Genomic DNA, 56,611 nt, shown 5'->3' on the forward strand with positions numbered 1-56,611 from the left:
GTTTAGGCTTTGGCTTCCCCCCCACACCGTCGATCCCCCCCCCGATGACCGCACGTCCTGCCGCCTGCCTGCTGTTCGCGTTCTCACTCTCCGCCTGCTCGGCGGAGGTCGAATTCCCGGAGCCTCCCGTCAATCCTGCGCCGCGTGTCGGGTGGACCCACGAGTTGGTCGTCGAGTCGCCCGTTCGCCCGGTGCTCCGGGTCGAGATGATCGCGGCCTACAACATCGCAAACGCGGAATGCCTCGAACGCGAGATGTTCACTGGAGCGCCAACATCACCGAGTTCGAAGGAAGTGCCGTTGTCAGTGGACGCCCTGCCGGACGGTCGCTTCCTCGCCACGGTCTTCGAAGACCTGCTCCTGCCGTCCGATCTCTATGGCGAGGGCGAGTGCCGTTGGGTGCTGGCCGGGGTTTACAGCATCGTTGATGACGGCGTCGTGCGATTCCAGCACAGCGGTGCCGCGACAGCGCGGTCTCCCGAACGCACCCAGCAGGTGGTCAGCTACACGGCGTTCGAGCGGTCGCGGTTCACCTCGCCGGCCCCAAGCGATGGATCCTCCCAAGCCGAGGATCGGCCGCTCTTTTCCGTGACGTCCAGCCTCGACCGTGACCAACCGATCGGTCCGGTGATGCCCGACGACGATTTCACGAGCCAATTCCCGCTCGAACGCTACGTGTGGCTGCGGTCCGTGGGACGCCCGGCGGATTGACGAAGCTTGGAAATCTCTTTCGCAACGCGCGTTAGGGTAAGCACTCCCCTCCCCGGCTGATTCAACGCGATGCCACTGACCCCCCAGCAGTACGCCGAGCTTGCCGATCACGTTTACAACCGCCCGACGCAGCCACTTCGCGAAGGTCAACGTGTCATCCGAGGCGAAGCGCCCAACGTCATTGACGCCAACGTGCTGCGCGTCGTCGACGACCCGCGCACTGGCTACCAGGGCGCCGTGTATCAAGACCGGCAGACCGGCGCGTTGATCGTTGCCCATCGCGGCACCGAGTTCGGGCGCGAGCCGCTGCAGGACGGCGCGCTCGCCGACGGCGGCATGGTGGCCGCACGCGTCAACCTGCAGATGCCTGCCGCGATGGAAATGACGCGGTGGGCGGTCGAGCACGCGCGGCGTTATCCGCAGAACGGGGAGACACCGTCGGTCAGCGTCACCGGCCACTCGTTGGGTGGCACGCTCGCCCAAGCCACCGCCTTCCGCTATCAGCTCCACGGCGAGACCTTCAATGCCTATGGCGCGATCGGCATCAACGGCATTCCGGCCAACGCGCGCGCCGACCTCGTGAACCATGTGCGGGCGAGTGATCCCGTCTCCGCGGCCAACCAGCATGTGGGCCGTGAAGTGCGCTACGCCACGCCCGGCGATGTGCGCGCCACCGCGACCTTCGGCGGTTTCCTTGTCCAGGGGGGGATGGCGCATCCGATGGACGCGTTCCTCGGTCCGGAAAGTGCGCTGACGACCGCCGCGCGACAGCGGGCCGAAGGGGCCGACGCTTTGTTCGACCATCGACGCGGACAGGTCGCACTCGCGCGCGGCGGCATCACGCTGGCCGCCGAAGCCCACCTGCAGCAGCGCGAGCTGGTGGGGCGCGGCGTCGGGGCCTCGCTGGATGGCGCGGGCGTGGTCGGCAACGTCGCGATCGACGGTGCGGGGCGCGCGGCAGCCGGGTGGACGGCCACGGTGTCGCAGGGCGGCGCCATCGCCGTGCGCGGCAGTGCCGAGGTCGGTGCCTTGGCCCAGCAGGGCGGCGCTCGAGTCGCCGGTGCGGTGTCGCGCGTCGACAACGAGCTGCGGGCCGGGCGCGACGAGGCGCTGGCGGGCGTGATGCGGCTGGCCGAATGGGCGGCGCCGCGCTGGGTCGGCGTGGGCGGCAGCGAATTCTTCGAGCGTCGGGCCGAGCGCGAACGAGCGCAGGGCCGCGAGCAGCAGGCGGGCCTCGTCGCCAGCGGCGATTCGTCCGCCGAGCGCACCCGCGATGGCGGCAGGGCGGCGGCCACGGCGATCCGTGACGGTGGTGCCGTCGCGGCCGAGCGCACGCGCGAGGCGACCGACCGCGCCGGAGACACGGTGCGCGGGTCCCTGCAGCAGGCCGCGGGCGTCGTGCGCGATGCGACGGCACGGCCCACGGGCCCGATGTATCGCGAACCCGAGGTCGCGCCAGCGCTCAGCGACCGCCGACACCCGCAGTTCGCCCTCTACGACGGCGTGGCCCGCGGCATCGATGCGCTGCCCGCCGGCGTGCGTCCCGAAACGGCGGACGCGCGCGAGCGCCTGTCCGCCGCACTGGCCAGCCAGCTCTACATGCAGGGGATCCGCGGCGCCGACCATGTCGTGGCCTCGCCGGACGGTCAGCGCGTGTTCGCGGTGAACGGTCGCCTCGGTGACCCGGCGGCCCACGTCGCCAGCGTGCCGATGGCCGCCGAACGCCAGCCGGTGCTGCAGAGCACGCAGCTGGTGGACGATCTGCGCGAGACCCGCGAGCGTCAGGCCCGGCAGGACGTGGCGACGCCGGCGATGGCGCGCTGAACCAGCGCCGGCCGGGGCGTCGTCCGACGCCCCGGCCGATGAATCCCGTCAGTTCGCGCGGCGAGGCGCCTCGAGGGTGTCGCGGACGAAGCGGTCGAAGAGGCGCACGCCATAGGCGGAGGCACCGAGCGGCACGGTCGGCAGGGGCGCGTCGTCGCGCCATGCCATCGAGGCCATATCGATGTGGGCCCAGCGCACGGCGGGGTCCACCCAGGCACCGATGAAGTGCGCACCCACGCCGGCGCCGGCGCGGCCACCGCTGCCGACGTTGCGCAGGTCGGCGATCGGCGATTCCAAGTCCTTCGCGTAGCTCGGGTGCAGCGGCAGGCGCCACAGCTCCTCGCCGCTGGCTGCACCGGCGGCCACGAGTTCGGCCACGAGTGCATCGTCGCGCGAGAACAGGCCGCCGTACTCGTCGCCCACCGCCGTCACCTGCGAGCCGGTCAACGTGGCGATGTCGATGAGCATCGCCGGCTTGTCCTGCCGCTGGACGTAAGCGATGGCATCGACCAGCACGATCCGACCCTCGGCGTCGGTGTTGAGGTTCTCGAAGGTGAGGCCGCCGAGCGTGCGCACCACGTCGCCGGGGCGGGCCGCTTCGCCGTCAGGCATGTTCTCGGCGAGCGCCGCGACGGCAATGGCATTCACGCGGGCGCCGCGCTTCGCCAGCGCCAGCACCGTGCCGGTGGCGGCCGCTGCACCGGCCATGTCGTGCTTCATCCGCCACATGTTCTCGGACGGCTTGATGGAGATGCCGCCGCTGTCGAAGGTGATGCCCTTGCCGACGAAGGCCACCGGCGCGGCGTCGCCCGCACCGCGGTAGCGCACCAGCAACAGCTTCGGTGGCTGCGCGCTGCCGCCGCCCACCGAGAGCATCGCGCCCATGCCGAGCTCGCGCATCCGCGCTTCATCCACGACCTCGATGCTGACGCCGCGGACGCCCTCGAAGGCCTTGCGGGTGCGTTCGACGAAGGTCTCCGGGTAGATGACGTTGCCGGGCTCCGTCTTGAGGTCGCGGGCGAAGCGCACGCCCTCGGCCACGTGGGCCCAGTCGCTGCGCCACGCCGCGCTCGACGCGCCTGCGTCGGCCACGCGGACGGTCAGGGTGCCTTGGCCGAGCACCGGGGCGCCCGGCTTCGGCGTCTTGTACTGGCGGAAGGTGTACTGGCCCAGCGACGCGCCGAGGGCGAGATGGGCGCCGGCGGTCGGCATGCCGGCCTCGGGCCAGAGCAGCGTGATGTCGGCGGCAGCGCTGAGCACGCCCGCCTGTCCGACGAGGCCACCGACATCCTCGAGCAAGCGCGGCGTGACCGGATCGCTGCCGGTGCCGACCAGCAGCACCTGGTCGTAGGGTCCGACGCCCGGAAGGTTCAGCACCGTGCCGCGGTCGCCGAGGAAGCCGGCCGTGCGCACGGCGCGACGCAGGGCACCGCCGCTGCGCTGGTCGAGCGCGGCAAAGGCGCCCTCATCCGGCACGCCCTGGCGGACGGCGACCGCGACGGCACCGGTTTCCGGCAGGGCGTAGTCGGCGATGGCCAACGCGCGCTGGGCGTCGGCGGGCGACACGAAGAGGACGGACAGGGCCAGGAACGGGACCACGCGATGTCGCATCGATGCACCTCGGTAAGGAAGAAAACGGGACGGTCGAAACCGTTCCGCATCCTGCCTTTGCCTCCGAGGCGCGAGGTCGTGGCGGGGTGAATCGGCGGGTCAGCGCGGATCGATGCCGACGAGCGTGACGAGGGCTTTCAGCGTCGCCTTCGCGAGCCGCTCGCGGTCGAGGTCGGGCTGCATGGCGAGGCGGACGGTGAGGCCTTCGAACAGCGCGTTCAGCAGTTCGACGAGTGCTGGCGCGGGCACCGGCGGTTTGGCCAGGCCGCGCTTGCGCAGCGCCTCGATGCTGGCCAACAGGGCATCGCGGGCGAGGGCGTCCTCGCGGCGCAGGGAGGCCATGAGCGCGTCGTTGCGGCAGGCCTCGGCCATCACTTCCATCTGCAGGCGCAGCAGGGCCGGATCGAGCACTTCGCCGAGGATAGCGTCGACGACGCCCGCGAGGTCGCGCTCCGGATCGGCGCTGGTGGCGAGCGACTCGAACAGGGCCACGGAGTTCGCCCGACTCAGCTCGGCGAAGGCCATGACCAGTGCGTCCTTGTTGGCGAAGTAGCGGTACAGCAGGCCCATGCTCAGGCCGGCGGCCTTGGCGATCTCGGCCATGCTGGCCTGATGGAAGCCTTTTTCCGCGAAGCACCGCCCGGCGGCGCGGAGGATCTGCCGGCGGCGCTGTTCCTGCAGTTCGGGGTTGGCGGTGCGCATGGCGACGATTCGATGAACGACCGCTCAAGTTTAGCTTGACGACGGCCCCGGTCATTCATAAGGTGAGCGCTCACTCACCTAATTGAGCCCTGCCGTGGACACCCTTCCCGCCTTCCCCCCCAGCGACATCGCCCAGTGGTTGGGCCTCTTGGCCGCGCTGCTGGCGGGCCTGCTGCTGGTCTTCCTCCCCATTGAGGTCTGGCGCCGGCACCGGGCCGGCACGCTGGACCGCAAGGCCATTCTGGAAATGCTGGCCTCGGCCAGCGTCTCGCTGCCGCCGCTGCTGGTGGGCGGCGTGGTGCTCGCCTTCGTCACCGCGCTGTGGGGCGGGGCGGCGGCGCTGGTGCCGTGGTCCATCCCGACCACCGGATGGACGGCGTTGGCCTGTCTGCTGCTGGTGGATTTCCTCTACTACTGGGACCACCGCTGCGCGCACCACTTCCGGCCCTATTGGGCGATGGCGCACTCGGTGCACCACAGTTCGCCGCAGTTCGACCAGACCACGGCGCTGCGCGTGTCGCTCATGGACGGTGCGTTCTCGCCGTGGTTCTACGTGCCGGCCGTGCTGGTTGGCTTCGACCCGTTGCTGGTCGCCGCGTGCTTCGGCGTGATCCTCACCTGGCAGCAGTGGCTGCACACCGAGACGGTCGGCCGCCTGCCGTGGTTCGACGGCTGGCTCAACACGCCGTCCAACCACCGCGTCCACCATGGCGTGCAGCCGCAATACATCGACCGCAACTACGGCGCGATCCTGATGGTCTGGGACCGGCTGTTCGGCACCTATGCGCGCGAGGACGAGCCGGTGCGCTACGGGCTCACAGAACCGATCAACTCCAGCAACCCGTGGACGGTGCACACGCTGGAGATCGGACGCTGGTGGCGCGAACTGCGTGCCGCGCCGACGTGGCGGGCCTTCGTCCGCTCGCTTTGGGCGATGCCGGGAAAGCCCGCGCCCCGTTGATCGGGACGCGGGCCGAGGCGGCGCCTCAGTTCAGCTGGCAGCTCGCCGGCTTGGCCGAAGTGAACAGCGCCGATGTCGCCCACTCGGGGTGGTCGATGAACGGATTGCGGTTGCCCTGGAATTCCTGGATCGCTTCGTTGCGGATGCGCTCCGCACCGTTCGGCGGGTCCTGCTGGTGCCACTGCAGCAGGGTGCTGAGCAGGCCCATGTAGGCCGGCGAGGCCGAGGTGATGACGATCTTCGAGCGGTCGTCGGTGAGCTCGAGGTCGGGCTCGCCCTGGCCGTTCACCGGATGCACGCCGCCCTCGTAGCGGATCGCCATGTAGAGGATGGCGCGCGCGATGTCGCCCTTGCGGGTGTTGAACACCTCGAAGCTGCCGGCATTGCCGTCCGGGCCCTTCACCCAGTTGGAATTGCCGGGGTATACGCCCGTGCCGCCGCCGGTGCCGTTGTTCACTTCGGTGGCGCGCTCGCTGCAGCCTTGGCTCGGCGGGCAGTTCGCGTAGGGCTTGTTGCCGCGGTCGCTGTTGTACGCCGTGTCCGACAGGTAAAGCATGTGCGTGTCGGTGTAGGGCGCGTAGGGCAGGCCGAGGTTGCCGGTCTGCGAGCTGAAGCCGAGCGAGTTCGGCCACGTGTGCTCGCGGTTGTAGGTGATGCCCGTGCCGGTGCCGGCGCGTTCGGTCACCTTGGCGAAGCTGCGGTTCTTGTAGACGTCGAGGATGCGCGCGGTGTTGGCCGGGTCTTCGTCGGCGATCTCCAGGATGTCCCAGCTGTCCGTGGTGCTGGCCGAATACGGAAAGGCCGTGTGGCCCTTGATCGTCTCGTGCAGCGAGCAGCGCAGTTGGCTGGCCGAGCTCGTGTTCACGCGGCTGTAGTAGCCGGTGGGCGCCGACGCCGCGAGCGTGTAGGCCACGCTGGTGTTGCCGGTGGGCGTCGCGTTGTTGGCGTCACGCAAACCGGCGGCGCTGATCGAGAGCGTGCAGGTTTCGCCGCCGGTGAACGCGCCCGACGGCGTCAGCGTGAAGCGGCTGCCGGTGGTCGGATAGCTCAGTGGGTGGTTGCCGCTGCTGGCGCAGCTGAGCGCGAAGGCCGTTGTGCCGGCGGTGACCGGTTCGCTGAAGTCGACGCTCAGCGCGGCGGTCGGCGAGACGTTGGTGGCGCCGTTGGCGGGCGTGGTCGCCGTGACGCGCGGTGCGGCGTTGACCAGCGTGTAGGTGACGGTGGTGTTCGCTGCCGGCGAGGCGTTGCCGCTGTCCTTCACCGCGCTGGCGGTGACGCTGAGCGTGCAGCTCTCGCCATCGGCGAAGGCGCCCGACGGGGTGATGGTGAAGCTGCTGCCGCTGGTTGCGTGGCTGAGCGGATGGCTGCCGCTGCTGGCGCAGCTGAGCGCGAAGGCGCCGGTGGAGAGCGTGACGCTCTCGCTGAAGGTGACGCTGAGCGCCGCCGCCGGGTTCACGCCCGTCGCGCTGTTGGACGGGGTGGTGGCGGTGATGCTGGGCGGCGTGTTGGCGCTGCCGAAGCTCTGGTTGCGGTTGCAGGCGCCGAAGGTCGCGGCCTGCGCGGCCTGCCACGTGAAGCCCGCGGAGCCGCTCGCGGTTCCGCCGAGCTGCAGCGAGTGACCGACCGTCGTGGCTTCGCTTTCACTGACCGGCAGGTTGACGCTGGTGCGGCCCGAGGCCACGCCGCTGCCGGCGCGGATCTGGCCTTCGTAGCTGATGAACTGCACGACCGTGCCGCTGGGATTCACGAGGGCGATGCCGTCGTGGGTACCGTTCTGCATCCCGTTGGCGGCATAGCTCAACGTGGCGAAGCGCACGGTGGCGCCGCCGCAGGTGGCGAGCGCGCCGGTCGGCAGCGGGTCGTTGTCGTAGGCGGTGGCGGCGGTGGTGCTGCCGGTGCCGTTGTAGAGGTGGATGCGCCAGCCGCTCAGCGATTCACCCGCGGTGGCGACGATCTCGATGCGCTCGCCGGAGTCCGTCCCGGCATTGTCGTAGTGGATCTCGTTGATGAAGACCTCGGCCTGCGCGGCGGGCACGCACGCGAAAAGGCCCAGCGCCGCGAGGGCGCGGAACGTACGGAAGGACACGGATTTTCCCCTGGTGTGCCGGCGTCGGGGGGCCGGCAGTGGCGGGCAGTCTAGGATCGCTTTGTGACAAGCGCCCGTCGCAGCGCAGCACGGGGCTCAGTGCGCTCCCCGCGATCCTCCGGCGGTGTCGGGCCTGTTCCGCCATCGCGCGAGGGCATAGAGCAGGCTGCCCGAGGCCAGCAGGCCGGCGGTGCCGAGGACGGCCGGCAGACCGACTTGGCTGAGCAGGGCCACGCAGACCGCGGCGGCAAACAGGGCCACCGCGGGCCCCCCTGGCAGGCGCCAGCGGTCCTCGGGGCCCTGGCGATCGACGGCGGGCATGGACGCGAGGCAGGCGAGGTACATCAGCAGCCGCACCAGCACGCTCATCGCCGCCAGCAGGACGAAGCTGCCGGTGGCGGCCAAGGCCCAAGCGAGGACGGCGTAAAGCAACACCGAGGCCCAGGGCGTGCGGAATCGCACCGAGACGGCGGCCAGCGGCCGCGGCAACAAGCCTTGTTCGGCGAGGCTGTGGGTCACGCGCGGCACCGCGAACATCGAGCTCATCAGGTTGCCGCCGACCGAGGCGACGATCGTCGCCAGCACGAGGCTGGCCCCCCACGGGCCGAGCAGGGCCTCTCCGAGGGCCACCAAGGGGCGCGTCTGCGTTGCCAGCTCGGGCACGAAGCGCAGGCACAGCCACTGCAGCGCCGCGTAGAGCAGGCCGCAGAGGAGCAGGGCACCGAGCAGGGCGCGCGGCATGTCGCGCGCCGGATGGCGTGCTTCACCGCCGGGGATCAGTCCCGATTCGAAACCGACGAAGGCGTAGACCATCAGCAGCAGGGCAGGGCCGAGGGCGAGGCCTTCCGCCAGCAGGAGATCCACCGTTGCCGGGGCCGCTGGCAATTGCGCGAGGCCCAGCGCCACCAGCAGCAACAGGGGCAGCAGTTTGGCCACGGTGAGGGCGCCCAGCGAGCGCATGGCCCAGGACACGCCGACGATGTTGAGCGCGGCGACCAGGCCGACGATCAGGGCCAAGGCCAGCGTTCGCGCCGAGCCTTCGGCAAGGACGGGCACGAAGTGGGCGATTGCCGCCAGCATCAGGCTCAGGTTGGCGGCGAAGGCGGTGAGCCGGGCGATGTACAGGGCCCAGCCGGTCTGGAATCCCGCCTGCGCGCCGAAGGCGATCTGCACGTAGCGCGCCGGGCCGCCGCTTTCGCGCGTGCCGCTGGCCAGCTGCGAGAAGCACAGCAGGATCGGCGCGACCAGCAAGGCCGTGAGGAGGAAGAGTGCGGGGCTCCACGCCCCGGCCAGTCGCGCGGCTTCCGCGGGGATACCGAAGATGCCGGCACCGACCATGCCATTGAGCACCAGCAGCCAAAGGGCTGCAGCGCCGAGGCGTCGGCCGAGAGCGGGCGTGGCGGGGGGCGGTGTCGCCACTCAGTCGGCGTCGCCGGGCTCGCCGGCGGCCGTCTCCTCGGCCAGCCAGCGGAGGTAAGCGGGCAGGCCGGCGGCGGCATCGACCGCGAGGATCTCAGGCAGGTCGTAGGGATGGTGGGCGGCCAGCGTCCGTTCCAGCGCGGGGTAGCGTTCGGCCGTCGTCTTGACCAGCAGCAGGCTCTCGTCGCTCTGCTGCAGTTCGCCCTCCCAGCGGTAGGTGGAGCGCAGGCCCGGCAGGGCCTGCACGCAGGCGGCCAGACGCTCTTCGACCAGCAGGCGGGCGAGCCGATCGGCCGCGGCGGCGGGAACGGTGCAGAAGACGAGAAGGGCGGACATGCGCCGATTGTGCCGTGCGGCGCCCGCCCGCGAGGACCCATTCGGGGGGCCGCCCCCTTGAAACCCGCCGGCCGGGCCCCATCTTCCGCCCCGCGACCCGGTGACTTTGGCGTCACCGGTGCGCGCTAGAATTGGCACTCATCCGGACCGAGTGCTAGCAATGCCGGTCCGGGAAAACGCATCCCATTGATCAACAAGGCAAAGAGGTTTCCCTCATGAGCATCAAGCCGCTGTTCGACCGCGTGGTCATCAAGCGTATGGAAGAAGAAAAGGTCTCCGCTGGTGGCATCGTCATCCCCGATTCGGCCACCGAGAAGCCGATCAAGGGTGAGGTCGTGGCCGTCGGCGCCGGCAAGGCGCTGGACAACGGTTCGACGCGCGCCCCGGCCGTGAAGGTCGGCGACAAGGTGCTGTTCGGCAAGTACGCCGGCACCGAAGTGAAGCTGGACGGCACCGATTACCTGGTCGTCCGCGAAGACGACATCTTCGCCATCCTGGGTTGATCGCTGGCTTCGGCCGCGAACCCCATCCCCACGCACTGAATTCCTGGAGTTATTCCCATGGCAGCAAAAGACATTCGTTTCGGTGAAGACGCCCGCGTCCGCATGGTCCGCGGCGTGAACATCCTCGCCAACGCCGTCAAGGCGACCCTCGGCCCGAAGGGCCGCAACGTCGTGCTCGAGAAGAGCTTCGGCGCCCCGACGATCACCAAGGACGGCGTGTCCGTCGCCAAGGAGATCGAGCTGGCCGACAAGTTCGAGAACATGGGCGCCCAGATGGTCAAGGAAGTCGCTTCCAAGACCTCGGACGTCGCCGGTGACGGCACCACCACCGCCACGGTCCTCGCCCAGGCGCTGATCCGCGAAGGCATGAAGGCGGTCGCCGCCGGCATGAACCCGATGGACCTGAAGCGCGGCATCGACAAGGCCGTGACCGAAGCCACCGCCGAGCTGAAGAAGCTCTCGAAGCCCTGCTCGACCTCGAAGGAGATCGCCCAGGTCGGTTCGATCTCGGCCAACTCCGACGCCAACATCGGCGAGCTGATCGCCAAGGCGATGGACAAGGTCGGCAAGGAAGGCGTCATCACCGTTGAAGAAGGCTCGGGCCTGGACAACGAACTCGACGTCGTCGAGGGCATGCAGTTCGACCGCGGCTACCTCTCGCCTTACTTCATCAACAACCAGCAGTCGATGCAGGCCGAACTGGACGACCCGTTCATCCTCCTGCACGACAAGAAGATCTCGAACGTCCGCGAGCTGCTCCCGGTGCTCGAAGGCGTCGCCAAGGCCGGCAAGCCGCTGCTGATCGTCGCCGAGGAAGTCGAGGGCGAGGCGCTCGCCACGCTCGTCGTCAACACCATCCGCGGCATCGTCAAGGTCTGCGCCGTGAAGGCCCCGGGCTTCGGTGACCGTCGCAAGGCGATGCTGGAAGACATGGCCATCCTGACCGGCGGCACGGTGATCTCGGAAGAGGTCGGCCTGCAGCTCGACAAGGCGACCATCAAGGACCTCGGCCGCGCCAAGAAGATCCAGGTCTCGAAGGAGAACACCACGATCATCGACGGCGCCGGCAACGCGGAAGCCATCCAGGCCCGCATCAAGCAGATCAAGGCGCAGATCGAGGAGACCACCTCGGACTACGACCGCGAGAAGCTGCAGGAGCGCGTCGCCAAGCTCGCCGGCGGCGTGGCCGTCATCAAGGTCGGCGCCGCGACGGAAGTCGAGATGAAGGAAAAGAAGGCCCGCGTCGAAGACGCCCTGCACGCCACGCGCGCTGCGGTCGAGGAAGGCATCGTCCCGGGCGGCGGCGTCGCGCTGATCCGCGCCAAGGCCGCGATCGGCAACCTCAAGGGCGCCAACGAAGACCAGAACCACGGCATCCAGATCGCCCTGCGCGCGATGGAAGCCCCGCTGCGCGAGATCGTCAGCAACGCCGGCGACGAGCCGTCGGTGATCCTCAACAACGTGCTGGCCGGTTCGGGCAACTACGGCTACAACGCGGCGAACGGCGAGTTCGGCGACATGGTGCAGTTCGGCATCCTGGACCCGACCAAGGTGACCCGCACCGCGCTGCAGAACGCCGCGTCGATCGCTGGCCTGATGATCACGACCGAAGCGATGGTCGCCGAAGCCCCGAAGAAGGACGCTCCGGCTCCGGGCGGCGGCGGTGGCATGGGCGGCATGGGCGACATGGACTTCTGATCCATCGCGCCAAGCGCTACTGCGTCAATCGAAGCCCGGCCTTGTGCCGGGCTTCGTTTTTCGGGCGTCTCCGAGGCGGAACGCTCCGGCCTGCGCGGCCGTTTCGTTGACGCCGCTGGCTTACACTGGGCCACAGTCTTCTTCTCCCCTCTTCCCCCCATGTCCGCCTGTGTCCACTGCGGCACCGTCGCCGCGACCGTCGCGCTGGCGCTTGATCGCCGCGCACTGATTCGCTGCACCGGCTGCCACCTCGTCCGCCTCGATCCGGTGCCGACTCCCGCGGAGCTCAGCGCCGTCTACGACAGCGGTCACTACTACACGACCGAACCGCCGTCGCTGCGTTCGGGCCTCGGGGCGCGCCTGCAAGACCTTGTCCTCAGGACCTTCTGGAACTATCCCGAAGCCCTCCCGCCGCTGGCGCGCGTGGCCGCGTCGATCGCTTTGCGTCCGCTGCGCGCGCGCTTCCTGCCGGTTTCGTTTCCCGGTGATGCACCGGTGCTCGACATCGGCTGCGGCAACGGGCAGCGCCTGCTCGAACTCGAACGCTATGGCTGCTCGGCGCTGTTCGGCCTGGAGCCGACCGTCGGCGCCGCCGAGCAGGCCCGTCGCGCGACGCGCGCGGACATCCGCACCGCCTTCCTCGATGACGCCGGCTTGCCGCGTGGCCATTTCGGGCTCGTCATCCTCAACCAGGTGCTCGAGCACGTTCCGTCGCCGAAGGACACGCTGGCCTCGATACACGCGCACCTTCGCCCCGGCGGCACGCTGTACCTGACGGTGCCGAACTTCGGCTCCGCCGAGGCGGGCTTCTTCGGTCCGTCCTGGTCCGGCCTGCAGATTCCCGAGCATCTCCACCACTTCACCGAGTCCTCGCTGCGGCCGATCGTGGAAGCGGCCGGGTTCCGCATCACCCTGTGGCGCACGGACAGCGTGTGGTCGGTGACGAGGATGAGCCTCAAGACGTGGAAGCAGTCCGCCCCCGAGGGCTGGCGCGCGCTGCTCGCGGCGCTGCCGGCGCTCGCTTGGCTGCCGCTGACCGTTGCCGCGGATCTTGTTGGGCGCGGCCAGATGCTGCGGATCGTGGCGACGCGCAACGATGGTTGATCGCGCCCCCTTCCGACAAATGATCGCCCTCGCGTTCCTGTGCGCGGGCACGCTGTGCGCGGCCGCGCCGTCTGCGCCCGCGTTGCCGACGCTCAAGGCCGATCCGATTCCTGTCGTGGCCAAGCCGGCGACGAAGGCGACCGGGCTGGACGTGCCGAGCTACATCGACCCGGTGTACGGCACCGGGGTGTTCAAGGCGACCGACGCGAGTGACCTCGACGGTGCGACGCACGTGCGCCACAACTACAGCCGCCGGCAGGCCTTCAACGCCGACAACAGCCGCTACCTTGGCGCGGCCAGCAACGGCTACTGGGTGCTGTACGACGCGGGCACCTTCCGGGTGTTGCCGCGCACGGGCGAGGGCGGCGCACTTCACGGCCTGGCGGGCGACGCCGAGCCGATCTGGCACCCGACCGACCCCCGCATCCTGTTCTACAACCGGGGCTTGGCTTGGTACGCCAAGGACGTCGAGACCGACCGGGACACCCTCATGGCCGATTTCCGCGGCCGGCTGCCTTGGCCCGGGGCGACGCAGGTGTGGACGAAGTCGGAAGGCACCGCGTCGGCCGACGGCCGGTACTGGGCCTTCATGGCCACGTCCTACAGCGACGCCACGAAGGCCAACACGATCCACGGCCTGGTCACGTACGACCGCGAGGAAGATCGCATCGTCGGCACGCTGGATGCCTCGGCCTTCGGCGGGGCCTTCCCCGACCACATCAGCATCAGCCCGAGTGGCCGCTGGGCGGTGCCCTCGTGGGCCTTCAACAAGGCGCTCGGCACGCGGGCCTACCCGCTGGATTTCTCCAGCTCGCGCCAGCTGCACGTGATGAGCGAGCACAGCGACTTGGCGTTCGGCCCCGGCGGCGAAGACCTGTATGTCTTCACCGACTACGAGGCCGGCGCGATCCGGGCGATGGACATCGCCACCGGCAGGGCCTTCGACCTGCTGCCGCTCTATCCCCGCAGCGGTGCCGGCTATGCCGCGCATATCTCCGGCCAGGCCTTCGACCGGCCCGGCTGGGTCGTCATCAGCACCTACGCCGACTCGGCCGATTACGGCAGGGTCGTGCCCGACGCCACGCTGGAGCCGATGCACCGGAAGGTCATGCTGCTCGAACTCAAGCCGGGCGGGCGGAAGCTCTCGGTGGCCCACACCCGCGCCGCCGCGAACTTCGGCGGCTATTTCGGCGAGCCTCAGGCCACGATCAGCCGCGACGGCTCACGCATCCTGTTCGCGACCAATTTCGACGATGGCGGCCCGCCGAGCAGCTTCATGGTCCTCGTGCCTGCCGGGGTTTACCGCTAGGTCACGAAACGGGCGCTTGAGCGCTGGCGCCGTGCTTCTGGAACGGGTCTCATAGCGTTCCCCCATGCTGAAGAATGGACGCCCTCCCGATGAAGAAGACCCCCCTGGCCCTTGCCCTCCTTCTGTCGTCGCCCTGGACTCTGGCCCAGAACGCCGCCGACGCCGCGGCCCTGCCTCTCGGCATGGGTGCCGGCGTGCGCGGCGAGATCACGACCGCGAACCGCATCAACTACAGCGACGGCAGCCGCAGCATCGTCTACGCCATCGACCTCGACGCCGGCCAGGCCGTGAGCTTCGAGGCGAGCGGCGCGCTGTGCGCCCGGCTGTTCGTGATGCGCGACGGCGACGCGGTGGCCGGCCCCACCCAGAGCCAATGCGGTGAAACGCCGGCGGGTGTCCGGCTGACGATGATGGCGAGCGAGAAAGGGCGCTACGAGGTGGCGGTGAGCGGCAGCGGCTCCCGCGCCTTCGGCCCGTTCCGGCTCGACGCCAAGCCGCTGCAGGTCCATCGCGGCGAAGGCCCGCTGCGCCCCGGCGCCGACATCGCCGACCTGATCGGCCGCGACGGCAAGAGCTACCGGCTCGAGATCCGCCAAGCCGGCTACTACCAGATCGAGATGCGTTCCAGCGAGTTCGATTCCGCGCTTGAACTTCAGGGGAATGGCGTTTCGATCAGCGACGACGACGGCGGTGGCGGCCTGAACGCGCGCCTGGGCGCGCCGCTGGAAGCCGGCACCTACACCCTGCGCGCGAAATCGGTGGACGAGGCGACCGGCCTGTTCCAGCTGGCCGTGGGCACGGGAGAGCTGCCGGATGGCGTGCGTCTGCGCAACAGCGGCGCGCTGGCCCTCGACGGCAGCGTCGTGCACGGCGCCCTGACCGGCAGCCCGCGCGAGTACCAGCTGCGGGTCAGGCAGCCGGGGCGCGTCATCATCGAACTCGGCAGCGAGTCCTTCGACACCCAGCTGGAGCTGCGCGGCAACGACGTTTCGCTCAGCGACGACGACGGTGGCGGCAACGGCACCGACTCGCGGATCGCCGCCATGCTGCAGCCGGGGACGTACACCGTGGTCGCCCGCGCACTGAACGATGGTTCGAACGGCCTGTTCCGGTTGTCCGCCACACAAACCGCCCTGCCCGCGGGCACCGAGTTGCGCAGCGGCGGCACCCTGACGCTGGATGCGCCGGTCACCGGCATGAGCGCCGGCGAGGCCCACAGCTACCAGCTGACCATCACCGAAGCGGGAACGCTGGTCGTCGACATGCGCAGCGAAGACTTCGACACGGTGCTCGAACTGCGTCGCGACGGAAGCGTGGTGGCCGAAGATGACGACGGTGGCGATGGCGGCGGCACGAATGCGCGCCTTTCGGTCGACGTGCAGCCGGGGACGTACACCGTGATGGCGAAGGCGTACGAGGGCGGCAGCGGCGGCCTCTACGAGCTGCGTGCGCGGATGGGTCTCGAATGACGCGTTGTTCGACTCCGCCTGTCCTGTTGCTGCCGTTGCTGCTCGCGCTGGCACCGATCGCGGCGGCGTCCGTCCCTGCACTGGAAGGGGCGAGCACCGTCGCCTTCGAGCAAACGAGCGATCCCCATGTCGTCCAACTCGGCGATGGGCGTGCGCTGACGGTGATCTATGCCGAGGGTGATTGGGAAAAGACCGGGGATTGGGCGGAAGGCCGCTCGCTGATCCTGGGGTTCGACCCGGAGCGTGGCACCGTGCTGGCCGATCCACGGAGTGGCCTCGTGCTGCCGGTGGTCGACGACCTCGGCGCGCAGCACCCGATCGATGTCGCCAACGACGCCTGCCAGCAGGACGACAGCAGCACCCTCGGGATCAGCGGCTGTCTTGCCGAAGCCGCGGCGCGCTGGGACCGCCAGCTCAACCTCAACTATCAGCGCCTCCTCGGCCGCCTCGATGCCGAGAAGCAGGCGCCGGTGAAGGCGGCGCAGCGCGCGTGGCTGGCTTGGCGCGACGCGCAGTTCGCGGCGATTTCCGCGACCTACCAGCGCGAAGGGACGATGTGGGGCCTGGTCAGCGCGGGGCGTCGACTCGATCTCGTCCGTGAGCAGGCGGTCCGGCTCGGCCAACTCGCCGCGGATTGATGCCGCGACCATGATGCGCATGGCGTGGAACCCTTGGTGACGTCGCCGACGCGCCGCGACGGCGCTTCCACCGCTGCCTAGGAACCAACAGCGGGTGGAGATCGGGCATCGACCTCCGCTGCCAAGCGTCGTGCCTCATCGGCAGGTTGCCCGGCTAACTCCAGCGCTCGACGCAGCGCATCGGCGGCCGGCACCGCGACGTCCGGTTCGACACCGCTGCCCTCCCAGCCCCGGCCCGTGGCCGGGTCGTAGGCGCGGCCGAAGGGCACGAAGACCGAGAAGCGGCCTACGGGCAGGGCGAGGCCGGGGTTGCCGGCGCCGGCGGTGGTTTCACCGATGACCGTCCCCCGGCTGGTGTGCTTCAGCGCCATCGCGAGATGCTCGGCGGCGGAGCCGGTCCTCCCGGACGTGAGGTACAGCACGCGGGCATCGCGAAGCCGCGTTTCCCCATCGTCGGGGGCGACGACATGGTCGGTGCGCGCGATGCCGGGCGGAGCGGTTTGCGGCACCAGCGTCGGTGGCGGTGTTCCCATCTCGCGCGCGACGGTTTCGCGAAGGTCGCTGCGCATCAGGGTGGTGGTCTCGCCGTAGAACAGCGGCAGCAGGCGGTCCATCACCAGCAAGCCGCCTCCGGGGTTCGTGCGCGCGTCGATGATTACGGCCGATGCGTCGGCGTTGGCGAGCAGGAAGGCGCGGGCGGCGTCGGCGGTCGCCGGATCATTCGGGAAAAAGCTGAAGCGAAGGTAGGCCACGCCGTCGGCCAGCATGCGGGCCTCCTCGAGGGCCGACGATCCGTCGCCACCCATCCGTCGCATCATCGGGCGCGCCATGCCGCCGGTGATGACGCTGACGTGCCGGTCGGCCGCCACGGCCTGCAGGTCCGCCGTCAACCGCAGGGCGAAGGCCGCAGGATCGCTGAGGGAGGCATAGGCCCCGGATGCGGAAGCTGCGCGGAGGGCTTGCGCGTAACGCGCGCCGATTTCCGGGGAGACGTATCGGGTCTCGAAGTGTTTGGCGATCTCTTCGACGACGCTCGAGCGTTCCTCGGCCGTGAGCGCGGCTGGGCTAGCGCCGTCAGGGCGTTCCGCGCGTGGCGCGTCCGCGTTCTGTGCAAGGCCGGCGGGGCTGGCCATCGAAAGCGCCAGGCCAAACGCCAAGACGACAGACGACGCGGCGGATGGGGCGGGACGTGGGGATCGCATCGGTCGGGATTCCAGCGGGACAGGTCAACGAGACGACGCGGTATGCGTCGCCCCCGGTCCTTGGATGCCGTGACGCCGAAAACCGTTGCAGCGCGTTGACACATTCAACGCGGCGGCATTGCCTTCGGCGCCTGCAGCGAACACGCGCCGCCGAGGACGACAGGCTTCAGTGCTTCACTGACCAAGTCGGCGCTGGGCGGGTCGATGTTCGACAGCACGATCAACCACGCATTGGCTTCGGGATAGACCCAGAAGCCCGTATTGCTGCCCACGGAGCCTCCGGCTTGGCCCAGTTGCCAGTGCGACGTTCCGCGCGGGAAGAGGGCAGCTTTGGTGGGCGTCGTCAGCAGGTCGTCCCCGATGAGTCGCGCGGCCAGGGCCTCGAGGTCCGAGGCGCTGCTCAGCGCATCGCCGGCGGCCGAGGCTTTCAGCGCCGGGAACTCGATCCGCGGCTGCGGCGTGGCGGCGGGAGGTTGGCCGGGGGCGGTGAGGCGTGTCAGCGGCGTTGCGGCGTCGGCATCCGGCTCGAAGCTGGAATGCGCCATGCCGACCGCGTCGAAGATCCGGCGGGCGATCACGTTGCGATACGGCTCGCCTGTCACGGCCTCGATGAGCGCTCCGAGCAGCAGATATCCGCCGTTGGAGTACTGCTCTTGGCTGCCGGGTTCGAAACCCAGCGGCTTGCTTGCGACGACCTGGACGAGATCGCGCGCGGTGGTCGCCGCGGCCATGGCCGGGCCGTCGGCCATCTCGGGACGTGTCATCGGAGAGACGCCCGAGCGGTGTGCGACGAGCTGTCCGACGGTGATCGCGGCGAACGACTCCGGCAGTTCCGGCAAGTGCCGCCGAATCGGGTCGTCGAGGCGCACTTTTCCCTCGTCGATCAGCAGGCCGACGGCTACGCGGGTGAACACCTTGCCCACCGAGGCCAGCCGGAACGGTGTGTCACGCGTGATGGGCCGCGTGTCCTGCGCGTCGGCGAAGCCCGTCGCGTGCTCGAAGCGCTCGGTGCCCGACCGGGCCGCGACGAAACCACGGAAGGGAGCGCGTTGGGACTGCTGATCCAGGCATTGCGCCACATCGCGGTTGAACGCTGCCGTCGCCGAGCCGCTGGTGGCGAGGATCAGGGCGAGTGCGAGGGCGGTGTGGCGAAGGAGGGGTGTCATGCGCGATCCGGAGTGGCGGAAAGCGACAGGCTAGGGAGTAGGCTACTCCGCATGCAAAGCCAATCACTGAGTAGGCAAGTGACGATTCGCGACCCTCGGGCCGCGATGGTGTTCACCCAGTCGCATTGGCGGCGGATCCTCCTGCAGTTCGCTCGCAGGCCTCGCGCCTTGGGCGATGTCGCACGCGAGCTGGAGATGGATCTCAAGCAGTTGCATCACTACGTGACCCGGCTTCACCGCCTGGGGCTGGTGAAGGTCGCCGAAGAGCGCAAGCGCGCCGGCCGCGGCATCAAGCTTTACCAATGCACGGGGGAGAGTTACTTCATCCCTTCCATGGCGGCACCGGCGCCCTTCAGTCGTGGGCTCGCAAAGGAGCTGCGAAACGCCATCGAACGCGATGCGGCGGCCAGCATCGAGGGGATGGTGTTTTCCCTCGATCCGCATGGCCGTGTCTGCGGAGCACACGTGGAGAAGGCGAACGCCCGTACCTCGCCGATGGACAGTTGGCGGATCCTTGCTCTGTCCCCGGCACAGGCGAGGCAGCTCAAGCAGGAACTGGCTGAGGTGCTTGACCGCTTCCAGGGCATGGCCGATGCGCGCGGCGAGGTTTACCTCGTGCATACCGGCATGGCGCGCCGACTTGACCACGTGGGTGCAACCGACAACGGGCCGGCGGCGAACTCGACGCGCTGAGCGGCGGCCATGGTTGGGCCATGCCTCCGCTACTCGGGCTGGTCGCGGCGCAGCGGCGCCGACAGCGGTGCGCGCAGCAGGAAGCGCGCGCCCTCACCGGGCGTCGATTCCACGGTCAATCGCCCGCCGAGCACGGTGGCGGCCAATTGGCGGCTGATCGACAGCCCGAGGCCCGAGCCCTCTTCGTCGCCGCGGGTGGTGAAGTAGGGCTCGAAGATGCGCGCGAGGACCTCCGGCGCGATGCCCACGCCGTTGTCGATGACTTCGAGCTCGAAGCCCGTGCTTGAGTGGCGACCGTCGATGGCGATGCGCCCGTCGGTGCGGTCGGCGAGGCCATGCAGGATGGCGTTCTGCAGCAGGTTGGTGACGATCTGGCCCAGCGGCCCCGGATAGCCCTGCAGTTCGATGCCGGGCTCGATGCGGGTCTCGACGACCATCCGCCGGTGGCCCTTGGAGGCCTTGAACGTGCGCACCAGGTCGGCGATGCACTCGTCGAGCATGAAGGCGCGCCGCCGCCCCGAGGCCTGGTCGACCGAAACGCGCTTGAAGCTCTGCACGAGGTCGCGAGCGCGGTCGAGCGAGCGCATCAGCAGCGCCGAATGGTCGCGCGCGTCGGTGACGAAGGCCTCGAGCTCGCTTTTCCGCAGCGTTCCCGCGGTCATCTTGCCGCCGAGTTCGGCGGCCGCGTCCTCGAGGGCCGAGGCCGCGACCACCGCGTTGCCGATCGGCGTGGCGAGCTCGTGGGTGACGCCGGATACCGCGCTGCCGAGGGTGGCGAGGCGTTCGCTGCGCACCAGCTCGCGCGAGGCGCGTTCGATGCGGTCCACCGCCGCCTCGAGCTCGGCGTTGCTGGCCTCGAGCTCGGCGGTGCGACGCTGCACCGCGCGCTCGAGGTCGGCGTTCTGGGTGGCGAGGGCATCGAGCAGGAAGTTCAGCGCCCAGGACGCGGTCACGCCGATGAAGGTGGCGAAGGCGAGGATCACCATCACGACGGGCGCCGCGCGCATCGCCAGTACCGCCTGGGCCGGCGACGGCGGCCTCGGCAGGAAGTCGTTGGCCGTCGCGAGGGCGAGGAACGCGGCGGAAGCCACCGCCAGTGCGCCCGTCAGCAGGGTGGCGCGCGGCCGGGCCACGAGGCCGATGGCCACCACGCTGGCCGGGAGGATCAGCATCGCGACATCGAGCAGTCCATGCGCACTCCAGGCCAGAACGAGGGGCATGCCCACCAGCACGGCGGCGGCGATGGCGACGGCCGGCCCGGTCCGCTCCCGATGGGTCAGCCAGAGGCCGAGCGCGCCCAGCAGGATGGCAACCGCCGTCGTGGCAACGACCGGCGCCGAGTAGTGGAAGATCCCCATGCCGATCAGCGAGCCGAGTGCGATCGAGGCGTGGATCCCCAGCAGGGTGCGCTGGCGGAAGAAACGGATGGGCCCGAGAAAGGTTTCCCCGGCGGCGTGGTCGACCAAGCGCATGCTCCGTCCTGTGCGGATCCGCCCCAGTGTAGTCGGCGCCGGGCTCCGTTGCCGGGCCGGGGGGCGTGCCGCGATGCGACAATCCCGGGACCGAAGACGACCCCCGGAAGGCCATGCGTACGTTCGTCCTGCGCGCCCGTGCCGCACCCACCGACAGCGCCCGGCTGCTGGCCGGCGTGGGGGGCGAAGCGCACTCCGAGATCCTCGCCCACGTGCTGATGAACGCGATCTTCGTCGCGCAATCGCATCGCGATGATGTCGTGGTGTACCTCGTGCTCGAAAGCACATCCGACTACTCGCGCACGGTCCGCTTCGAGCCGCGTGCCATGCACGAGCTCGGAGGCTTCGACGAGCGGGCCCTGCTCGCGAAGGTGGCGAAGGCGCTGGACGCCTCGCGCGGCATGGGCAAGGAGGAGACGCGGCCGGTCGAATCCGGCGTGACCGTGCAGACGATCAGCTTCGAGCGGCTGGTGCAGCAGCTGGGCGCCGACCACCAGCTCTTCGTCCTTGACCGCAAGGGCACGCCGATCGGCGACCAGGCCTTCGGCGACAATCCTTGCTTCCTGCTCACCGACCACATCCCCATGCCGAAGAAGACCTTCGGCAGCCTCGAGCGCCTCGGCGCGACGAAACTCTCGCTGGGCTCGCGGATGCTGTTCGCCTCGCAATGCGTGGTGCTGATCCACCACGCGCTCGACCAGCGCTGAGCCCATAACGAAAAACCCCGCGGCAAGCCGCGGGGTTCCCGGTGGAACGAGGGGGCTGGGATCAGCCGCCGAAGCCGATCGTCAGGAGCAGCTTGTCTTCGGCGAGGTCCGGGCCGAAGTTTTCCTCGGCGTTGTCGTCCGTGCCGACGTAGCTCAGGCCGATCGTCGCCGGGCCGAACGCGCGGCTCACGCCGACGCTGTAGTCGAGGAAGTTCTCGATCGGGCCGGTGGCGGTGGTGTAGCCGAGGCCGGCGTTGAAGGTGTAGTGCTCGGCGAACTCCCAGCTGCCGGCGAGGTTGTAATAGAAGCTGTCCTCTTCGGCGTTGAAGTAGTCGTTCGTGTAGCCGACGGTGAGCGTGTAGTTCTCAGCGAAGCCGAGCTTGCCGACCAGCTCGTTGTAGGCGTAATCGGTGCCACTGGGCTCGTTGAGGTAGTTGTAGCGGACGAGCTGCACGTCGAAGCTGGTGGTGTCCGACAGGTCGCCGGCCCAACCGACGTAGGTGTCGATCTCGGTGTCCGTGCTGCCATCGCCGAAATCAACGTTCGAGCCCCAGGCGCCGACATAGAGGCCGCCGGCGAAGCCGTAGCCCGCGCCGAACTGCAGGGCGGGCTGGTCGTCGTTCTGGTCGATGCCGCGATACAGATAGTCGGACGCCGCGGTGGCGCTCCAGGTGAAGCCTTCGGCGGCGGCGGCGCCCGGAAGGGCAGCGAGGAGCAGGGCGGCAAGCAGGGTCTTGCGGGTCATGGGGTGCGATTCCTTCTCTGGGCTCGTCGAACGTGGCCGGGGCAGGGCCCGGGCGGTGAAGGTGATGATGCAGGCTAGCGTAAACGCTCTGCCATCAAGCCTTCACTTTCTAGAGCTTGGGCACGAATCTGTCGACCCGCTATCGGGCGGATGCCCCCGGGAGGTAGCGGTCGAAGCAGGCGGCCACCACCCGGAGCAGCAGCCGGCCCCGGTCGGTCACGCGCACGCGGTGGTCGCGGCAGGCCACCAGCCCGTCGGCTTCCAGCGCGGCGAGGCGCGGCCGGGCTTCCTCGAGGACGGTCAGGGTCTCCGCGCCCGTGCGTCGGCTGAGGGCGTCGAAATCGACCTCGCCCTGGCACATCAGGTCCTGGATCAGGGTGGCACGCAGCTGGTCGTCGTCGTCCAGCACCAGGCCGCGCCAGACCGGCAACCGACCGGCGTCGACGGCGGCCTCCCACAGGCCGAGTTCGCGCGGGTTCTGCGCGTAGGCGTCGGCGATGCGGGAGATGGCGCTGGCCCCGAAACCGACGAGGTCGGTGTCGGCGTGCGTGGTGTAGCCCATGAAATTGCGGTGCAGGCCGCCCTTCCGCTGCGCGACGGCGAGTTCGTCGAAGGGCAGGGCGAAGTGGTCCATGCCGATGTAGACGTAGCCGGCGGCCGTGAGGCGCTCGATGGCGAGGCCGAGCAGCGCGATCTTCCCGGCGGGACTCGGCAGGTCGGCGGCGTCGATGCGCTTCTGCGGCCGGAACATCTGCGGCAGGTGCGCGTAGCTGTAGACGGCCACGCGGTCGGGGCGCAGCTCGACGACCTTGTCGAGCGTCGCGCGGAAGCCGTCCAGGGTCTGCTTCGGCAGGCCGTAGATGAGGTCGACGTTGATCGAGCGCATGCCGGCGGCGCGCGCCGCCTCGAGCACGTCGCGGGTGGCTTCGAAGGGCTGCACGCGATTGACCGCGACTTGCACGTCCGGATCGAAATCCTGGATGCCGAAGCTGGCGCGGTTGAAGCCGATGTCGCGCAGCATCGCCATCGCCGCCGGCGTGGTGCTGCGCGGGTCGATCTCGATCGACAGGTCGCTGTGGTGCTCGTCGGCGAAGTGGAACGCATATCGCAGGTGCCCCACCAGCCGGGCGAGCGTCGTTTCGTCGAGGAAGTTCGGGGTGCCGCCGCCGAAGTGCAGCTGCACCACTTCGCGGTCGTCGTCGAACAGCGGGGCGACGCGGTCGATCTCTCGGCGCAGGCGCTCCGCGTAGGCCGGTCCGCGGGTGGTGTCGCGGGTGACGATGCGCGTGCAGCCGCAATAGAAGCAGGGGCTCAGGCAGAAGGGGACATGCACGTACAGCGACAGCGGCCGGGGGATCAGCGCGTCGTTGCTGCGTGCGATGGCGGCCCGCAGCGCCGACTCGCCGAAGGCGGCATCGAAATGCGGGGCCGTCGGATACGAGGTGTAGCGCGGCCCCGGCGTGTCGTGCCGGGCCAGCAGGTCGGGGTCGAAGCGGGGGCGGCCGGTGGTCATGGCGCCACGGTAGGCGCGCGGCGCGTGACAGGCCTTGACCGGGATCAAGCGCCGACCCGGACGGGGGGAGCGTGCGGGACGCCACGGTTTCACGGCGCAGCCATGGAACACGTCCGAGCCACGGCGCATGCTGCGGCGATGGCGACACGAACCCTGGGGCAACGGTGGCGGCGGCGGATGGCGGGCCTGGCGGCCCTGCTTTGCGCGGCTGGCGTGCTCGCGGCGGCCGCTCCCCCGGAGCAGCGTTTCGCCACGGCGGAGTTCCTGCCCTACATCGATCGTTCGGCGCCGGAAGGGGGCTACTACCCGGCGTTGGTGACAAGGGTGCTGGCGCACCATGGCGAGCGTGCGGCGTTCGTGGACCGCCCTTGGGCCCGTGCCCATGAGGAAACGCGGGCAGGGCGCTTCGATGGCAGCTTCCCCTACCTGCGCAGCCCCGCGCGAGAGCGCGAGTTCCTGTTCTCCGACCCGTTGCTCGAAGTGCCCTCGCTGCTGTTCGTCCGCCGCGACACGCTTGCCGGGGGTGGCGATGTCGAGCGCAACCGACGCATCCAGTCGGCCCGTCGCACCTGCTACCTGCGCGATTCGCTGATGCCCACGCTCCTCGAGGCGCGTGTCGCGGCGGGCGGGCTGGAGGTGGTGCGCGTCGACGACATGGCGCAGTGCTTCCGCATGCTCGAGGCCGGCCGGGTCGATGTCGTTGCCGCCGGGGCCTACAACGGCCGGAGCACCCTGCGACGGCTGCACGGCGCCGGGGGCCCGATCGCCGCCGTCGGCGGCGCCATCGACGTCTCGACCCTGCACCTCGTCTGGCCGCGCCGCGATCCCCGCGCCGAGGCGCGGCGTGTCGCCTTCAACGCCTCGCTTGCCGAGCTCAGGCGCTCCGGTGTCGTCGCCGACCTGCAGGCGCGACTCCTCCTGCAAGCGGAGTGACACGGCGGCGCGGATAATCCGCCGCATGACGCCCCCCGACGAACTTCACCGGCACCACGCGCGATGGCTGCAGCGCCGACGGCGCCTGCGCCGCCTGCTGCGGCCCCTGCCACGCCGCGCCAACCTCACGCGCTACCCGGTGCTGAAGTGGTTCGCCGAGCACGCTCGCCGCGCCGCGTTCCTTTGGTCGTTCAAGCGCGCCAACGTCATTCCGTCCCTTTACGTGGGCTCGGTGCTGGCCTTCCTGCCGGTCTACGGCCTGCAGATCCTGTTCGGCTTCGGCCTGGCGCTGGGCCTGCGCGGCAACCTGACGGTGATGGTGGCGCTGCAGATGATCACCAACCCGCTGACCATCGTCCCGATCTACGGGTTCACCGCGTGGGTGGGCTTGGGCGCGATGGCGCTGGCCGGCGTTGGCGCCGGTTGGCCCGACGCCTTGCGCTACACCAACGCGCTTTTCGTCGGCGGGGTGATCGTCGGCTTGGCCTTCGCGCTGCTCGCCGACCTCACCTGGCGCCTGCTGGCGTGGGAGGCGCGGGTGTTCCGCCAGCGGCTCGACGCGCTGCGTCGGCATCGAGCCGCCGTACCTCCCTCCGACTAGGCGCCGCGGTTCAGGGCGTGCAGCCTTGGAGCGGTCCGAGGGGGATGGCCGCCTCGTCGAAAGCCCACGTGCTGCCGGGCGCTTCGCCCGGCGCTTCCGTCGCGGCGAATCGGAAACTGCCATCCGGCAGCAGCGTGCGCACCAGCGCACCCGCGGTGCGGCGAACCGGAGTGCCGCTGCGTTCGCAGTGCGGGCAGAAGCCCGACAGGGATTCGAAGGGCGCGCTGGTCGTCGCCGGGCCGATGCGCGGAATCTCCGCGACGCGGAAATCGGCATCGCCGTCGGCGTCGTAGCCGAACGCCACGTAGAACTCGTAGTTCGCCAGCAACTGCACGCTGTATCCGGTGCCCGCGCGCTGTGGATTGAACCACTGGCCGCTTCGATCGCTGGCCCGGCCGTCGATCGTGGGGCAGCCCCGGCCGAGAGGCTCAAGGGATTCGCTGCCCGTGATGCCGTCGAGGGTGTAGGCCATCGTCGCGCGATCGGCGCCGGTCGGCGTGAGCGTGATGTGCCCCGCTGGCGCAAGGTGATTCCTGCCCGTTCTCCACGTGCTCCGGTAGAGCGGCGCATGCCAGATGCCGTTGGCGCCGGGCGCCCTGGCTTGTGCGTAGAACCAGGTGGAGTCGCCGTCGGGCCGATAGGTGTACCAGAGTGCCACCCACTGATCGCCCGAGGGATAGACGAAAAGACCGTGCCCGCTTCGTTGAGGATTGAAATAGCTGCCGGGTCGCAAGGTGGGCGGCGTGGCATCGATCGTGAGACCCACATCGACGAACGTCGGCCGCGTCGACGTCGTCGTCGGCAGCAGGAAGTAACGTCCGGGTGGCGGGCTGAGGAACTCGATGCGCTTGCGCCGGGGCTCTCCTCCGCCGGTCAGGAGGATGCGCGAGTTGATGGATGCCGGAGGGACCACGGGCGTGGTCGGTCGATGGCTCGGCAGGTCGCCCGCGACCAGGCGGATGTCGAAGGGCTCATTCGCCGTTGCGTCGACCGAGAACCTCTGGGTTCCCGGGGGGATTTCGAAAAAGTGCGTCGCCTCTCCGGCGCGGGCGATGGGTTCGGCTTGGATCGAAATCGCCATGCCCGGGGCGATCGCCACCGGCTTCTGCACGGTCGTGTTTCCCAGGAAGAATGGCAGCCATTCCTCTTCGAGCCCCTTTCGCCGGTAGCGCAGAATGCCGAGAGGGAAGGGCTGGACGCGACCGAGGTCCGATCGATCCCAAGCGAGGTGGACGCGCGAGGCAATGGCGGCGCCCTCACGGCTGTCGACGCGCCAGGCGGATGCAGCGCGGGTTTCCTCGATCGGCACCGCATAGATCCGGACGCGAACCGTGTGCTCGCCGACCAAGCCGCGGGAGGGCGCGACCGGGACGCGGCCCAGGACCCAGAAGTTCCGCGCGTGGGCCGGTCCCGCCTCACTGTCTAGATCGCACCAGTCGCCGATCCGCTCGGACGCCATCGATGACTCGGTCGGTTGGGCGTGGCAGATCTGCTCATCCGGGTCCGGACGGAAGTCGCCGTCGAGATCGATGCCGACCACCACCGTGTCCGGCGAGTCGATGAAGTAGCGATGACGGATGCCGGGCCGTCCATTGTCCAGCGCTTGGACGTACACATAGCGCTGATGATCCGGCAGGAGCACGGGGTCGACGGCGATCGGCGAGGACCAGATCCTGCTCGTCAATTCGAGCGCGGCCACGGGCGCGTAGGCCGAGACGTGGGCCTCGAGGCCGGAGGCGCTTCGCACGGTATGCGCCAGTGCTTGGCCGCGCGTCGCGCCATCGCCGACCGAGCTGATCAGGCCGGGGCCGTGCGGCACCGTCACGTTAGCCTCGCTGCATCGTCCATCCGCGATGCAGAGACGGTAGCGGACCACATCCGTCGTTCCGGACGTGGCGCTGGGAGTGAGCAGGAGTGATTCGCCCATGATCGTCAGCCGGGACGCCGCGGTCGAGGACACCACCGTGAGCCGCAGTTGATCACCCGTGCCCGCCGGCCAGACGTCGTTGGAGAGCGGATTGATCGACACCTGTGGGCCGTTCGAGCGCACGCGGATCGTCTCGGGAACGGCCTTCAGCACCGAGCGTCGCGTGAGCGTGACCGTCGCTTCCCGGCAGCGGCCGGTGGCGGGATCGCTGCAGACGCGGTAGGTGAAGGTGGCGGGCTCGTCGCCGTTCCTCTGGCTGATGCCCCTCACGCGCCCGTCGGGGAAGGTCACGACGGACAACAGCGTGTCGGCGCTGGTGACCCGCATCACATCGACGCTACGGCGGTCGAGGGGGCCCAGATTGCTGTCATTGGCCAGGATGCCGGGAGCCGGGATCTCGAAGACCGGGCCTTCCACGGTGAAGGCGTCGTTGGCGAGGTTGGGCAACGGCGTACCGATCGCGATCGACCGGGACAGGGACGAGGTGTCGCGACCGTCGGTCGCGCTCGCGACCACGAGCAGCGTCTTGCCGGCATCCTCGGGTTGCACGGTGTACGACGCGCCTTGTCCCGCTTCGGAGGAATCCTGGCGGAGCCAGCGGTAGCGCAGATCGATGGTGTCACCGTCGGCGTCGTCGGCGGTCGCGGAGACGGTCATCACCTCGCCGACCTCCGGTGTGCCGAGGACGACCAGAGAGGTGATCCGGGGCGGGCGATTCGCCGGAAGAAGCACTTCGGCCGAAAAGGCGGACAGGGTCTCGCCCCCGGCGGCGAGCGCGTCGACGCGCACGGCAATCCGCTCGCCACGGTCGATCATGCGCGGTCGATACTGGGCGGAGGTCTCGCCGGCAATGACGAAATTGCCGCGGAACCAGGTGAATTGGTAGCTGATCGCATCGCCGTCGGGGTCGACGGCTTCGGCATCCGCACGCAGCTCGGTGGTTCCCGTGATGCTTGGGAACCTCACCCAGCGCGGCGGCCTGCCGGCGCCGTCAAGCGTCATCCGGACGACGTCGCCGAGTCGGCCGAACGTCAGCCGGTCGGCGGCCGGGTCGAAGGCCGGCGGCGACGGATAGTCGCCGTCGTAAGACACCACGTCGCCCTCCGCCTGCTCCCAGTCGCGCGCCGTCGAGCCTAGCGACGACGAGGTCGATGCAAGTACGTGGGTCCCGACGTTGCAGCCTATGGCGAAGCCCGAGGCCGAGAAGAGGACGAAGCGGCCGCCCGCGAGCTCGGCGAGGTGCGGAAAGCAGGTCGCAAGCCCGAGAAGGCTGTTGCTGCTGTCCACGGTCGCCGCCGGCTGTGTCGGGGAGAGGCTGGATAGCGACAGCGTTGCCCCCCAAGTGTTCCCGCTGGACAGGACGGCAAGGCGGCCACTGGACAGGGCCAGGGCGCGGAAGAAGGTCTCGCCGCTGCGTGGCGACCACCGGCGTGCGGGATTGCTCGCGAGGTCACTCGGGAAGCGGCCGCCGACGTCGAACGCCAGGCCCTCGCTGAACACCGCGGCGAACCGTCCGCCCGCCAAGGCCAGCGTCGCGACTGGCGTGCCCGGCAATGCCACGACATTGCTCGTGCCGATCGTTCCGCGGGGCGTGTCGGCGCGGACATGAAGCACCCCGGATCGCGTCACGCCATTCGCGGAATAGCTCGGGACGGCGACCAAGGCCTCGCCATTGGGCAGGGCCGCCCAGCGCGGGCGGTACTGGAACAGGTCCATGGCTCCGAGTCCGGCCTGCGCGGTATTCCCGAACCACGAGTTCGACGGGTCGATGCCGCCGCTGCTGCTCGCGCTGACCACGCTGATCGCGCCAGCGTTGGCGAGGCCCGCATCGTCCACGCTGGGTGAACCCACGAGGACGCGCCCATCCGTCAACTCGATCGCACCACCGCTGCCCCAGCGGTCTTCCGCGGCGCGGCCGAACGTGGAGTTCGTGGCCGAGAGCTCGATCCGCCCGAAGCCGGTTGGCGCGATGGTCACCGCTCCGGCCTCGAACCGCATCGTGGGCTGCGACCACGCCCGGGGCGATAGCACCACCAGTCCGCCATTGGAAAGGGGGACAACGCCTCCGGAGCCGACGTACTCGTTCGCGTAGAGACCGCCGATCATGTTGTCGACGCCCGCCACGCCAACCGAGGCCGGAGAGTTGGCGATGCGGTGCACGGCGCCGCTATTGCTCCAGAAGTTCGGGCTGATCACGGCGAGGTCGCCGTTGGCCAGCGCCACCACCCCCCGGTAGTCGGGATGCAGGACACCGCTGCCCAAGCGGTCGTTCGGTCGGGCGCCGATGAACGCGTTGCTGCTGCCGATGGTGCCGCTCCGCGCTTGGGGCCCGGTGGCCACGATGATGGCGCCGGCGTTGGCCGCGCCCGGGGCATCCCAGTTCGGAGCGCTCAGGACGACGTTGCCGTTCGGAGCCGGAGTGAGCAACGCGTCCCTGAGGTCATCCGCCGCGGCTCCCACCAGGGCGTTCGCCGTCGAGACCGTGCCGATCGTCGGCGCCGTGCTGGCCAGCCAAACGAGGGCGCCCGCGTTGGACACCGCACCGTTGTTCCACTCGGGGAGCAGGGCGATCGCATTGCCGTTCGGGAAGCGGAAGAGATCGACTCCGCTGAAATCCCAGCGTGCGCCACCAACGAGGGAATTGGCCGAGCTCAGCAGGCCCACGGTCGAGCCGTCGCCACGCGCCCACGTCATGGCACCCACGCTCACTGCGGTACCCGCACCCCAGTCCCTGCTGACGACCAGGTAGTGGCCGTTGCCCAACGCGAGGACGCCGCCATCCCCCACTTCGTCGCCGCTGCTGTCGCCGACGATCGAGTTCGCTGCGGAAATGGTCGTGGGCAGCCCCTGTTCTGCGTGCCCCCAAGTCACCGCCCCGGCGCGCGAAAACGCGCCTCCGCCCCAGTCCGGGCTCGAAACCACGTAGTGGCCGTTGTCCAGCACGGTGATGCCGCCACTGCCCAGCGCGTCATCTTGGCGCGTGCCTTCGACGCGCTGGATCAGCGTGCCGTCCGGCCTGAACAAGCTGACCGCGCCGCGGTTCTGAGCACCGACCGTGCTGAACGCGGGATCGGCGACGACGATGTTTCCGTTCGGGAGTGTTCGGAACCAGCGGTCACCGAGCGGGGAGTCGTTCCCGTGGGGGATGAGCTGGACCCCGGCCGAAACCGCTGCAGGACCACCAATGAGGGCGACGACGGCGAGCAACGCCAGCGACGTGCGGGGGGAGTGGCCAGCGGGGGGCATGCGTCCGTCCATGGAGAGAAAGCCGCGGCATGGGATCACAGCCCCATGGAGCTCGCAACCCGCGAGTCATGGTGCCTACGACGCGTCGGAAGCCTCAGTGCCTAGCCGTCGGCAGCGTGGCCAGGTTGCGGCTGTCCAGGCGCAACACCGGATAGCGACTGAACTCGGTGTCGAAGTAGGGCGTGCGCTGGTAGAAGAAGCGCAGCCGCTGGCGCGGATCGGCGGCAAACGCGGCGTCGGCCCCGAGCTTGGCCTCGAAGGCCGCCTTCAGTGCGGGGTCCTTCGCCATCATCTCGCGGGCCATGGCTTCCATCACGCGCGGTTCCGCGTATTCCTTCTCTTCGAAGATCGCGTCGAAGAAGCCCCAACGCAGGAAGCTGTCGGGCGAGGCCGGTTCGAGCAGCAGCGCGGCGAGGCGCCCCTTCGGCTGGTCCATCGACACCAGCCAGCTGCCGGCGGGAACCGCCTGCTCGCTGGTCTCGAGGGTCTGTTCCAGCTCGGCGATCGCGTGGCGGCCCTCGAACGGGCGCGGGGCCCACGCGACGTTGCCAAAGCGGTAGCGGCCCGCCTCGACGGTGGTGGCCGCGTCGATGCGCGTCATGGCGATGCCGTGCATGCGCAGCCGATCGAGCACCGCGGTCCACTGCGGCGGCACGACGTAAGCCGCGGGCGCCTCCGTTTCGGCGGTGACGGTGACCTGGCGCTGCACCGGCACCCGGATCGTCTCCGGCTTCGACGTGTCGTAACGCACCCACGTCCCCCCCGAGATCTCGCTCTCCGTTCGCGAGTCGGCGTAGCCGAGGAAGTCGATCGTCTCGGTCGTGTCGGCGAGGCCGAAGGCCAGCGGTATGCGGCGGTCACCGCTGAATCGCGCGGCATCGGCACGGGCATTCGCGGCCTGCAGGGCCTCGCCCTCCTGGCCGAGCATCCGCAGCGTCTCGACCAGCAATGCCTCGTTGACGGCCGCGCGGGTGCGGAAGTCCTTGAGCATGTGGGTTTCGACCAGCAGGCCGGGGCGGTTCACGGCGGCGGCATAGCCCACCGAGAAGCGCGGGCCGGAGGCGCCTTCGACGAGGCCGGCACGCAGGTTCGTGCCGTCCTTCAGGCTGACGTAGAACGCCACCGGCCAGCCCTGCGTGGCCAGCGCCGGCTTCACCACGCCGTCGAAGGCGCGACGCTGCCAGTCGGCAAGGGGCGGCTCGATGTTCTGCGCGGCTTCGAACGCCCAAGTCATCGCGTACTGGTAGTCGGCGCCGTTGGTGTTGTGCATGTCGATCAGCAGGTCGGGGTTCCATGCGTGCCAGAGGCGCATCCACGCCTGCATCTCCGGCGCGTCGAGCTTGGTGTAGTCGCGGTTGAGGTTGAGGTTCTGCGCGGTCGCGCGCCAGCCCATCGCCTCGGGGCCATTCTGGTTGATGCGGTTGAACGGGCCGAAGCGTTCATGGCCGTCGATGTTGAAGATGGGCACGAGCACGAGCACGGCGTGTTCGATGAGATCGGCGTGCTTGCCGCCCACCGTGAGGTCGCGCACCAGGGCCATCAGCACGTCCTTGCCCTCGTGCTCGCCCGGATGGATCGCGGCCTGGATGAAGATCACCGGCTTGCCCGTGGCGTGCGCGGCCTCGGGCGTGGTGACGCCCTGCTTCGACACGATCACGGCGCGCATCGCGCGGTCCTGCGCCGAGCGGCCGAATTCGAGCATCGCCACTTGCGGGCTGGCGGCGTCGAGGCGCTCGAAGTACGCCATCGTCTCGGCGTAGCGCGGCGTGCGCGTGTAGCCGCTGGCTTCCGCCGGCGTGGCCCAGTCGGTGGCGGTCGCGAGCATCGGCGGCGACAGGGCAATCGTCGAGACGGCCAACGCCAGGGCGAGGGAGCGCGAGCGGCGCGGGGTGCGGTGGTGGGACGGCGAGGCGGGCATTCGGGTCTCCGGAAGCAGGGCCCGATGCTAACGGAGCGGCCGCACGGCCAGCGAGCGTTCAGTCTTCGCCGCTCGGGGACCGCGGTTTACGGCTTTCTTAGCCTGCAACTAACTCTTGCCTAACCTTGGCCTAAGACTGGCTTAAGTCGGCGCGGCAAGCATGGCGCCATGCCGATGACCGCCTTCCCCTTGCCCGCCCGCACCCACGCCGCGCTCGACGCGGCCACCGATCCGGATTGGGTGCCGACCCTGCTCGGCCCCGACGACGATCGTCGGGTGGCCGAGGCCTTCGTCGCCCGCGTGTACCGCGAGCAGTTCGACGCCCAACTCACGGAATTCATGCCGTGGCTGCTGGTCTTCCACGACCGCCAGGGCGTGCTGCGTGCCGCCGTCGGTTTGCGCCCCGCCAAGGGCCACCCCCTGTTCGTCGAGCAATACCTCGACCAGCCGGCGGAACAGGCGGTTGCTGCGGCGCTGGGCCGCTGCATCGATCGCGATGCGATGGTCGAAGTGGGCGGTCTCGCCGCCTTGCGCCCCGGTGATGCGCGCCGCCTGATCCTCTGCCTCACCCGTGGACTGCACCGGGCCGGCCTGCGCTGGGTGCTGTTCGCCGCCACGCGGCAATTGCGCAACGCCTTCGACCGCCTCGGCCTCGCCACCGTCGCCCTCGCGCCCGCGCTGGCCTCGCGCCTGCGTCCCGGGGCGACCGACTGGGGCCGCTACTACGACACGTCGCCGACCCTCGTCTCCGGCGACATCGCCGCGGGCATGGCCTTCCTCGAAGCACGCGACGTCGCGGCGCCGATGCGCGGGGTGGGCACGTGAGCGCCGTCCTGCAGTCGCTCGCGGATCGCGCCTCCAGCGACGTGCTGATGCACGACGGCGAGCAGGCGCTCACCGCCGACGCCCTGCGCGACGCGGTGTCGCGCTGCCGCGACCAGCTCGAGACGCTGCCGCCGGGCGCGGTCGCCAGCCGCCTCGACAACGGCTTGGCTGCCGCCGTGCTCGATCTCGCCCTCGCGGCGAGCGCGCGGCCGCACATCGCCCTGCCGCCCTTCTTCACCGAAGCGCAGTCGGCGCATGCCGCGCAGTCGGCCGTGGCGATGGCCCTGCCTGCCGCGTCGGATTCGCCGCTGGACCGCCTGCAGTGGCGGACGCTCGAACCCTCGCCTCGCGCCTTGCCGGCCGGCACCGCGATCGTCACCTACACCTCCGGCAGCACCGGCGCACCGAAGGGCGTCTGCCTCGATCGCGCGTTGCCGGAGCGGGTCGCGGCCTCGCTGGTGCAGGCGATGGCCACGCTGGGCGTGCGCCGACACCTCAGCCTGCTGCCCCTGGGCGTGCTGCTGGAAACGGTCGGCGGGCTGTATGCGCCGCTGTTGGCGGGTGGCGAAGTGCACCTGCCTTCGCTCGCCACGGTCGGCCATCGCGGCAGCGCCGGCCTCGACCTCCAGGCCCTGTTGGCGACGCTGCACCGCCACGCCCCGGAGTCGATCATCCTCGTGCCGCAACTGCTGCAGGGGCTGGTGCAGGCGGCCGAAGCCGGTGCGGCCTTGCCGCGTTCGCTGCGCATGATCGCCGTCGGCGGCGCGCGCGTGCCGCTCAGCCTGCTCGGCCGCGCCGCGGCCCTTGGCCTGCCCGTGTACGAAGGCTACGGCCTAAGCGAATGCGCGTCGGTCGTGGCTTTGAACCGCCCCGGTGCCCAGCGTGCCGGCAGCGTCGGCCGCCCCTTGCCGCATGCGCAGCTCCGCGTCGACGGCGAGGGCGAGGTGTGGGTCGATGGCCCGGCCTTCCTCGGCTACACCGGCGAGGCGTCGCGCGCCTCGGGCCCGTATGCCACGGGAGACCTCGGCGAGTTCGACAGTGAAGGCTTCCTGCATCTCCGCGGCCGCCGCAAGGCGATGTACATCACCGCTTGGGGTCGCAACGTCAGCCCCGAATGGCTGGAAAGCGAGCTGGTGCAGCACCCGCTGATCGCGCAGGCCTTCGTCTGGGGCGAGGGCCGCGTGCAAGGCGCCGCCGTGCTGGTGCCGCGCCGCGCCGATGCCTCCCCCGCGGCGCTCGAGCGCGCGGTGGCCGAAGTCAACACTGGCCTGCCCGACTACGCGCGCGTGGCCGCCGTGCTGACCGCGGACGAACCCTTCACCGTCGCCAACGGCCTACTCACCGGCAACGGCCGGCCGCGGCGCGAGGCGCTGATGCAGCGCTACGGCGCCGCCATGGTCGCCGCGCCCGATCCGCATGCGCGCACCGTCCTTTCCCCTCCTGTCCACGAGAGCGTCCATCCATGAAGACCTTCAGCCCGTTGCCCGAGATCGGCGGCTTCCACGCTCGCCTCATCGCGCAGAGCGCCGAGGCGCGCGCGGCCTTCCAGGCGCTGCCGATCCTCGGCGAGGCGGTGCAAGGCCGCGTGTCCCGCGAGGACTACATCGCCTTCCTCATCCAGGCCTACCACCACGTCCGCCACACCACGCCGCTGCTGATGGCCTGCGGCAGCCGGTTGCCGGCGCGCTTGGAATGGCTGCGTGAGGCCATCGCCGAGTACATCGAGGAGGAGGTCGGTCATCAGGAATGGATCCTCGACGACCTCGAGACGCTGGGCGTGTCGCGCGCCGCCGTGCTCGAGGCCGGCCCTTCGCCGGCGACCGAACTGATGGTCGCCTACGCCTACGACACCATCCATCGCGGCAACCCGGTCGGTTTCTTCGGCATGGTGCTGGTGCTCGAAGGCACCAGCGTCGCGCTGGCGACACGCGCGGCGGATGTCATCGAAACCACGCTCGGGCTGCCGAAGAAGGCGTTCCGCTACCTGCGCTCGCACGGCAGCCTTGATGTCGAGCACACCGGCTTCTTCGAAGGCCTGATGGACCGCCTGCACGAACCGTCCGACCAAGCGGCGGTGGTCCATGCCGCGCGCATGTTCTACGGCCTGTACGGCTCGGTGTTCCAGGGCCTGCGCAGCGCGCCGGCGCTGGCGGTGGCCGCTTGAACGGCGTCGCCGGTCGCGGCGTCCTGCTCACCGGGGCCAGCGGCGGCATCGGCCAATGCCTGGCGCTGCGCCTCGCCGAGGCCGGCGCCACGGTCTATGCCGTGGGGCGACGTGCCGATGCCCTGCATGCGCTGGCGGCGCGTGCGCGTCCGGGCGCCATCCGTCCTGTGGTGGCTGATCTGGCCACGGCGGACGGCATCGACGCGGTCCGCCGCGCGGTGGCCGCGGCGCCGATCCCGGTGTCGATGCTCATCCTCGGGGCCGCGGATTCCCGTTTCGGCCTGTTCGAGCACAGCAGCGTCGTCGATGTTCAGGCCCAGGTCGCCACGAATCTCGTCGCACCGATGCTGTTGGTGCGCGCGCTGCTGCCGTGCCTGATGCGCCTGCCGAGCGCCGGCATCGTCGGCATCGGCTCGACCTTCGGCAGCCTCGGTTACCCCGGCTTCGCCGCCTACAGCGCCAGCAAGTTCGGCCTGCGCGGTTTCCTCGAAGCGCTCGCGCGCGAACACGCCGACACCCCGCTGCGCGTCCAGTACCTCTCGCCGCGGGCGACCCGCACGGCATTGAACAGCGCGGCGGTCGATGCCATGAATGCCGAGCTCGGCGTGGCCGTCGACGATGCCGATCAGGTCGCCGCCGCATTGCTCGAGGCCATCGAATCCGGCACGCGCCGCCGCCAGCTCGGTTGGCCCGAGCGCCTGTTCGCGCGCCTCAACGGCGCCTTGCCGGAGCTCGTTGATCGCGCGCTCGCCAAACAGCTTCCCATCGTGCGGCGCTTCGCCCGCGCCGCCGCCCCCGTCGTTTCCGACACCGCCCTGGAGTCCAGCCCGTGAATGCCTTCCGTCATCCCCTCGCCGTCGCCATCCTTGCTGGCCTTGTGCCCATGGCCGCGCTGCTCGCCGCGCCGTCGGCCCAAGCGGCCGACACGCCGCCCGCGGCGGCCACGCTCGCTGCGCCGGCGGCCTCGCCGGTGGCGACGCTGCAGGCCCGCTGGGCGGAGATCAAATACGGCCAGCCCGCCAACGCCCAGGCGGCCGCTTTCGAAGCGCTCGTGAAGGAGGCCGATGCCGCCGTCGCCGCGCATCCACGCGATGCCGCCGTGCTGACCTGGCGCGGGATCATCGAAGCCTCGTGGGCCGGCGCGAAAGGCGGTCTCGGCGCCCTCTCGCTGGTGAAGAAGGCCAAGGCCGATTTCGAAGCCGCGCTCGCCATCGACGACGCCGTCCTCGAGGGTTCGGCGCATACCAGCCTCGGCAGCCTGTACTACCAGGTGCCCGGTTGGCCGGTCGGCTTCGGCGACGAGGACGCCGCGCGCGAGCACCTGCAAGCGGGCCTGCGGATGAACCCGGCGGGCATCGACAGCAACTACTTCTGGGCCGACTTCCTGCGCGACCAGGGCGATGACGCCGGTGCTGTCGCGGCCTTCCGCAAGGCCCTCGCTGCACCGCCGCGCCCCGGTCGTGAATCGGCCGACGCCGGTCGTCGCGGCGAGATCGAAGCCGCGCTGGCCGCGTTGGAGGGCTGAAGCCTAGACTCCAACCATGCGAATCCTGTTGGTGGAAGACGACGCGTCGCTCGGCGAGGGCCTGCAGACAGCCCTGCGCCGGGCGGCCATCGCGGTGGACTGGGTGCAGGACGGCGTCGCCGCGCTGACGGCCATCCGTGATGGTGGCTTCGACGCAGTGGTGCTGGATCTCGGCCTGCCGCGGATGGACGGCGTGCAGGTGATCCGCACCGCGCGGCAGGAAGGGCATCGCGTGCCGATCTTGGTCCTGACCGCCCGCGACCGCGTCGGCGACCGCATCGAGGCGCTGGACCTCGGCGCCGATGATTTCCTCGGCAAGCCCTTCGACCCGAACGAACTGCTCGCCCGACTTCGCGCCCTGCATCGCCGTGCGCAGGGGCAGGCGCAGCCCACGCTGGCGCACGGCGCGCTGCGTCTCGATCCGGCCACGCTCAGCGTGCATTGGCAGGGGCGCATGATCGACCTGCCGCGCCGCGAGTTCGCCCTGCTCCGTGCCTTGATGGAACAGCCCGGCCGCATCCTGACGCGCGACGCACTGCAGCAGGCCATCTACGGCTGGGACGAGGACGTGGCCAGCAACTCGCTCGAGGTGCACGTGCACCACCTGCGCAAGCGGCTCGACGCCGACCTGATCCGCACCGTGCGCGGCGTGGGCTACACGCTCTCGGTGCCGGCATGAGGTCGGCGCGGCTGATGCTGCTGGCGGCGCTGGTCGTCGTGGTCTGCAGTGTGGCGGCCGTGGCGGCGTTCTTCAGCTACCGCGAAGGCCGCACCGAGGCGGCGGAGCTGTTCGACGCCAAGCTCGCACACTCGGCCCGGGTGCTGTCGGCCCTCGTCGCACCGCACGTCACCGACCTGCCGCAGGCCGACGGCGCGCCGTCGCTGATCGAGGTGTGGCATGGCGACGCCGAAGGCCGGGGCGATGCCCTCGTGAGTGCCGATGGCCACGCCTACGAAACCAAGCTGGCCTTCCAGGTGCGCGATGCGGAGGGCCGCTTGTTGCTGCGTTCGGAAAGCGGCCCCGCCACGCCGCTGGCTGCGCTGGCATCAGGCTTCGCCGACGTCGAGCTCGAGGGCCAGCCGTGGCGGGTGTTCACCCTGCGCAGCCGCGAGGGCCTGTGGGTGCAGGCGGGTGAGGAGGGCGAGATCCGCGAGGAGCTCGCCACCGGCATCGCCCGCGGCACGCTGCTGCCGTTGATCCTTGGCTTGCCGGTGCTCGTGGCGTTGCTCTGGGTGGTGCTGGAATTCGCCGCCCGTGGCCTCGCACGCATCGTCGATGGCATCGAGCGCCGCGCAGGCCACGACCTGACGCCGATCGATCCTCTGTCGGTGCCGCTGGAACTCGGTGGCTTGGTGCGCGCCATCAACGGTCTGTTCGATCGCATGCGGACGGCGCTGGAGCGCGAGCGCCGCTTCACGGCGGATGCCGCGCATGAACTCCGCACGCCGCTCGCGGCCTTGCGCGTCCACGCGGCCAATTGCCACGCCGAGGAGGACCCCGCGGCCCGCGACGCGCTGGCGGCGCGCGTCGATCGCGCGTTGGTGAGGATGGAGCGCGTGATCGCGCAGATGCTCGATCTGGCGAGGCAGGAGTCCGTGGCGCCCGGCGCCGGCCTCTCCGGCCGCGGCGCGATCGACCTCGCGGCCCTCGTGCGGCGCGAGGCGGCGGAACTCGGTGTCGCCGGCCTCGGGCGTGGGCTGCAGCTCGAAGTGACCGGTGACGATCATGTTGCAGTGGCCGGCGACGAGATCGCTCTGGGCATCATGGTGCGCAACCTGCTCGACAACGCGTTCCGCTACACCCCCGATGGCGGCCGGATCCGCATCGAGGTCCGCAAGACGGATTCGGGCGTGCAACTGGGCATCGACGATTCCGGCCCTGGCTTGCCCGCCGAGGCGCGCGAGCGCGTCTTCGACCGTTTCCATCGCGAGCTGGGCAGCGGCGCCACCGGCAGCGGCCTCGGCCTGTCGATCGTGCGCTCCGTGCTGGCGCGGCACGAGGGCACGATCACGCTGCGCGATTCCGAATGGGGTGGGCTGGGCGTCGACGTGCGACTGCCCGGGGTCACGCCCGGCTAGCGGTCGGCGTCCTCGGCGGCAGGGGCGTCGGGTTCCGCCCGCGCCACCTTGCTGGCCACGGTGAGGTCGGCGCTGACGTTGCCGACGGTGGAGAACACGTCGGGGATCAGGTCGACCGCGAGCAGCAGGCCCAACGGTTCGACGGGCAAACCCGCGGCCTGCACGATCGGCAGGTTGGTGCCCATGAAGCTGGCCTGGCCCGGCAGGCCCACCGAGCCGAGGCTGATGACCACCGCGAGCGCGATGCAGGTGGAGATCGTCGTGGCGTCGAGTTCGATGCCGTAGGCCCAGGCGATGAAGCTCATCACGCCGAGGTACTGCGCCGGGCTGGTGATGCGGAACAGCGAAACCGCCAGCGGCAGCACCAGTGCGCCGATTTGCGGCGGGTAGCCGAAGCGCTCGTTCGAGGCCTGCAGCATGGCCGGCAGGCTGGCCAGCGAGCTCTGCGTGCTGGCGGCGACGACCTGTGCCGGCAGGATGGCGCTGGCGAAGCGGCGCAGCGGCTCGCCGCCGCCCAGCGGCGCGATCACGTACAGCGAGGCGGTGATGACGAGGTAGGTGGCGATCAGCACGGCCACGTGCACGCCGAGTGCGCCGAGCACGCTGCCGCCGGCCTGCACGGTGACGGGGAGGATGAGCGCGAACACGCCCAGCGGACCCACCTTCAGCACCCAGTGCACGATGACGATCATCGCGTCGGCCACGCCCTGCGCCAGGGCCAGCACCGGTGCGCGGCGTTCGGCCGGGATGCGCGTCAGCGCGAACGCGAACAGCAGGGTGAACACCACCAGCGGCACGATGGCGCCCTGCGCGGCCGCGGCGATCGCATTGGTGGGCACCAGTGCGGCAAGGCTGGCGGCCACGCTGCCCTCCGGTGCCGCGATGGTGCCGGTGGCCGCGTGCAGGGCTTCGGTGAGCGCCTCGCTGCGCGGCGCGAACGACAGCAGGAAGGGCGCGAAGAACGCGGTGAATACCGCCGACGCCGTCGCGAGGCCGAGGATCCACGCCAGCGTGCGCCGCGCGATGCGTCCCGACGCGGCGGCATCACTCGCCTGTGCCACGCCGACGATGAGCAGGCCCATCACCAGCGGGACGATCGTCATCTGCAGCGCGTTGAGCCACAGCCGGCCAATCGGCTGCGCGATCGCCGCCGCGTACTGTGCCGCCGCTGGTGCGAACGCGTCGAGGACGAGGCCGAGAACGGCGCCGAGCAGCAGGCCGAGAAAGACCTTCGCGGCGCCGCTCATTCGTGCGCGTCCCGGCCGGCCGGCGTGCCGCCAGCGGGGCCGGCGTTCGGGTTGCCGCCGCCGGGTGCCGGCAGGTCCCACGTGGCCTGCATGCGCGCATAAGCCTGGACGGGGAGCAGCACGAAGCGCGGCGTCGCGGCTGGGTCGAGCCAGCCGAGCAGCGTGGACATGTCGCCGTCGGCCATCGCCGTGCAGCCGGCGGTGGGCACGTCCGGCCCTTTCCACAGGTGCGCGAAGATGCAGCTGCCCGCGCGATCCGCGCCGGCGGCGTTGTGCTCGATGACGAAACCGAGGCGGTAGCGCTGGTCGCCGTCCTTGTGGAGGTCGCGGCGCATCGGTTCGGTGCTGCCTTCGATGGCTGTCGCGCCGACCTCGCGGGTATCGACGATGCGGTTGTAATCGGGCGAGCCGGGCACGTCGATGCACCAGTGCTCGCGCTGCATCGGCATGTACGCGAGGCGCGTGGCGGCGGACTCGGCATAACCGAACGCACTGCCGATGGCGAACACGCCTGCGGGCGCGCGGCCATCGCCTTCCGCCTTTTGCGGGCCGTCGGCCTGCGGCGCATGCACGCCGAGGCCCCAGGCGCTGCCGGCGCGGCCCACCATCACCGGGAAGCTCGCGCCCACAGGCCGCCACGCACCGCCCGCGTCGCGTTCGAAGCGGGCGAGTCGGCCTTGCGGGGCGTCCCAGTTCGGCGTCAGCACCACCACGAGCTGGCGGGTGGCCGGGTTCGGCCACGGGCCGTGGTCGACAAGGCGCGGCGGCCGCGTGTCGTCGTGGCTCGGCGCCGGGCGCATGGGCCCGCGATCACCAAGGCTGCTGCAGCCGGCGAGAACACCGACGACGGCCAGCAGGAACAGGGCGGGGAGGGCGCGCGGATGGGCGTGGGGGGCGGGCATGTCAGTAGTCCAGAAATTCGAGGCCGGCGATGGCGCGGATGCCAAGGCCGGGAGTATCGCCGACGCTGATGCGCGGGCCCTCGAAATGGACATTGCCGTCGACGGGGTCGAAGCGCGCGAGGCCGGGGCTGTCGAGGTCGATCAGTCGAACGAGGTCGGCGTTCGCGACGGCGAAGTGGGCCGCGGCGGCGGCTCCGACGGGGCTCTCCAACATGCAGCCGACCATGCAGGGCAGGCCGGCTTCGCGCGCAACCTCGGCCACGCGGGCCGTCCCGGCCAGGCCGCCACTCTTCATCAGTTTGAGGTTGATGAGGTCACACGCGCCCGCGGCGATCGCGCGTTCGGCGTCGCGGGCGTTGAACACCGATTCGTCGGCCAGCAGCGGGGTGGTGATAGCGGCACGGAGGCTGGCTAGGCCCTCGAGGTCATCGGCGGGCAACGGTTGTTCAAGCAGTTGGAGGTCGAGCCCGCGCGACTCCAGCGCCTGCATCACCGTGATCGCATGCCGCAGCGTCCAGCCCTGGTTGGCATCGAGGCGAAGCCGTGCGCGCCCGGCCACGTCCGCATGCAGGGACGCGATGGTCTCGACGTCGGACTCGGGATGCTTGCCGACCTTGATCTTCAGCGCGCGATAGCCAGCATCGAGTGCCGCCTGTGTGTCGACACGCATCGCCGCGAGCGGATTCGCGCTGATGGTGAGGTCGGTCGCCAGCGTCGCCGTGCCCTCGAGGCGGCTTCCGAGGAAGCGATGCAAGGGCAGGCCGGCCGCCTGCGCCGCGAGGTCGTGCAGGGCGATGTCGATGGCCGCTTTGGCGCTGGGGTTCCCGGCCATGGCCCGCTGCACGCGATTGAGCAGCGCGGGCAGCGCGGCGAGGTCGCCGTCGCGCAGCGCGGGCAGCAGGTGCTGGCGCCAGGCGGCTTCGATCGAGGCGTGGGTCTCGCCGGTGATCATTGCCGTGGCCGCCGCGCTGCCGTGGCCCACGTGGCCGGTGTCGGTGTCGAGCAGCAGCACGCGATCGTCGACGTGGTCGACCTCGCGCAGTGCCGTGCGGAACGGCACCTTCAACGGCACGCGGAGCCGTGCGATGCGCCAGCCGGTGATCTTCATCGCGCGTCGTCCGCCGGCAGCACCCGCACCAGCATGGTGGCTGCATCGAGGTAATCGGTGGCCGCGTCGACGTGCAGCGGCAGCAGCGGCGTCAGCACCACGCCGTTCGCGCGCCATTCCACCAGCTCGCCGCCGGCCTCGCGGACGCGCAGCTTGTGCACGTCGTGGATGACCCACGGGCCGCGCTCGTCATGGCCCACCACCATCACCACGTGCCCGGGCAGGTAGAGCAGGTCACCCGGCGCCAGCGCGGCTGCCGCATCGAGGCGTGCCGCGCGGTCGAGGCCGACGAGCGATTGCCGCGCGAACGCCGGGCTGCGCGCCTGGTCGCCGGTGTTGCGCGGCAGGACGAGACCGACGCTGCGGTAGACCTCGCTGACGAAGCCCGAGCAGTCGCGGGCGCCGTTCGCGTGGCCCCAGCCGTAACGCTCGCCGAGGAAGCGGAACGCCTGTCGCAGCACGTTGGCCCGCGACGCCGGCAGCGGGCCGTCCTGGCTGGTTTCGCCGCGGGGCAGCAGGGCGGTCGTGAGCACCAGGGCGCCGGACGCATCGCGCGTGGGTACTTCGACCACGTGAGACGCGAGCGCGCCTTGGCCGTTCACCGCCTCCGTCACCGGCCAGTCGCGACGTTCGGGAAGGGGCACGCCCATGTCGAGCGCCAGACCGGACACGGCCGGGGCGTCGGGCGTCGTTGCCAACCGGGCCACGGGTTCGAGCACCACGCGCGTGGCGCGCGTGGCGAAGCCGAGGGCGGTCTCGCGGTCGGTGTGGGCCAGCGCGTCCTCTTCGATCCACGCCGCGTAGGTGGCACCGACAACGAACCGCCAGCGGCCATCCGCGCTGGCATGCAGCACCGCGACGGGCGTGCCCGGGAAAAAGGCCGATTCCTGGAAGCGGTCGAGGTCCGTCTCGCCCGGCCCGCTGAACACGCGCTCGTGCGTGGGGAAGGTGCGCAGCGCCGCGCGCCGCGTCACCAGCGCCCAGCCCAAAGCGCGTTCGCCGTCGGCCGCGTCGAGCGCTTCAAGGTCCAGCGCGTCCGACCAGCGTTGGCGGTCCGCTTCGCCGAGCAGGCGACCGTCCTCGCCATAGCGCAGGGCCGTCGGAGGGCTCGATAGCGCCAGCACCCGCGCACGGAGCGCGGCGTTGGTCATCACCTCCGGCAAGGCCGCGAGTCGCGTCACCGACGGGTCGCTGTCGAGCAGCCGGTCGTTCTGCGCGGCCACGGCCGTCGCCTCCATCGCCACGTGTTCGGCGCCGGCCCAGCGAGCGATCCAGTGCGCGGCCTCGTAGGCCGCGTCGGCCGGACGAAGCCGCTCGGGCCCCTGCGCTGCGTTGCCCAAGGCGGCGACGGTGTGGTCGGCGGTGGGCCGCTCCCGCGCGCTGGCCGGTAGCGCAGCCAAGGCGACGAACGCGAGCAGGGCGACGCCACGCGCGGTATCGAGGATCGTCATGTTCGCCATCGTGGCCCTCATCCGCCGTTCGCTCCCATCAGTCCGGGCAACACCGCCGCGAGGGCCAGCCCGACGCCGGTGCCGAGCAGGTAGCCGAGCAGGGCGAGCAGGATGCCCAGGGGCGCGAGCGCCTTCGCGTGCATCGCTGCGAGCAAGGGCGCGCTGGCGACGCCGCCGATGTTGGCGAGCGAGGCCACGCCCACGAGGGCAAGATCGAGCTTGAACAGGCGCGCGGCCCCGGCCATCAGCGCGGCATGCACCGCCAGAACGATGAAGCCGGCGAGGATGAACCACGGCGCGGCGGCGAGGCCTTCGAAGCTGCCCTGCGAAGCGAGCGTCACCACCACGATCGCCAGCAGCGCGCTGCCGCAGCCTTCGGCGCCGGGCAGGCGGCGCAGCGGGGTCAACGCGGCCAACACGCCGGCCACGCTCACCAGCAACAGCGTCCAAGAGGTGGCATTGAGCACGCCGTCCTGCGGCATCAACGCCGCGAGCTCGCGCGCCAGCAGCCCCGCCGTGAGGCCGAGGCCGAGCCACATCAGCGCGTGGCCGGGCGTGGACGGCGCCTCGGGGGCGGGTTCGAACGTGGCGACCGCTTCGCCGCTGGCGCGGGCCTTCGCCCAGGCATTGAAGCGCGGCGCCAGCGGCACCGTGGCGAACAGCGCCAACACCCAGACGCTGTAGCAGAGCGCGTCGGTCAGCAGGGCGAAGCCGAGCAGCTCGGGTGGGGTGTCGACGGCTTGGCTGACCGCGACGAGGTTGGCCGTGCCGCCCACCCAGCCGCCGGCCACGGCAGCGAGCGGCTTCCACGCATCGGCGGGCAGCAGGCCGCCCAGCAGCAGGGCGGCAACGATGAAGCCGAGGGTGATCGAGGCCGTCGCGCAGGCGAACGCGAGAAGCACGCGCGGCCCCAGCGCCAGGATGGCGCGCAGGTCGCAGCGCACCAGCAGCAGGAAGATCAGGGCCGGCAGCGCTTGCGACATCACCTGGGTCCGCGTGGCGTCGACCGCCGGCCCGCCCGCCCAGAAACCGGCGACGGCCAGCGCGGTCGCGGCGACGTAGGCCAGCACGATGGGCGGCAGCACCTCGAACAGGCGAAGGGGCCAGCGGCTGGCGAGCACCGGGAAGAGGCCGGCGAGGAGGAGCAGGGCCGCAAGGAAGGCGGCGGGAGAGTCCGTCATGGGCCGATCATAAAGAGGGCGGCGGCCAATCCGGCACGCCCGCGTCGGCCCGCGATGAGGGGCGTCTCGGCGGCGTGAGGACGGCAGCGGGACCCTCTTGCACCGGCCCGGCGACGCCCCGCATGGTGGCCGCCCGATCCACCACGAGCCTGTCGCCATGCTGCTTCGCCACATCCTCGCCCTCTCGCTGCTCGCCGCCTTGCCGGCCGCCGCGCAATCGCCGGCGAGCGCCGACGTCCCCGCCACGGCCGCCACGCCCGGCAAACAGCCCTTCACCGTCGAACGCAGCTGGCAGATCCAGCGCCTCGGCAATCCGGTCGTCTCGCCGGACGGTTCGCTCATCGTCGCGCCGGTCACCCGCTTCGAGATGAAAGAGGACAAGGCCTACACCGACCTGTGGATCTGGAACGCCGACGGCAGCGGCGAGCGCGCCTTCACCACGCACGTGGGCAACGAAGGCTCGCCGGCGTTCAGCCCGGACGGCCGGTTCATCGCTTTCACCGCCCAGCGCGAGGACGACAAGGCGCCGCAGCTCTACGTGATGCCGGTCGACGGCGGCGAAGCCCGCCGCCTCACCACGCTGGCCACCGGCGTGCAGAGCCCGAAGTGGTTCGCCGACGGCCGCCGCCTCGCCTTCGTCTCGCGCGTCTTCGCCGACCTGCCGCTGGCCGAGCAGGGCAAGCGGATCGACGAGCGTGCCGCCAGCAAGATGACCGGCCAAGTCTGGGACGGCGGCCCCGTCACCGCCTGGGACCGCTACATGGACGAGCGCCAGTTCCACGTCTTCGCCGTTGATATCGGCGGCGGTGCGCCGCAGGCGCTGACGCTGGGCACGGGCCTCGAGCTGCCGCGCGCGGCGGTGCAGGGCACGGACGGGCTGTTCGCGATCTCGCCGGACGGCGCCGAGCTGGCTTTCGTCGCCGATTCGAACCCGGCACGCGAGGACGCCAACAACGACGTGTTCACCGTGGCCGTGCCGGCCGCTGGGGCTGTGGCCGCCAAGCCGGTGAACCTGACGCCGGAGAACCCGGCCAACGACGGCACCCCGCTTTACAGCCCGGACGGCCGCACGCTCAGCTTCGTCCAGCAGCGCATCGAGGGCTTCTACGCCGACAAAGGCCGCCTGATGCTGCGCGACCGCCGCGCCGGCACCACCCGCGAGCTCTACGCCGAGTGGGACCGCACGGTCTCCGAGTATCTGTGGGCGCCCGACAGCCGCCGCCTCTTTGGCGCCGTGGACGACGCCGGCACCGTGCGCGCCTACGAGTTCCCGCTCTCCGGCGAGCCGCGCGCGATCACCGGCCCCGCCTCGTTCAACGGCTTGGCACTGGCGAAGAACGGCCTGATGGTCGGCCTGCGCCAGACCTTTGTCGAACCGCCCACGCTCGTCCGCATCGACGCGCGCAGCGGCCGCGCCACCAAGCTCTCGACGATCAATGACGAGCTGCTGGCCAACACCGATTTCGGCACCTACGAGTCGGTGACGTACAAGGGCGCCAACGGCGCCGACATCCAGATGTGGGTCAACTACCCGCCGGGCTTCGACAAGACGAAGAAGTACCCGTTCTTCATGCTGATCCACGGCGGCCCGCACAACGGCATCACCGACGGCATGAGCTTCCGCTGGAACGCGCAGGTGTTCGGCAGCTGGGGCTACGTCACCGCGTGGCCGAACTTCCACGGCAGCTCGGGCTTCGGCCAGGACTTCACCGATTCCATCAACCCGGAGTGGGCCGAGAAGCCCTATCAGGACGTGATCAAGGCGGCCGAGTGGTTCGCGGCGCAGCCGTGGATCGACACCGAGCGCATGGTCGCCGGCGGCGGCAGCTACGGCGGCTACCTCACCAGCGTGATCCTCGGCCGCGAGCACCCGTTCCGCGCGCTGGTCGCGCACGCGGCCGTGTACAACCTCTACACCCAGTACGCAGCGGACTTCTCGACCGAGATGCCGCGCTTCGGCGGCTTCTGGGAGAAGGACAATGACACCGTCCTGCGTCGCAACTCCCCGCACCTGGGTGCCGCGAACTTCGATACGCCGACCCTCGTCGTCCACGGCCAGACCGATCTGCGCGTGCCGGTGAACCACGGCCTCGAGCTCTACCAGACCCTGCTGATGAAGGGCGTGCCGAGCCGCTACGTGTACTACCCCAACGAGAACCATTGGATCTTGAAGCCGCAGAACTCGGTGTTCTGGTACCAGCAGGTGCAGCAGTGGTTCGAGGCGCACAACGCGCCGAAGGCCGACTGACGCGCGGCATCGGGTAGCCTTGTCGCCTTCGACGGCCGGGGAGTGCAGCGTGGGCGACAAGGCGAGTGACATCACGGCCGATGCGGCTGCGGCAAACGCCGCGGCCCCCGACCTGCAGCATCTCGACACCACGTCGCTCGCGGCGCTGCTGAAGCGCGCGTCGCCGGCCCGCGCGGCGCAATTGCTCGCGGCCATGCCGCCCGCGCGGGCGGCTCGCATCCTCGAAGCCCTGCCCGCGGAGGTTCGCGCGCCGATCATGGCGGCGGCGCCGGCCGGCACTGACTGGGCCGATGCCCAGCGCTATCCGGAGGGCAGCGTCGGCCGCTTGCTGGAGGACCCGCCCGCCGTGTTCCCGATGGGCACGCGCGTCGGCGAGGCCATCGATCGCCTGCGCGAGGTGGTCAAGACGCGGATGGTCACCTACCTGTTCGTCGTCGACGGCGCACAGCGCCTGCAGGGCGTCGTCGCCTTCCGTGAGTTGCTCTACGCCGCGCGCGAGCAAGCCCTCGACGACGTGATGATCCGCCAGCCTTTCGTGCTCTCGCCGTCGGCCACGCTGATCGACGCCATGCGCGAAGTGGTGCAGCGGCATTACCCGGTCTATCCGGTTTGCGAGGCCGACGGCACCCTGGTTGGCCAGGTGCGCGGGCAGGCCCTGTTCGAGCAGCAGGCTTTCGAGATCTCGGCGCAGGCCGGCGCCATGGTGGGTGTCGAGAAGGAGGAGCGCCTCGCCACGCCGTGGGCGCGCAGCTTCCGCTTCCGCCATCCATGGCTGTTGCTGAACCTGCTCACCGTTTTCGTGGCCGCGGGCGTGGTGGGCGTGTTCCAGGACACGATCAACGAGATCGTCGTGCTGGCCATGTTTCTGCCGGTTTTGGCGGGACAAAGCGGCAACCTTGGCGCGCAGTCGCTGGCCGTGGTGGTGCGCAGCATGACGCTGGGCGAACTGCGGGGCGCGTCCATCCCGCGCCTGCTCGGCAAGGAGGCGTGGCTGGGATTGCTCAACGGCCTCGGCACCGGCCTGCTCGCGGCTGCGGCAATGGCAGTGATCGCCCGGGAACGCGCCGACATGCCGGTGCTGGCCGTCACGGTGCTGGTGGCGATGACGGCGAGCTGCGCCCTGTCCGGCGTCGCCGGTGCGGGCGTGCCCTTGCTGCTGAAGCGCCTCGGCGCCGATCCGGCCACCGCCTCGGCGATCATCCTCTCGACGATCACCGACGTGTGCAGCATGGGTTTCTTCCTCGGGCTCGCCAGCCTGCTGCTGGCCCTGCACGGCTGAAGGTCCGCCGATGTTGCATTGCAGCGTGCAAGCCGTCGCGGCGGCGTCGCAGGATCGAAGCGCTTCCGACGTGGGGGAGGGAGCACGAACCCGCAAGCGCCTTGGCCTTGCGGGTTCTTTTTTTCCGGCGAGGTGCCATGACATCGCTTGAGGCCACCCTCGATGCCCTGGTGGCGCGTCGTCTCGACGCGCTCGCCGAGGCCACGCCGCTGGACGCGGCGACCCGCAACGCGCTGCGTCCACTCGCCATCACCTCGGAGTTCGCGCTTGACGTGCTGCGGCGGCAACCCGCGCTGCTCGCGAACCGTCACGCGACGCCGGCCTTCCCGGCGCTCGATGCCGAGGCCCCCGAGGGCGCGATGGCCGCGTTGCGGCGCTGGCGGACCGCCGCCTCGAGCGTCCTTATCGCCCGTGATGTCGATGGCTTGGACGATGTCGACGCCACCCTCGTCGGCAGCACGCGCATCGCCGAGCAAGCCCTGCAGGGCGCCTTGGCACAGGCGGAAGCCGAGTTCGCGCCGCGCTTCGGCACGGTGCGCGACAGCGAAGGCCGCGCGCAGCGGTTGGTCGTGTTCGCGCTGGGCAAGCTCGGCGGCGGCGAGCTCAACTTCAGTTCCGACGTCGACCTCGTCTACGCCTACCCGCGCGGCGGCAGCAGCGATGGCGCGCGGTCGCTCGACGCCGAGCCCTACTTCGTCCGTCTCGGCCAGCGCCTCGCGCAGCTGTTGAACGAACCGACGGTCGACGGCTTCTCTCATCGCGTCGACCTCCGCCTGCGCCCGTTCGGCGACAGTGGCCGGCTCGCGCTGAGCTTCGACGCGATGGAGGCCTACTTCCAGCGCGAGGGCCGCGACTGGGAGCGCTACGCCTGGCTGAAGGCGCGCCCGGTGGCCGGCGATCTCGCGGCTGGCGAATCGCTGGTCGACGCGCTGCGGCCCTTCGTCTACCGGCGCTACCTCGACTTCACCGCGCTGGATTCGCTGCGCGAGATGAAGGCCATGATCGAAGCGGAAGTCGCGCGCAAGGACATGGCCGACGATCTCAAGCGCGGGCCGGGCGGCATCCGCGAGGTGGAGTTCCTCGTACAGGCCATCCAGCTCATCCGCGGCGGACGCGAAGCGGCGCTGCGCCGCCGCGGCCTGCTGCCCGCGCTCTCTGCGCTGGCCGCGGCGGGCCACCTGCCGGAAGCCACGGCGCAGCGGCTCGCCGAGGCCTACCGTTTCTTGCGCCTCGTCGAGAACCGTGTCCAGATGCTGCGCGATGCGCAGGAGTACGCGTTGCCTTCGGACCCGCTCGATCGCCTGCGCGTGGCCCGCGGGTTGGGGCATGCCGATGCGGCGGCGCTGGAGGCCGCACTGCGTTCGCATCGCGACGTGGTGGCGGCCGAGTTCGCCGCGGTGCTCGGCGGCCGCGAAGCGCACACGCGGGCCACGACCTCGTCGGATGCCCGCACCGCCGCCTTGGCCGCTTACTGGCAGGCGTTGCCCGAGGGCGGGGCCGTGGCCACGCTGGCCGAGGCGGGTTTCGTCGACGCCGAGGCGGCCGATGACGCGCTGCGCCGCCTCTCGGGCTCGACCCTTCGGCGCAGCCTGTCGGCACGCGCGGCCGGGTGGTTCGACCGCATCGTCCCGATCCTCGCCGCGCAGGCGGCCGCCAGCGATGCGCCCGACGCCAGTCTTGCGCGCGGCATCGCGCTGATCACCGCCATCGGTCGCCGCAGCAGCTATTTCGCCCTGCTGGCCGAGCAGCCGGCGGCCCTCGAACGCCTTGCCCAGGTCTGCGCTGGCAGCGCGCTGCTGGCTGAGCGCCTCACCGAACATCCGCTGCTGCTCGATGAGCTGCTGGATGTGCGTGCGGCTGGGCCATTGCCCGACGCCGCGACCATCGCGCAGGAAATCGCCGGCCTGGTGCCGGCGCACGACGATGCGGAGGCCGCGCTGATCGCCTTGAACGAGCGGCGGCACAGCCTCGCGTTCCGCATTGGCTTGGCATGGCGCGCAGGCCGCGTCGACGCCGTGGCGGCGACGCGCCGCCTGGCCGAGGTGGCGGAGGCCGTGGTCGCGGCGGCGCTGGCCCTCGCCACGCGCGAAGTGGAGCGCGCGCACGGTCGCGTCGCCGAGGGCGGCTTCGCGGTGCTCGGCTACGGCAGCATCGGCGCGGAGGAGCTCGGTTTCGCCTCCGACCTCGACCTTGTCTTCGTGCACGGCGCCGACCCCAATGCCGTGTCCGACGGCGCCCGCCCGCTGGATGCCGGGCGCTACTACCTGCGCATCGCGCAGAAGCTCGTCGCCTTGCTCGATACCTCCACGGCCGCCGGCAAACTCTACGAAGTGGACGTGCGGCTTCGCCCCGATGGGGCGAAAGGGCTGCTGGTCGTGAACTTCGACAGCTTCGCCGGCTATCAGCGCGAGCGGGCCTGGACCTGGGAGCACCAGGCTCTCGTGCGCATGCGCCCGCTGGCCGGTGACCCCGCATTGCTCGCCCGCCTCGATGCGCTTCGCGACGAGATCCTGTCGCGGCAGCGCGATCCGCAGGCGCTGGCGAAGGACGTCGCCGACATGCGCGAGCGCATGCGCCGCGAGCTCGATCGCAGCGATGCTGCGCACTTCGACCTGAAGCAGGGCGCCGGTGGCCTCGTCGACCTCGAGTTCGCCCTCCAGCACGCGGTGCTGCGGCATGCCGGCGCCCATCCGGCGCTGATGCGACCGCGGCACAGCGCGGCGCTGGCGACGGCGCTCGCGCAGGAAGGCGTGATCGACGCTGCGACGGCCCGGGTGCTGGTCGAGGCGCATGCCGCGCTGGTCGCGTTCTCGCTCGGCTGCACGCTCGATCGCCGGCCGCGCCGCGTGCCGGACGCGACGGCTCAGGGCACGGCGTCGGCGCTGCGCGCGGCCTTGTCGGCGGGTGCGTTGTCGTCGGCCGCTGGCTGACGCTCGGTAATCGTTTCGAGTACCCATGGACGAAGTCGCTCGGCGACACGGGCGCTCTCGCGCCAGGGCTCGATCGGCCACGGCGTGCCCTCCGGACCCAGCGAGCGGGCGCGGCCGCTGTCGATGGCCTTGGCAACGAGGTGTTGGATGCGACCACGGTTGTAGCGAGGTACGGCGATCCACACCGGCGCGCGCGTGGCGGCCGCCTCACTGATCAGGTTGGCGGAATCCGGCGTCACCACCAGCCGGTCGGCCCAGGCGATCACGCCCGCGTAGGGGTTCGGCCCATCGCCGTCGTCCATCCAGACCTGCGCGCGGTCGCCCAGGGCCTGCTTGATCTGCCGGCGCATCGCCGACGGCGTGCGGCGCGAGCCGATCACCCACAGCGTGCCGCCATCGCGCTGCCGCCAGCGCAGCAGCAGTTCGAGGATGCCGTCGAGCGCATAGCGGTCCCAGTCGCTGTCGTCGGTGGGGCCGCCGACGAGCAGGGCGGTGACCGGTCCCGGTGCCTCGCCAAGCATCGGATGCGCCGCGCGCTTCTGTTCCAGCCAGGCATCGTCGATCGGGTTCAGGCTGCCGTCGAGCGTCAGCACGTTGCCGCCCTGCACGCCGTCGTGCGCGGGCAGGACCACCGCGTCCCAATGCGGCGTGGGCAGGCGCGGGTGCAGGATCTGCACGGCCTTGCTGCCGCGCTGCCGCAACAGGCGGGTGGCGAGGGCCGCTTGGCGGCCACAGCCCACCGCGATGACGGGAGGCGTCTCGAGCGCGGCGGCGAAGTCCGGGCCGAACGCGGCGTGGCTGCCCGGCAGCACTCGTGGCGCGGCCCAGCGCCACGGCACGCGCGGCCGCAGCACGAGCTCGTCGAAGGGCAGGGCCCAGGCCTCGGCCAAGGCCAGCGCCTGCCGGCGGTTGCCGGAGGCGCCGTCATGGACGACGAGGACAGGGGCGGAAAAAGCGCTACTCATGGGCCGAGTGTAGCCAGCAGCGCGGCGACGCAGCAGCGAACCGCGTCGTTCCGGCGTTCACAACGACCTGTTGCAGCGGCGGGCATCGTGCGCCGGCATCGCGCCGCCATACTGCGACCCCATCGCACCGCCCCCACCCCAGGATCCCCCATGACCACCCTCGACTCCGCCGCCCTCGACCAGCTCTTCCGCAGCGCCCGCACGCACAACGCCTGGCAGGCGAAGGACGTCCCCGACGCCCTGCTGCACCAGCTCTACGACCTCGTGAAGTGGGCGCCGACCAGCGCCAACAGCTCGCCGGCCCGCTTCGTGTTCGTGAAGTCGCCGGAAGCCAGGGCGAAGCTGAAGGACGCGCTGGCCCCGGGCAATGTCGAGAAGACCATGACCGCCCCGGTGACGGTAATCGTGGCTCAGGACATGGCCTTCTACGACAAGTTGCCACAGCTCTTCCCGCACGCCGATGCGCGTAGCTGGTTCGCTGGCAACGAGGCGCTGATCGAGAGCACCGCGTTCCGCAATGCCAGCCTGCAGGGCGCTTACCTGCTGATGGCGGCGCGCGCGCTGGGCCTCGACACCGGCGCGATGTCCGGGTTCGACGCCGCCAAGCTCGACGCCGCCTTCTTCGCCGGCACCACGATCAAGTCGAACTTCCTGATCAACCTCGGCTACGGCGACGTGGCCGGCCTGTTCCCCCGTTCGCCGCGGCTGTCCTTCGACGAAGCCGCTCGCATCGCCTGAAGCCCACCCTTCCGCCGCGGCGTCCGCCGCGGCCTGCCCACCCGGAGCACCCCATGAAGAAGACCCTGTTCGCCGCCGCGCTGGCCGCCGCCTTCGCCGCCCCCGCCTTCGCCGCAGACGCGTTCAAGTTCGACGCCGGCCACACCTACGTCGGCTTCGAGATCAACCACCTCGGTTTCTCGCAGACCTTCGGCGAGTTCACCAAGTACGACGGCACGCTGAACCTCGACCGCGCCAACCTCGCGAACTCGTCGATCGAAGTCACCATCGACACGAACAGCATCGATACCGACCAGGCCGATTTCGACGAGCACCTGAAGTCCGCGGACTTCTTCAACGTCGCCGCCCACCCGACGATGACCTTCAAGAGCACCAAGGTCGAGGACGCCGGCAACGGCGCGCTCAAGGTGACCGGTGACTTCACGATGCTCGGCCAGACCCGCCCGGTCGTGCTCGACGTCAAGCTCAACAAGGTCGCGCCGCATCCGTTCCGTCCGACGATCGAGGTCGCCGGCTTCTCGGCGAGCACCACGATCGATCGCACGCAGTGGGGCTTCGACAAGTACGCCCCGGCCGTCGGCGCGGAAGTGAAGATCCGCATCGAGACCGAGTTCAACCGCGAGCTTCCGGCGCAGTAAGCGGCGCACCCACCGCGCGAACGCGACGGGCCTTCGGGCCCGTCGTCGTTTCTGCGGCACAATCCGCGCATGCCCATCGTCTTCCGTCCCGCCGCCGAGCGCGGCCGTCTCGTCGATCCCGGCCTGTCCGGCACCGCCGCTTTCAGCCACGGCAGCGCGTTCGACCGCGACTGGCTCGGCTTCCACGCACTGCGCGTGCTGAATCGCGTCGAGCTCGCGCCCGCTGCGCGCCTGCCGGCGGCGCGTCGCGCCAACATGGAAGTGCTCACCCTCGTGCTCGCCGGCACCTACCGTGTGCAGTCGCAGGCCGGCGATTCCGGCCCCGTCGCGGCGGGCCAATGGCATCGGCTCGGCGCGGGCGCCGGCGTGGATGCCGTCGAGGAGAACCTCGATACGGCCGCGACCCTGCGCCTCCTGCAACTTTGGGTGCAGCCCATGCACAGCAATGCGGCGCCGGCGCAGGCCGTGGCTACGCCCGCCGTGGGGGAATCGCGCATCGCGGCGCCGGCCGAGGCGCTGCTGCCTTGGGGTGCCGCGGCCACGGTGCGCCGCGAATCGATCGTCCCGGGCGCGATGTTCGCCGTGCCGGCGACGCGCGGTTCGGCCTGCTGGGTCGAGGTGGTCGGCGGCGAACTGGCGTATCGCGGCCAGTTCCTCCGCGCCGGTGACGGGTTGGGCGTGGCCGATGAGGCCGGGTTCGCCCTGGTGTCCTCGTACGGGGCCGACCTGCTGGTGGTCGAGCTGCCGGCCTGAGGGCGGGCGGCCGGGGCCGCGCCGGGCTAGAATGCGCGCTTTCGCCGTTCGAGCCCGCGCCCATGCTCCGCACCGACGCCACTGCCCAGAAGGCCGCCAACACCGAGCGCGTCTATTCCGTGAAGCGCGCCGACCTGCCGCTCTCCTGCCCGACGCCGGAGATGAAGCTGTGGAACTCGCACCCGCGCGTCTACCTGCCGATCGAGAACGAAGGCGGCACCTCGATCTGCCCGTACTGCGGCGCGAAGTACGTCCTCGCCGACTGACGCCTGGGGCCCGGCCTTGCGCCGCCTCACCGTCGTCCAACTGCTGCCAGCCCTGCATGCGGGCGGCGTAGAACGCTCCACCCTCGAGATCGCGTCGGCCCTGGTCGCGGCCGGCCATGTGTCGCATGTGGTGTCCGCCGGCGGACGGCTGGTGCCGGCGTTGGAAGCCGGTGGCAGCACGCACCACGCCCTGCCCATCGGTGCGAAGTCGCTGGCCACGCCCTTCCAGATCTTCGCGCTGCGCCGCCTGCTGCGCGCGCTGAAGCCCGACATCATCCACGCCCGCTCGCGGTTGCCCGCCTGGGTGGCGCTGGCGGCCCTGCGCGGGCTTTCGCCGCGGCCGCGGTTCATCACCACCGTCCACGGGCTGAACTCGCCAGGGCACTACAGCGGCGTGATGGCCCGCGGTGACGCGGTGATCTGCGTTTCGGACACCGTGCGCGACTACGTGCGGCGGCACTGGCCCGCGGCCGAGCCGCGCCTCGTGGTGATCCCACGCGGTGTCGATCCCGCGGCGTTCCCGCGGCATGCGCGGCCGGATGCGGCGTCGCGCGCGGCGGTGCTCGCCGAGCTCGCCCTGCCCGACGAGACCCGCCTGCTGCTGATGCCCGGGCGCGGCACGCGGCTCAAGGGCCATGCCGACGCCATTGCGCTGTTGGCCGACCTTCGCGCGCAAGGCGTGCCTGCGGCCCTGTGGCTGCTCGGCACCGATGAACCGGGCCGCGAGGCCTATCTCGCCGAATTGCGCGCCCTGGCGGCCGCGCGCGGCGTCGAGTCGGCGCTTCGGGTGTCGCCGCCCCGCGGCGAGGTCGCCCGCGCCTACGCCGCGAGCGATCTCGTGCTGCAGCTCTCGCGCAAGCCCGAGGCCTTCGGGCGCACGGTCATCGAGGCCCTGTCGGTCGGCGCGCCCGTGCTCGGCTGGGACCACGGCGGCGTGGGTGAACAGCTCGCGGCGCTGCAGCCGGAGGGCGCCGTGCCGCTCGGTGATCCGGCCGCGCTGCTGCGGCGCGCACAGGCCTTGCTCGATGCCCCGCCGGCCGCGCCCGCCCACATTCCCTACACTCTGGCTGCGATGCAGCAGGCCACCCTCGAGACGTATGCACGACACGCTGGTTGATCGACTCGCCCGCTTGGCCCCTTGGTGGGTGCTGCTGCAGGTCGCCTGCTGGCCGTGGCGCGGCGTCGCCGAAGCCGTGCTCTCGCTCGGGGCACTGCTCGGCTTCGGCCTGATGTGGGCGATGCGCTTCCGCGGCGCACTGCGCGTGCTCAGCCACGAGGCTTGGGCGCTGACGAGCATCCTGTTCTGCGGCTATTGGCTGCCGCAGGTGCTGTCGATCCCGCTGGCGCTGGATCCGGCGAACACCGCGCTCGAGGCGGCGAAAGACCTGCGCTACCTACCCTTCCTGTGGCTGGCGGCGATGGCGGTCTCCACGGCCCGAGGCGCGCGCCTCGTCGGTGTCGGGTTGGCGGCGCTGGTGGCCGTATGGACCCTCGACGGCCTGCTGCAGGCGGCCACCGGCTACAGCGTCGGCGGACCGGCCGTGGCGGATCGTCTCTCCGGCATCTTCGGCGCCGACAACCTGAAACTCGGCCTCGTGCTGGCGACGCTCTCGCCCTTCGCCCTGTTCCCTGCAGCGAAGCGCGGCGTGCTGCCCTGGCTGCTGGTGGCCGGTGCGCTCGGCGTGGTGATCCTGCTCGCCGGCGCGCGCGCGGCCTGGATCAGCTTCGCGCTCGCGCTGGCCGTCACCGGCCTGCGCCATTGGGGCTGGAAGCGCACGGGCATCGGCCTGCTGGCCGGCGGCTTGCTCACCGTGGTGGT

The 56,611-nt window shown here is 70.6% G+C and carries 47 protein-coding genes (1 of these 47 cut by a window edge); 29 read left to right on the plus strand and 18 right to left on the minus strand.

Annotation, left to right across the window (positions count from 1 at the left end; all coding sequences use genetic code 11):
• The coding region (locus ACIQ6S_RS02965) for a hypothetical protein (protein WP_397607054.1) at nt 1–710 on the plus strand (710 nt) is incomplete at its 5' end.
• Between the two features lie 69 nt (nt 711–779).
• The gene (locus ACIQ6S_RS02970; protein WP_397607055.1) at nt 780–2,534 is read left to right on the plus strand and encodes an XVIPCD domain-containing protein; all 1,755 of its coding nucleotides are present in this window, start codon (nt 780–782) and stop codon (nt 2,532–2,534) included.
• A 48-nt stretch (nt 2,535–2,582) separates the two neighbouring features.
• On the opposite strand, the gene ACIQ6S_RS02975 is transcribed toward ACIQ6S_RS02970, so the two are convergent.
• Nucleotides 2,583–4,145 (minus strand): leucyl aminopeptidase, encoded by a 1,563-nt coding sequence (locus ACIQ6S_RS02975; RefSeq protein WP_397607056.1) that lies wholly within the window; start codon nt 4,143–4,145, stop codon nt 2,583–2,585.
• 99 nt (nt 4,146–4,244) lie between these two features.
• Complete coding sequence (locus tag ACIQ6S_RS02980) at nt 4,245–4,847, minus strand: TetR/AcrR family transcriptional regulator (protein ID WP_397607057.1); 603 nt, start codon at nt 4,845–4,847, stop codon at nt 4,245–4,247.
• 94 nt (nt 4,848–4,941) lie between these two features.
• On the opposite strand from ACIQ6S_RS02980, the gene ACIQ6S_RS02985 reads away from it, so the two are divergent.
• Complete coding sequence (locus ACIQ6S_RS02985; RefSeq protein ID WP_397607058.1) at nt 4,942–5,808, plus strand: sterol desaturase family protein; 867 nt, start codon at nt 4,942–4,944, stop codon at nt 5,806–5,808.
• 25 nt (nt 5,809–5,833) lie between these two features.
• Here the strand turns inward: ACIQ6S_RS02985 and ACIQ6S_RS02990 are convergent, their stop codons facing one another.
• The 3 genes from ACIQ6S_RS02990 to cutA form a co-directional block, all read right to left on the minus strand.
• Nucleotides 5,834–7,894, minus strand: a complete 2,061-nt coding sequence (locus ACIQ6S_RS02990) for an endonuclease (protein ID WP_397607059.1) — start codon at nt 7,892–7,894, stop codon at nt 5,834–5,836.
• Nucleotides 7,895–7,990: 96 nt separating this feature from the next.
• Nucleotides 7,991–9,313 (minus strand): APC family permease, encoded by a 1,323-nt coding sequence (locus ACIQ6S_RS02995; RefSeq protein WP_397607060.1) that lies wholly within the window; start codon nt 9,311–9,313, stop codon nt 7,991–7,993.
• Nucleotides 9,314–9,649 carry a divalent-cation tolerance protein CutA gene (cutA, locus tag ACIQ6S_RS03000; RefSeq protein ID WP_397607061.1) on the minus strand — a complete coding sequence of 112 codons (336 nt, stop codon included), beginning with the start codon at nt 9,647–9,649 and terminating at the stop codon, nt 9,314–9,316.
• A 215-nt stretch (nt 9,650–9,864) separates the two neighbouring features.
• Between cutA and groES the strand changes: the two genes are divergently transcribed.
• The 6 genes from groES (at nt 9,865) to ACIQ6S_RS03030 (ending at nt 16,370) form a co-directional block, all read left to right on the plus strand.
• Nucleotides 9,865–10,152 carry a co-chaperone GroES gene (gene groES / locus ACIQ6S_RS03005; RefSeq protein ID WP_297865975.1) on the plus strand — a complete coding sequence of 96 codons (288 nt, stop codon included), beginning with the start codon at nt 9,865–9,867 and terminating at the stop codon, nt 10,150–10,152.
• Between the two features lie 57 nt (nt 10,153–10,209).
• Nucleotides 10,210–11,850, plus strand: a complete 1,641-nt coding sequence (gene groL, locus ACIQ6S_RS03010) for a chaperonin GroEL (RefSeq protein ID WP_397607062.1) — start codon at nt 10,210–10,212, stop codon at nt 11,848–11,850.
• Nucleotides 11,851–12,009: 159 nt separating this feature from the next.
• Nucleotides 12,010–12,954: a class I SAM-dependent methyltransferase gene (locus ACIQ6S_RS03015; RefSeq protein WP_397607063.1), complete on the plus strand. Its 945-nt coding sequence runs from the start codon at nt 12,010–12,012 to the stop codon at nt 12,952–12,954.
• Nucleotides 12,947–14,263, plus strand: a complete 1,317-nt coding sequence (locus ACIQ6S_RS03020) for a hypothetical protein (protein WP_397607064.1) — start codon at nt 12,947–12,949, stop codon at nt 14,261–14,263. The genes ACIQ6S_RS03015 and ACIQ6S_RS03020 overlap by 8 nt, the downstream gene beginning before the upstream one ends.
• Nucleotides 14,264–14,352: 89 nt before the next feature.
• On the plus strand, nt 14,353–15,732 hold the full coding sequence (locus ACIQ6S_RS03025) for a pre-peptidase C-terminal domain-containing protein (protein WP_397607065.1): 1,380 nt from the start codon (nt 14,353–14,355) through the stop codon (nt 15,730–15,732).
• 26 nt (nt 15,733–15,758) lie between these two features.
• Nucleotides 15,759–16,370 carry a lysozyme inhibitor LprI family protein gene (locus ACIQ6S_RS03030; RefSeq protein ID WP_397607066.1) on the plus strand — a complete coding sequence of 204 codons (612 nt, stop codon included), beginning with the start codon at nt 15,759–15,761 and terminating at the stop codon, nt 16,368–16,370.
• A 77-nt stretch (nt 16,371–16,447) separates the two neighbouring features.
• Here ACIQ6S_RS03030 and ACIQ6S_RS03035 read toward each other — a convergent pair whose 3' ends face one another.
• On the minus strand, nt 16,448–17,503 hold the full coding sequence (locus ACIQ6S_RS03035) for a S41 family peptidase (RefSeq protein ID WP_397607067.1): 1,056 nt from the start codon (nt 17,501–17,503) through the stop codon (nt 16,448–16,450).
• Between the two features lie 173 nt (nt 17,504–17,676).
• Nucleotides 17,677–18,651, minus strand: a complete 975-nt coding sequence (locus ACIQ6S_RS03040) for a serine hydrolase domain-containing protein (RefSeq protein ID WP_397607068.1) — start codon at nt 18,649–18,651, stop codon at nt 17,677–17,679.
• Between the two features lie 165 nt (nt 18,652–18,816).
• On the opposite strand from ACIQ6S_RS03040, the gene ACIQ6S_RS03045 reads away from it, so the two are divergent.
• Nucleotides 18,817–19,431, plus strand: a complete 615-nt coding sequence (locus ACIQ6S_RS03045) for a hypothetical protein (protein WP_397607069.1) — start codon at nt 18,817–18,819, stop codon at nt 19,429–19,431.
• Nucleotides 19,432–19,460: 29 nt separating this feature from the next.
• On the opposite strand, the gene ACIQ6S_RS03050 is transcribed toward ACIQ6S_RS03045, so the two are convergent.
• Complete coding sequence (locus ACIQ6S_RS03050; RefSeq protein ID WP_397607070.1) at nt 19,461–20,903, minus strand: sensor histidine kinase; 1,443 nt, start codon at nt 20,901–20,903, stop codon at nt 19,461–19,463.
• Between the two features lie 113 nt (nt 20,904–21,016).
• Between ACIQ6S_RS03050 and trmY the strand changes: the two genes are divergently transcribed.
• Nucleotides 21,017–21,610: a tRNA (pseudouridine(54)-N(1))-methyltransferase TrmY gene (gene trmY / locus ACIQ6S_RS03055; protein ID WP_397607071.1), complete on the plus strand. Its 594-nt coding sequence runs from the start codon at nt 21,017–21,019 to the stop codon at nt 21,608–21,610.
• A gap of 61 nt (nt 21,611–21,671) precedes the next feature.
• Here the strand turns inward: trmY and ACIQ6S_RS03060 are convergent, their stop codons facing one another.
• Both ACIQ6S_RS03060 and hemN read right to left on the minus strand, forming a co-directional pair.
• On the minus strand, nt 21,672–22,355 hold the full coding sequence (locus tag ACIQ6S_RS03060) for a TorF family putative porin (RefSeq protein WP_397607072.1): 684 nt from the start codon (nt 22,353–22,355) through the stop codon (nt 21,672–21,674).
• A 139-nt stretch (nt 22,356–22,494) separates the two neighbouring features.
• Nucleotides 22,495–23,868 carry an oxygen-independent coproporphyrinogen III oxidase gene (hemN, locus tag ACIQ6S_RS03065; RefSeq protein WP_397607073.1) on the minus strand — a complete coding sequence of 458 codons (1,374 nt, stop codon included), beginning with the start codon at nt 23,866–23,868 and terminating at the stop codon, nt 22,495–22,497.
• Between the two features lie 102 nt (nt 23,869–23,970).
• On the opposite strand from hemN, the gene ACIQ6S_RS03070 reads away from it, so the two are divergent.
• Nucleotides 23,971–24,801, plus strand: coding sequence for a substrate-binding periplasmic protein (locus ACIQ6S_RS03070; protein WP_397607074.1), 831 nt, complete (start codon nt 23,971–23,973; stop codon nt 24,799–24,801).
• A gap of 25 nt (nt 24,802–24,826) precedes the next feature.
• A complete protein-coding gene (locus ACIQ6S_RS03075; protein WP_397607075.1) occupies nt 24,827–25,402 on the plus strand; it encodes a DUF2062 domain-containing protein in 576 nt (191 codons plus the stop codon).
• Between the two features lie 10 nt (nt 25,403–25,412).
• Here ACIQ6S_RS03075 and ACIQ6S_RS03080 read toward each other — a convergent pair whose 3' ends face one another.
• Nucleotides 25,413–30,587 (minus strand): hypothetical protein, encoded by a 5,175-nt coding sequence (locus ACIQ6S_RS03080; RefSeq protein ID WP_397607076.1) that lies wholly within the window; start codon nt 30,585–30,587, stop codon nt 25,413–25,415.
• 82 nt (nt 30,588–30,669) lie between these two features.
• Complete coding sequence (locus ACIQ6S_RS03085) at nt 30,670–32,493, minus strand: M14 family metallopeptidase (protein WP_397607077.1); 1,824 nt, start codon at nt 32,491–32,493, stop codon at nt 30,670–30,672.
• 168 nt (nt 32,494–32,661) lie between these two features.
• Between ACIQ6S_RS03085 and ACIQ6S_RS03090 the strand changes: the two genes are divergently transcribed.
• Genes ACIQ6S_RS03090 through ACIQ6S_RS03120 form a run of 7 tightly spaced genes read left to right on the plus strand, consistent with a single transcriptional unit; the run spans nt 32,662 to nt 39,086 of the window.
• Nucleotides 32,662–33,318 (plus strand): thermostable hemolysin, encoded by a 657-nt coding sequence (locus tag ACIQ6S_RS03090; protein WP_397607078.1) that lies wholly within the window; start codon nt 32,662–32,664, stop codon nt 33,316–33,318.
• Nucleotides 33,315–34,784: an AMP-binding protein gene (locus tag ACIQ6S_RS03095; protein ID WP_397607079.1), complete on the plus strand. Its 1,470-nt coding sequence runs from the start codon at nt 33,315–33,317 to the stop codon at nt 34,782–34,784. The genes ACIQ6S_RS03090 and ACIQ6S_RS03095 overlap by 4 nt, the downstream gene beginning before the upstream one ends.
• Nucleotides 34,781–35,482 (plus strand): TenA family transcriptional regulator, encoded by a 702-nt coding sequence (locus tag ACIQ6S_RS03100; protein ID WP_397607080.1) that lies wholly within the window; start codon nt 34,781–34,783, stop codon nt 35,480–35,482. Before ACIQ6S_RS03095 ends, ACIQ6S_RS03100 begins: the two co-directional genes overlap by 4 nt.
• Nucleotides 35,479–36,315 carry an SDR family oxidoreductase gene (locus ACIQ6S_RS03105; protein ID WP_397607081.1) on the plus strand — a complete coding sequence of 279 codons (837 nt, stop codon included), beginning with the start codon at nt 35,479–35,481 and terminating at the stop codon, nt 36,313–36,315. The genes ACIQ6S_RS03100 and ACIQ6S_RS03105 overlap by 4 nt, the downstream gene beginning before the upstream one ends.
• 50 nt (nt 36,316–36,365) lie before the next feature.
• Nucleotides 36,366–37,007, plus strand: coding sequence for a hypothetical protein (locus tag ACIQ6S_RS03110; RefSeq protein WP_397607178.1), 642 nt, complete (start codon nt 36,366–36,368; stop codon nt 37,005–37,007).
• Between the two features lie 16 nt (nt 37,008–37,023).
• On the plus strand, nt 37,024–37,686 hold the full coding sequence (locus tag ACIQ6S_RS03115; protein WP_397607082.1) for a response regulator: 663 nt from the start codon (nt 37,024–37,026) through the stop codon (nt 37,684–37,686).
• Between the two features lie 17 nt (nt 37,687–37,703).
• Nucleotides 37,704–39,086 (plus strand): ATP-binding protein, encoded by a 1,383-nt coding sequence (locus ACIQ6S_RS03120; protein WP_397607179.1) that lies wholly within the window; start codon nt 37,704–37,706, stop codon nt 39,084–39,086.
• On the opposite strand, the gene ACIQ6S_RS03125 is transcribed toward ACIQ6S_RS03120, so the two are convergent.
• Genes ACIQ6S_RS03125 through ACIQ6S_RS03145 form a run of 5 tightly spaced genes read right to left on the minus strand, consistent with a single transcriptional unit; the run spans nt 39,083 to nt 44,975 of the window.
• Complete coding sequence (locus ACIQ6S_RS03125; protein ID WP_397607083.1) at nt 39,083–40,333, minus strand: dicarboxylate/amino acid:cation symporter; 1,251 nt, start codon at nt 40,331–40,333, stop codon at nt 39,083–39,085. The genes ACIQ6S_RS03120 and ACIQ6S_RS03125 overlap by 4 nt on opposite strands.
• On the minus strand, nt 40,330–41,235 hold the full coding sequence (locus ACIQ6S_RS03130) for a L,D-transpeptidase (RefSeq protein ID WP_397607084.1): 906 nt from the start codon (nt 41,233–41,235) through the stop codon (nt 40,330–40,332). Before ACIQ6S_RS03130 ends, ACIQ6S_RS03125 begins: the two co-directional genes overlap by 4 nt.
• Before the next feature lies 1 nt (nt 41,236).
• On the minus strand, nt 41,237–42,343 hold the full coding sequence (locus ACIQ6S_RS03135; protein WP_397607085.1) for a dipeptide epimerase: 1,107 nt from the start codon (nt 42,341–42,343) through the stop codon (nt 41,237–41,239).
• Complete coding sequence (locus ACIQ6S_RS03140; RefSeq protein ID WP_397607086.1) at nt 42,340–43,794, minus strand: SH3 domain-containing protein; 1,455 nt, start codon at nt 43,792–43,794, stop codon at nt 42,340–42,342. The genes ACIQ6S_RS03135 and ACIQ6S_RS03140 overlap by 4 nt, the downstream gene beginning before the upstream one ends.
• Before the next feature lie 17 nt (nt 43,795–43,811).
• Complete coding sequence (locus tag ACIQ6S_RS03145; RefSeq protein WP_397607087.1) at nt 43,812–44,975, minus strand: DUF819 domain-containing protein; 1,164 nt, start codon at nt 44,973–44,975, stop codon at nt 43,812–43,814.
• A 157-nt stretch (nt 44,976–45,132) separates the two neighbouring features.
• On the opposite strand from ACIQ6S_RS03145, the gene ACIQ6S_RS03150 reads away from it, so the two are divergent.
• From ACIQ6S_RS03150 to glnE, 3 genes are all read left to right on the plus strand, one after another.
• Entirely contained in the window at nt 45,133–47,223 is a 2,091-nt protein-coding gene (locus ACIQ6S_RS03150; protein ID WP_397607088.1) for a prolyl oligopeptidase family serine peptidase, read from the plus strand.
• Between the two features lie 49 nt (nt 47,224–47,272).
• Nucleotides 47,273–48,502: a magnesium transporter gene (locus ACIQ6S_RS03155; protein WP_397607089.1), complete on the plus strand. Its 1,230-nt coding sequence runs from the start codon at nt 47,273–47,275 to the stop codon at nt 48,500–48,502.
• Between the two features lie 137 nt (nt 48,503–48,639).
• Nucleotides 48,640–51,432, plus strand: a complete 2,793-nt coding sequence (gene glnE, locus ACIQ6S_RS03160; RefSeq protein WP_397607090.1) for a bifunctional [glutamate--ammonia ligase]-adenylyl-L-tyrosine phosphorylase/[glutamate--ammonia-ligase] adenylyltransferase — start codon at nt 48,640–48,642, stop codon at nt 51,430–51,432.
• Here glnE and ACIQ6S_RS03165 read toward each other — a convergent pair.
• Nucleotides 51,366–52,397, minus strand: a complete 1,032-nt coding sequence (locus ACIQ6S_RS03165) for a mitochondrial fission ELM1 family protein (RefSeq protein ID WP_397607091.1) — start codon at nt 52,395–52,397, stop codon at nt 51,366–51,368. The two genes, glnE and ACIQ6S_RS03165, sit on opposite strands and share 67 nt — an antisense overlap.
• Nucleotides 52,398–52,547: 150 nt before the next feature.
• Between ACIQ6S_RS03165 and ACIQ6S_RS03170 the strand changes: the two genes are divergently transcribed.
• The 6 genes from ACIQ6S_RS03170 to ACIQ6S_RS03195 all read left to right on the plus strand — a co-directional run.
• Complete coding sequence (locus tag ACIQ6S_RS03170; RefSeq protein WP_397607092.1) at nt 52,548–53,135, plus strand: malonic semialdehyde reductase; 588 nt, start codon at nt 52,548–52,550, stop codon at nt 53,133–53,135.
• A 53-nt stretch (nt 53,136–53,188) separates the two neighbouring features.
• A complete protein-coding gene (locus ACIQ6S_RS03175; protein ID WP_397607093.1) occupies nt 53,189–53,773 on the plus strand; it encodes a YceI family protein in 585 nt (194 codons plus the stop codon).
• Nucleotides 53,774–53,842: 69 nt separating this feature from the next.
• On the plus strand, nt 53,843–54,526 hold the full coding sequence (locus tag ACIQ6S_RS03180; protein ID WP_397607094.1) for a pirin family protein: 684 nt from the start codon (nt 53,843–53,845) through the stop codon (nt 54,524–54,526).
• Nucleotides 54,527–54,588: 62 nt separating this feature from the next.
• Nucleotides 54,589–54,792 carry a zinc-finger domain-containing protein gene (locus ACIQ6S_RS03185; protein ID WP_297866011.1) on the plus strand — a complete coding sequence of 68 codons (204 nt, stop codon included), beginning with the start codon at nt 54,589–54,591 and terminating at the stop codon, nt 54,790–54,792.
• A 16-nt stretch (nt 54,793–54,808) separates the two neighbouring features.
• Complete coding sequence (locus ACIQ6S_RS03190; protein ID WP_397607095.1) at nt 54,809–55,909, plus strand: glycosyltransferase; 1,101 nt, start codon at nt 54,809–54,811, stop codon at nt 55,907–55,909.
• Nucleotides 55,890–56,611: the 5' portion of an O-antigen ligase family protein gene (locus tag ACIQ6S_RS03195; protein WP_397607096.1), read on the plus strand. 523 nt of this gene lie beyond the right edge of the window; 722 of the gene's 1,245 nt are visible here — the first part of the coding sequence; the start codon lies at nt 55,890–55,892; its stop codon lies beyond the right edge, outside the window. The genes ACIQ6S_RS03190 and ACIQ6S_RS03195 overlap by 20 nt, the downstream gene beginning before the upstream one ends.

This window comes from Silanimonas sp. (assembly GCF_044377035.1).
Taxonomy (GTDB): domain Bacteria; phylum Pseudomonadota; class Gammaproteobacteria; order Xanthomonadales; family Xanthomonadaceae; genus Silanimonas.

Excerpts from the sequence above, each read along its gene's own strand:
- ACIQ6S_RS02970 (WP_397607055.1), top strand. The coding sequence starts at position 780 with ATGCCACTGACCCCCCAGCAGTACGCCGAGCTTGCCGATCACGTTTAC.
- ACIQ6S_RS02975 (WP_397607056.1), bottom strand. The coding sequence starts at position 4,145 with ATGCGACATCGCGTGGTCCCGTTCCTGGCCCTGTCCGTCCTCTTCGTG.
- ACIQ6S_RS02980 (WP_397607057.1), bottom strand. The coding sequence starts at position 4,847 with ATGCGCACCGCCAACCCCGAACTGCAGGAACAGCGCCGCCGGCAGATC.
- cutA (WP_397607061.1), bottom strand. The coding sequence starts at position 9,649 with ATGTCCGCCCTTCTCGTCTTCTGCACCGTTCCCGCCGCCGCGGCCGAT.
- groES (WP_297865975.1), top strand. The coding sequence starts at position 9,865 with ATGAGCATCAAGCCGCTGTTCGACCGCGTGGTCATCAAGCGTATGGAA.
- groL (WP_397607062.1), top strand. The coding sequence starts at position 10,210 with ATGGCAGCAAAAGACATTCGTTTCGGTGAAGACGCCCGCGTCCGCATG.
- ACIQ6S_RS03015 (WP_397607063.1), top strand. The coding sequence starts at position 12,010 with ATGTCCGCCTGTGTCCACTGCGGCACCGTCGCCGCGACCGTCGCGCTG.
- ACIQ6S_RS03020 (WP_397607064.1), top strand. The coding sequence starts at position 12,947 with ATGGTTGATCGCGCCCCCTTCCGACAAATGATCGCCCTCGCGTTCCTG.
- ACIQ6S_RS03025 (WP_397607065.1), top strand. The coding sequence starts at position 14,353 with ATGAAGAAGACCCCCCTGGCCCTTGCCCTCCTTCTGTCGTCGCCCTGG.
- ACIQ6S_RS03035 (WP_397607067.1), bottom strand. The coding sequence starts at position 17,503 with ATGGCCAGCCCCGCCGGCCTTGCACAGAACGCGGACGCGCCACGCGCG.
- ACIQ6S_RS03050 (WP_397607070.1), bottom strand. The coding sequence starts at position 20,903 with ATGCGCTTGGTCGACCACGCCGCCGGGGAAACCTTTCTCGGGCCCATC.
- trmY (WP_397607071.1), top strand. The coding sequence starts at position 21,017 with ATGCGTACGTTCGTCCTGCGCGCCCGTGCCGCACCCACCGACAGCGCC.
- ACIQ6S_RS03060 (WP_397607072.1), bottom strand. The coding sequence starts at position 22,355 with ATGACCCGCAAGACCCTGCTTGCCGCCCTGCTCCTCGCTGCCCTTCCG.
- hemN (WP_397607073.1), bottom strand. The coding sequence starts at position 23,868 with ATGACCACCGGCCGCCCCCGCTTCGACCCCGACCTGCTGGCCCGGCAC.
- ACIQ6S_RS03070 (WP_397607074.1), top strand. The coding sequence starts at position 23,971 with ATGGAACACGTCCGAGCCACGGCGCATGCTGCGGCGATGGCGACACGA.
- ACIQ6S_RS03075 (WP_397607075.1), top strand. The coding sequence starts at position 24,827 with ATGACGCCCCCCGACGAACTTCACCGGCACCACGCGCGATGGCTGCAG.
- ACIQ6S_RS03080 (WP_397607076.1), bottom strand. The coding sequence starts at position 30,587 with ATGGACGGACGCATGCCCCCCGCTGGCCACTCCCCCCGCACGTCGCTG.
- ACIQ6S_RS03085 (WP_397607077.1), bottom strand. The coding sequence starts at position 32,493 with ATGCCCGCCTCGCCGTCCCACCACCGCACCCCGCGCCGCTCGCGCTCC.
- ACIQ6S_RS03090 (WP_397607078.1), top strand. The coding sequence starts at position 32,662 with ATGCCGATGACCGCCTTCCCCTTGCCCGCCCGCACCCACGCCGCGCTC.
- ACIQ6S_RS03100 (WP_397607080.1), top strand. The coding sequence starts at position 34,781 with ATGAAGACCTTCAGCCCGTTGCCCGAGATCGGCGGCTTCCACGCTCGC.
- ACIQ6S_RS03110 (WP_397607178.1), top strand. The coding sequence starts at position 36,366 with ATGGCCGCGCTGCTCGCCGCGCCGTCGGCCCAAGCGGCCGACACGCCG.
- ACIQ6S_RS03115 (WP_397607082.1), top strand. The coding sequence starts at position 37,024 with ATGCGAATCCTGTTGGTGGAAGACGACGCGTCGCTCGGCGAGGGCCTG.
- ACIQ6S_RS03125 (WP_397607083.1), bottom strand. The coding sequence starts at position 40,333 with ATGAGCGGCGCCGCGAAGGTCTTTCTCGGCCTGCTGCTCGGCGCCGTT.
- ACIQ6S_RS03130 (WP_397607084.1), bottom strand. The coding sequence starts at position 41,235 with ATGCCCGCCCCCCACGCCCATCCGCGCGCCCTCCCCGCCCTGTTCCTG.
- ACIQ6S_RS03135 (WP_397607085.1), bottom strand. The coding sequence starts at position 42,343 with ATGAAGATCACCGGCTGGCGCATCGCACGGCTCCGCGTGCCGTTGAAG.
- ACIQ6S_RS03140 (WP_397607086.1), bottom strand. The coding sequence starts at position 43,794 with ATGACGATCCTCGATACCGCGCGTGGCGTCGCCCTGCTCGCGTTCGTC.
- ACIQ6S_RS03145 (WP_397607087.1), bottom strand. The coding sequence starts at position 44,975 with ATGACGGACTCTCCCGCCGCCTTCCTTGCGGCCCTGCTCCTCCTCGCC.
- ACIQ6S_RS03150 (WP_397607088.1), top strand. The coding sequence starts at position 45,133 with ATGCTGCTTCGCCACATCCTCGCCCTCTCGCTGCTCGCCGCCTTGCCG.
- glnE (WP_397607090.1), top strand. The coding sequence starts at position 48,640 with ATGACATCGCTTGAGGCCACCCTCGATGCCCTGGTGGCGCGTCGTCTC.
- ACIQ6S_RS03165 (WP_397607091.1), bottom strand. The coding sequence starts at position 52,397 with ATGAGTAGCGCTTTTTCCGCCCCTGTCCTCGTCGTCCATGACGGCGCC.
- ACIQ6S_RS03170 (WP_397607092.1), top strand. The coding sequence starts at position 52,548 with ATGACCACCCTCGACTCCGCCGCCCTCGACCAGCTCTTCCGCAGCGCC.
- ACIQ6S_RS03175 (WP_397607093.1), top strand. The coding sequence starts at position 53,189 with ATGAAGAAGACCCTGTTCGCCGCCGCGCTGGCCGCCGCCTTCGCCGCC.
- ACIQ6S_RS03180 (WP_397607094.1), top strand. The coding sequence starts at position 53,843 with ATGCCCATCGTCTTCCGTCCCGCCGCCGAGCGCGGCCGTCTCGTCGAT.
- ACIQ6S_RS03185 (WP_297866011.1), top strand. The coding sequence starts at position 54,589 with ATGCTCCGCACCGACGCCACTGCCCAGAAGGCCGCCAACACCGAGCGC.